Here is a 57,671-nt window from a genome sequence, read left to right as displayed (position 1 = left end):
GTCTGTTATTTTTTATAAATACATATAGCATGTTACAGCACGAATGTTGTTTTCGTAATTTTTCAGAACAACTGGTAGCAAAGGTTGAAATACGCTCTTTAAGGTTGTCAAAATCTGAATAAGTATATTCAAAACTACGTGTAGTTGCAATTGCTTTTTTTTGCTGATTATGATCCTCTAAGGCTAGTGTCGGAATTCCTAATAATTCTTTTTTTAAGCGTAAACCAGTTACTGCCATATTATGTTTTACCCATTCATCGCTAAGTTGTGTGAAGTCGTAAGCAGTAATACATTGTCTTGTTTTTAAGCGTTTTTGCAAGCCATAGCCAATGCCCCAAACCGATTCAATTTTTAACCATTTAAGAGCTTTTATTCGTTTGTCTTCAGAATTTATAACATATACACCATTGGTTTTCTTCGGAAATTTGCGAGCAATTTTATTAGCCACTTTAGATAAAGCTTTTGTTGGAGCAATACCTACACATGTTGGAATGCCTGTCCATTTTAAAATGCGTTGTCGTATTTGAAGCCCGTAATCGTAAAAGTTATAATCATCAAACCCTTTAAATTCTAAAAACGCTTCGTCAATGCTATAGACTTCTACATCTGGAGTGAATTGCTCTAAAATTGACATGACGCGATTGCTCATATCACCATATAACGGATAGTTTGATGAAAATACGCGAATGTTATGTTGCTTAAAAAAATTCTCATATTTAAACGCAGGCGCTCCCATTGGTAAACCCAAAGTTTTGGCTTCATCACTACGCGAAATGACACAACCATCATTATTTGATAAGATGGCTACAGGTTTGTTATTGTATTGTGGTTGAAAAACGCGTTCGCATGATGCATAAAAATTATTACAATCTACAAGTGCAAACATGTTATAAATATAAATTAAAACTTTGAGTTTTCGTTCTGTTTTGAAGTACAGTTGTTAAAATTTATCTAGGCAATTATCAGATATTAATCTATAATGTTTTGTCATTTCGACAGAGCGAGGAATGAGTGACGAGAAACCTTTAAGATTAGCTTTGCTGATCCCAAAGAGCTATGCTGGAAATATGAATTGCTACGCAATTAAAATTCACTCATTCAAAAATTTACTCAAACACGTTTGGATAAATTTGGATTAGCTTCGCTGATCCTAAAAGGTTATGCTGGCAATTGATTAAAAGCAAACTTGCGTTTGCTTATTAAAAAAGCTCAAAAAATTTACTGAAGCAAGCTTCGACAAATTCTTTGAACTTTTTTAATCTATTCGCAGAGAGGAAGGGAATGCTATAAATAAAAATTACATTTTGGGTTTTGGTCGTAATACCCTACTAATTTGTTTTTAAAACCAATAAAAACAAGTGTTATATGTGGTTGATATATTTGTATGGTTTTGTATGATTTTTGAATAGATTGAATTTTACCGTACAAAAACTGTACAAATGTTATATATTTGTATGTAAATAATTTTATGGCTACAGTTAGTTTTTTATACCGTTCAAAAAAGGAGGAAGCTCCATTGACAGCAAGGTTACTTTTTAGACACAATAAAAAGGATTATGTATTTGCTTATAAAATACAATTAAGAGTTACGAAAACGTATTGGGAAAATGTTCACTCTAAGAATCCAAGAGATTCAAAATTGAAAAGTGAAAAAGCAAATGTTTTGTCAAAGCTAAGTAAAGTTGAGAAGTATTTAATAAACGCTTTTCTACAAGAAGATTCAGTTGATTTAATTGACAAAAAATGGTTAGGCAGGCAAATTGGAGAGTTCTACAATCCAGAAAAGAGTAATACTGAAATTCCTAAATCGCTGATTCGTTTTATTGATTACTATGTTTCAAAAAAACAAAGGGATGTCAATAAAAGGTCAATTTCAAAGTATGAAACTATAAAAAGAAAAATGGAACGCTTTGAAACTTACCTTAATAGAACAATAATGCTTATTGATATAAATGAGTCGTTTAAAGATGCGTTTTCCGAATATTATGATTTAGAAAACTATTCACAAAATACTAAGCAAAGAGAGTTTGCAATTATCAAAATGTTTTGTCGCTATGCTTTTCAAAAGGGAATTCAAATTCATCCAGAAGCATTGTCGTTAAAATTTTCAAAAGAAACACCTCCAAAGGTATATCTGGATTTTGATGAACTAAAAAAAATCGAAAATGCTAAACTGGAGTATAATTATCAGGAAAATGCAAGAGATTGGTTAATTGTTAGTTGCTACACAGGGCAAAGGATTTCTGATTTTATGAGGTTTAACAAAAAGATGTTAAGAGAGGAAAACGGTAAAATCCTGTTGGAATTCAAACAACAGAAAACAGGGAAGCTTATGACTATTCCTTTACTACCTAAGGTTCAAGAAATTCTTGATAAGCATAATGGTGAATTTCCAAGACCAATTTCAAGTCAACGCTATAACAATTATATAAAAGAAGTGGCTAAGCTCTCTGGAATCAATCAAAAAATTAAGGGTAAAGTCCAAAAGGACATTTCTGAAGAAGACGATGGTAAAGCTAAAATAAGAACGGTATTTGGGTTGTACCCAAAATACAAATTGGTTACAAGTCATATTGGGCGCAGATCTTTTGCCACAAATTATTATGGAAAAATTCCAACCACTTTACTTATTAATGTTACAGGACATAGTACTGAATCTATGTTTTTAAATTACATAGGTAAGAGTAATAAAGATTTAGCTTTAGAGCTTACTAAGTATTTTTAAGGGTTTCGTATATTTTAGAGAAAAAGATTTATATTTTTAACATTCTAAATAATACCGTACCAATTTAATGTCAGAAGACCATAAAAAACAACTCGAACAACAACTTTGGAATATTGCGAACACCCTAAGAGGCAAAATGAATGCCGATGAGTTTCGTGATTATATATTAGGCTTTATTTTCTACAAATACTTAGCAGAAAAAATAGAACTATATGCCAACAAAATATTAAAAGAAGGTGGCGACACATTTTTATTTTCAGAAATAGATGAAAATACAGAAACAGGAAAAGCATATATAGAAGCCATAAGAGAAGAATCATTAGAAAAATTAGGGTACTTCTTAAAACCTTCAGAGTTGTTTACATCTATTGCTAAAAGAGGAAATTTTAATGATGAAGGAGAACCTTTGGTAAAAGAAAATGAAAGTACTTATAACACCAAAGACAATTTCATATTAGAAGATTTACAAAAAATCCTAAACAATATCCAAAATAGTACTATGGGTACGGATAGTGAAGAAGATTTTGAAGACCTTTTCGAGGATATGGATTTAAACTCTACCAAATTAGGAAAAACACCAGAAGCACGTAACGAGATTATAGCTAAGGTTCTTGCTCACTTAGACAAAATAGATTTTAAATTAGAGAATACAGAATTAGATGTATTGGGTGATGCTTACGAATATTTAATTGGGAAATTTGCAAGTGGAGCTGGTAAAAAAGCAGGTGAATTTTACACACCACAAGAGGTAAGTATGGTATTAGCAAAGTTGGTTACAACAGGTAAAAAGAAACTAAAATCAGTTTATGATCCAACCTGTGGTAGTGGTTCTTTGTTATTACGAGTGGCTAAAGAAGTTGATGAAGTAAACAACTTTTACGGACAAGAACTCAACCGTACTACTTACAACTTAGCACGTATGAATATGATACTACACGGTGTACATTACCGTGAGTTTAACATAAAACAAGAAGACACCTTAGAGTATCCGCAACACTTAGAACATCGTTTTGAAGCTATTGTAGCAAACCCACCATTTTCTGCAAAATGGAGTGCCAATCAACTCTTTATGAGTGATGATAGATTTAGCCAATATGGTAAGTTAGCACCAAGCAGTAAAGCAGATTTTGCTTTTGTACAACATATGGTACATCATTTAGCTGAAAACGGACAAATGGCAGTAGTGTTACCACACGGTGCTTTATTTAGAGGTAATGCAGAAGAACATATTCGTAAATATTTAATCAAAGAGAAAAATATATTAGATGCTGTTATAGGTTTGCCTACTAACTTGTTTTACGGTACACCAATACCAACGTGTATTTTAGTGTTTAAAAAGTGTCGTGAAAATCCAAATGATGTTTTGTTTATTGATTCAAGTGCATATTTTGAAAGAGGAACACAAAATGTTTTAAGACCATCTGATGTTGAAAAAATCATAACAACATATAGAGATAGAACCGTAGTTGATAAGTATAGTTATGTTGCGCCGCTTTCTGAAATTGAAGAAAACGAATACAATCTTAATATTCCAAGATATGTAAATACATTCGAGGAGGAAGAAATTATTGATGTTTCAAAAGTATCTACCAAGTTGAAAGCTTTAGAAATGGATATGAAAGAAACTGATGATGCATTAATAGCACTTTGTAATGAACTAAACATAGAGACACCTTTTTAAAAATGGATAAAAGAGAAAGTAAAATACCTCTTATCAGATTTCCAGAGTTTAAAGAGGGTTGGGAGCATAAACAATTAAATGAATTGCTAAAAGTTTCTAAGAAAAAAAACAAAGACTTAAAGTATTCTAAAGAAGAAGTATTATCGGTTTCTGGTGAGTTAGGCATTGTAAACCAAATAGAACATTTAGGGCGTTCGTATGCTGGTGCTTCAGTACATAATTATGGTTTGGTTGAAAATGGAGATATAGTTTATACCAAAAGTCCTTTAAAAGAGAATCCTTACGGTATTATTAAATTAAACAAAGGTGTGCCTGGTATTGTATCAACTTTATATGCTGTTTATAAAGTAAAAGATAACAATGCCGATGGTGAATTTATAGAGCATTACTTTTCATTAGATGCTAATACCAATCGTTATTTAAGACCTTTAGTAAGAAAGGGAGCTAAAAACGATATGAAGATTAACAACGAATATGTATTACACGATAGAATCTTTGTACCTAAAAAGGAAGAGCAAAAACGCATTGCACATTTTTTTAATGTAATTGATACTAAAATCAATCAATTAAAAGAAAAGCAGAACCTTTTAGAAGAGTATAAAAAGGGTGTGATGCAAAAAATATTTACCCAAAAAATCAGATTTAAAAAAGAGGATGGTAGTGATTTTGAAAATTGGGACAATACAACACTTGGTAAAGTGTTTAAAATATTCAACGGTTATGCATTTTCAAGTAAAGATAGTTGTGAGAATGGTGTTAAATGGGTTAAAATAGCAGATGTTGGCATTCAAAGAATGCAAAGAGAAAACGTATCATTTTTGCCTTTCGAGTTTAGAGAATTGCACAAGAAATTTTTGCTTAAAAAGGGTGATTTTGTGATTGCTCTTACAAGACCAATATTAAATGGAGAATTGAAAATAGCGGAGATTGATGATTTTTTTCATAATTCTTTACTTAATCAAAGAGTAGGTAAAATTATCAGTTCTAATAATTTAATTTTTATCTATTACTTTCTTCAACAGCAATGGTTAATTAATTCAATTGAAAAAAATATAGCAGGTACTGATCCACCTAATTTATCGGCAAAAGAAATTGACCACATTAAAGTTAGTATTCCTAAAGTCAAAGAACAAGAAAAAATTGCAAAGATTCTTTCAAATATTGACAATAAAATTGCTAAGTCTATTAACCAAATAGACAACTTAAAAAACTATAAAAAAGCGTTGTTACAGCAAATGTTTTGCTATTAAAATTATGAGTACACAATCAGAACAAGTATTAGAAAATCAGTTATTAGAACAGTTGTCAACTATTGGGTATGCTAAGGTTAGTATTCCAGATGAAGCTTCTCTATTAGCAAATCTAAAAACACAATTAGAAAAGCATAATAACATTACATTTACTGCTAAAGAGTTTGAACGTGTACTCAATATTCTTAGTAAGGGTTCTGTATTTGAAAAAGCAAAAACCTTACGTGAAAAACAACATATTGTACGTGATAATGGCGATAACCTCTATTTCGAGTTTTTAAACACAGAGCATTGGTGTCAAAATCAATATCAAGTTACTAATCAAGTTACTATTGAGGGTAGCTATAAGAATCGTTATGATGTTACTTTGTTGGTTAATGGTTTACCATTAGTACAAATAGAACTAAAGCGTAGAGGCTTAGAAATGAAAGAAGCCTTTAATCAAATAAACCGTTATCAAAGACATTCGTTTGGTGCTAAATCCGCTTTATTTCAATACGTGCAAATATTTGTAATTAGTAACGGTGTAAATACCAAATACTATGCAAATAATAGGCATCAATCCTTTAAACAAACATTCTATTGGACAAATAAAGAAAACAAGCGTTTAACCAATATTCTTAATGGGTTTACAAGTGAGTTTTTAGAGCCTTGTCATATCTCTAAAATGATATGTAAATACATTGTGCTAAACGAAACCCATAAAATATTAATGGTGCTTAGACCGTATCAATTCTATGCAGTAGAAAGCATTATAGATAAGGTTAAAAATAGTACACACAACGGTTATATATGGCATACTACAGGTTCTGGTAAAACGCTAACCTCTTTTAAAGCTAGTCAAATAATTATGAAAATGCCACAAGTCAAAAAGGTGGTATTTGTAGTAGATAGAAAGGATTTAGACTACCAAACTACCAAAGAGTTTAATAGTTTCTCTAAAGGCAGTATCGATGGTACAGACAATACAAAAGCATTAGTAAAACAGTTTAGTGATGATACGAAGATTATTGTAACTACCATTCAAAAGCTAAATACAGCCATTAGTAAAAAGAACTATTTAGCAAAAATGGAGCAACTAAAAGACGAGCGTATTGTTTTCATTTTTGATGAATGTCATCGCAGTCAATTTGGCGATACACATAATAATATTAAAAAGTTCTTTACCAATCATCAAATGTTTGGTTTTACAGGAACACCAATATTTGCAGATAACGCAGTTAAAAACGAATTAGGAAAACGTACTACAAAAGAATTGTTTGGTGAGTGTTTGCATAAATACGTGATTACAGATGCTATTAAAGATGAAAACGTATTAAAGTTTGCAGTAGAATATGTTGGTAGATACAAACAAAAAGAATCAGCAACCGAAATAGATATTGAGGTAGAAGATATTGACCGTAAAGAGTTAATGGAATCACCAAAACGTTTAGAGAAAATTGCAGATTACATCATAGCAAATCACAACCGAAAAACACACAACAAAGAATTTACAGGAATGTTTTGTGTGGGAAGTACTGATATGTTGGTAGATTATTATGACATTCTACAGCGTAAAAAAGAAGCTGGAGAGCATAATTTAAAAATAGCAACCATATTTAGTTATGTAGCTAACGAAGAAGATGCAGATGCAAACGGATATATTCCAGAAGAAGTTTCCGTAGTTGAAGAATCACCTGCTTTATATGGTTTGAATGTACATAAAAGAGATAAATTAGAAAGTTATATAGGACATTATAATGAAATGTTCGGCTCTAATTTCTCAACAAAAGACAGTCAATCATTTTACAATTATTACAACGATATATCAAAGAAAGTTAAAGAACGTAAAATTGATATTCTGTTAGTAGTAAATATGTTTTTAACAGGTTTCGATAGTCCATCATTAAATACCTTGTATGTAGATAAAAACCTAAAATATCACGGATTAATACAAGCCTATTCACGTACCAATAGAATAATAAACGAACAGAAATCACAAGGTAATATTGTGGTATTCCGTAACCTTAAAAAAGCAACAGACGAGGCAATTACACTCTTTAGTAATAAAGAAGCTATTGAGGTAATTATAATGAAGCCTTATGAAGAATATGTAAAGAAATTCAATGATGCTTTTATCAATTTATTACAAATAACACCAACAGTTAATAGTGTAAATGATTTAGTAAGTGAAGAAGATGAATTAGAGTTCATAAAGGCTTTTCGTGAATTAATGCGATTAAAAAATACAATGACAACCTTTGCAAATTTCGATTGGGAAGATTTAGCAATGGCAGAACAATTGTTTAATGATTACAGAAGTAAGTATCTTGATTTATGGCAAAAAACAAAACACGATACAGCCAAAGAAAAAGTATCAATTTTAGATGATGTAGATTTTGAATTAGAGTTAATACATAGAGACGAAATTAATGTAACATATATTCTTAAACTATTAGCCAACTTAAAAGATGCTAAAAAAGAAGAAAAAGAAGCTAAGAAAAAAGAAATTGTAGATGCATTAACAGGAGAAGCCAATTTAAGAAGTAAACGAGAGTTAATAGAAAAGTTTATAGAAGACAATTTACCTCAAATAGAAGATTCAGAAACCATACCACAAGAATTTGAAAAGTTCTGGAGTAAGGAACAACAAAAAGCATTTGAAGTATTTGTAAAAGAAGAAAATCTATCATCAGAAAAAACACAAAAACTTATTGAAGGTTATCTATATGCAGAAAGAGAACCGTTAAGGGATGAATTATTAGATTTAATAGAAGGAGATAAACCAAGCGTATTAAAACGTAAAACCATAGGAGATAGAATACTTCAAAAAGTGGTAAATTTCGTAGATACTTTTATTAATGGGATGGATAATTAGTGAATTTTATAATCTATAAGCGAATAAATGAGCTCAAGAAAAAAACGTAATCCATTAATTGAATCCATAAAAGGATTACTTACAACATTCGTTGTTACAATTTTGTTATTTAGTATTGTATTTATCCCTATGGGGATTTATAATGGTAAACTTGAATGGGAGATTTGGTTAATATTTTCTTTAATTGTTAGTCTTGGTGTTTCCTTTTTGGTTGGAAAGGATAAACTATTTTGATTTTAAACATATTTTGTCTACTTATATTGTTCTCAATATTCTTTGAACATCTAAACTATCTTTTTGAGGAATCAAAAAATTCTCCAGCTCATCCTCAGAACTAATCTGTTCAGTATTCTTAATAAACCCATAGCCTAAATAAGTGCCATTTTTAATAAGAATAAAAGCGTCTTCATCTTTGGTTCTTCCTTTTTCTTTTATGACTTTAGATTGTGTATTATTTTGAATGGTATCAATAGCTTTATAAACACGTCGATTGTATTCTGCTACGGTTTCTAAATCACCACAAATACCTTTACAGGTTTTAATTTTATAATGTGAGCATTGTGCAACACCTTCTTGTAAATGACAGTACTTAGGGCATAAATCATATTGTAAACATAGAGTTTCTAAAAATGATCTGCATTCTCTAAAACTTTGAAGTATTTTAATTGGATTCGGACATGATTTTAAAGTATTAAAAGCTAAATGGGTGATACCATTTCTATCTTCATAACTAAATATGCCATAGTTTTTTGGAGTACGTTTAGCTTGTTGGTTGAATTTAGGATAATGATGTTTAATGGCAGCATCTTCCATAAGTAATGCTATGAGTTCACTGCCAGATAATTCAAAGTCAATGTCTCTTGTTTCTCGGCACATATCAAGAGACTTTTTAGTTTTACTGTAAAAGTGGCTAATGACTCTTTTTTTTAAATCTTTGGCTTTCCCTACATATATTATTTCTCCTTTTTTATCCTTAAAATAATAGATGCCTGGACTATTAGGTATAGCATTAAAAACAGAAGTTGGAAGATGTGAAGGTAGTGTGGCTTCTTTAGATGATTTCTTCAAAAAACTACTGAATACAGCTTCTGAATCTTTTTGATTTAGTAGCATCTCAAAAAGTACAACTGTTGCTTCAGCATCACCTTTTGCTCTATGCCTGTCTGTAATCTCAATTTCTAAATCATTGCATAACTTTCCTAAACTATATGACCTGTGACCTTGTAATAACTTTCTTGAAAGTCTTATAGTACATAGTTTTCTTCGTCTGAAATCAATATCAATCAGTTTATACTCATTGCGTATCACATTGTAATCGAAGTTTACATTATGTGCAACAAAAATGGTGTCTTGAGTAATAGTTAAAATGTCTTCTGCAATCTCTTTAAAAGTAGGTGCGTTAGCAACCATAAAATTATCAATTCCTGTAAGAGCTGTAATGTAATCTGGAATAAGCATTTCAGGGTTTACTAAACTTGTAAACTCATCTATGATTTGCTTTCCATCATATTTAAAAATGGATATTTCAGTTACTCTGTTACTGTGACCTGTTGTTTCAACATCTATTATGCAATACATCATTTTAAATGCTTTTCTAAGGCTTTAAGTTCTACACCTAAATCGTTGAACATATTTAAAATGCTACTGATTTTTAGTTCTTCTTCACTGTATTCTTGAGTGTTGATACTACATGTAAACTCCCAAACTTCCAACACTTCATCCATTGGCACACTATAGCCATTATAAATCTTATTGTCAGAAATTAAAAATAATGAATTATTCAAATCGATATTATTGATGACACGCTTGTAAACCATCCCATCATTTAAAGTTACAAGCACATAAGTTTTGCCTGTTTTGATGTCTTGTCTGTCCTCAATGAATCGACCAATAACAAATGAACCATCTTTCATGGGTAACATTGAGTCCCCTTTAATTGGAAATGCACGATGTTTTCCCGTTGGTAAGAATGGTAATTTGATTTTTTGAAGCTGCTCAATATATTCAGGGTCATCATATCCTGCTAAATATCCAGCTGACGCTTTAACAGGTACGACTTCAATTAAATTCTCATCATCGCTATCAACTGTAATTGGAAATAATACACGTTGATTACCAATTTCTATAAATGAAGAATCTTTAGATTTAGTTAAATCATTACGTAAAAGAATATCAATTGGAATTTTAAAATAATCCGAAAGCTTAATTAGCACTTCAATTGTTGGAGAAGAACGATTCTCTTCATAAGAGCCAATTCTTGAACGAGTTATATTAAGTTCTTCAGCAAGTGCTTCTTGAGATAACTTTTTAAGAGATCTCAAATGCTTTATGTTTTTTGCTACAATTTTCATAATACTACAAATATAAGCAATAATTACTAAAATATGTAGCTAATTTTGTAATATGGAAAAGCAAATATTACATCTTGATTTAGATACATTTTTTGTGTCTTGTGAACGACTGATAGATAGTCGTTTACAAAACAGACCATTATTGGTTGGTGGAACAGGAGACAGAGGTGTTGTTGCAGCATGTAGTTATGAAACACGTCCTTTTGGAGTTCATTCTGGAATGTCTATGAAAGTTGCAAGACGCTTATGTCCTGAAGCTGTTGTGATACGAGGTAATTCTTCTATTTATACAAAGTATTCACATTTGGTGACTGAAATAGTCAAAGAAAAAGTGCCTGTTTTTGAGAAGGCAAGTGTTGATGAGTTTTATGCTGATTTATCTGGAATGGATAAATTTTATGGCTGTTATAAATATGCTTCGGAAATGAGGCAGAAGATTATTAAGGAATGTGGTTTGCCTATTTCATTTGGTTTATCAGCTAATAAAATTGTGTCTAAAGTTGCAACAGGTGAAGCAAAACCCAATAATCAATTAAAAATAGATTCAGGATTTGAAAAGGACTTTTTAGCACCTTTATCAATTCGGAAAATACCTTCTGTAGGAGAAAAAACCTATCAGGTATTACGCAATTTAGGAATTGATAAAGTTAGTGTTATTCAGCAAATGCCATTAGAAATGATGGTGAGTGCATTGGGTGTTAATGGTAGAACCATTTGGAAACGAGCTCATGGAATTGACAATCCTCCTTTAGTGCCTTTTTATGAACGCAAATCCATTTCAACAGAGCGAACATTCAATAAGGACACCATTGATATGACGAAGTTGCGGACAACCATTTTTGCGATGGCTGAAAACTTAGCATTTCAATTAAGACGTGGCGACAAATTAGCAGGGACAATCAGTGTTAAGATTCGTTATTCGGATTTCAATACGTATAACAAGCAAGTTAAAATACCATATTCAAGCGCAGACCATGTCATTATACCAAAGGTTATAGAGTTGTTTGAAAAACTATATGAGCGTCGATTATTAATTCGATTAGTTGGTGTTAAGATTAGTGACATCGTTAGTGGTAATTATCAGATTAACATGTTTGATGATACTGAGGAAATGCTAAGTCTCTACAACGCTATGGATACCATACGAGGTCGCTATGGTGAATTGAGTGTTATGAGAGCATCTTCAATGGGAGCAAAAACTATTGGTCGATTTCAGAATCCGTTTAATGGTGAACCACCAACTTTATTAGCACATAGAAAACAATAATGTACCTCAATTGCCATACATATTATTCTTTACGTTATGGAACATTTTCCGAAATAGAACTTTTGGAACTTGCTAAGGAGAATAATGTTGACTGTCTTGCTTTAACTGATATCAATAATACGTCTGCATGTCTAAATTTTATTAGAAAAACCAAAGAGTTTAATATTAAACCTATAGTTGGTATCGACTTTAGAAATGGCTCAAAACAGTTGTATGTCGGAATAGCAAAAAATAATGAAGGCTTTAAGGAATTAAATGTCTTTTTATCATATCATTCTGAACAGAAGAAACTCTTGCCAGAATTAGCTCCAGTACTTGAGAACTCTTATATCATTTATCCTTTTGAACATGTGCTACAATTAGAAAAGAATACATTTTCAGAAAATGAATTTATTGGTGTTTCTATTGAAGAGCTAAGAAAATTGAAATTTTCAAAACTTAAAACCTATTCAGATAAATTAGTTGTGCTTCAAACGGTTACTGTAAGATCTAAAAAAGATTTTAATGCACATCGATTATTAAGAGCTATTGATAAAAACACACTACTTAGTAAACTCGACACATCTGAAGAGTGTAAACAATCAGATAGAATGTTTCCTTTGGATGATTTAAAATTAGCCTTTGAAGACTTTCCTCATATTTTGGAGAATACATCTCGAATTTTAGAAGATTGCCATATAGATTTCAGTTTCGGAAATGAAAGGACATCTCAAAACTTAAAATTATATACAGGCTCTTTTGAAAATGATTACAAGCTCTTAGAAAGATTGTGTTTTGATAATCTCAACAGAAGATATTCAGAGCCAAATGAAAAAGTAATAAATCGTTTAAAAACCGAACTAAAAGCAATAAAGGAGTTAGACTTTGTTTCCTTTTTTTTAATCAATTACGACATCGTCTCTTATGCTAAAAGTAAAGGTTATTTTCATGTTGGTCGTGGTAGTGGAGCAAACAGTATTGTTGCTTATATTATTGGAATAACTGATGTTGACCCTATTGAATTAGACCTCTATTTTGAACGTTTTATAAATCCGTTTAGAGCGTCACCACCTGATTTTGATATTGATTTCTCTTGGAAAGATAGAGACGATGTGACTGAATATATATTCAGAAGATTCCCTCATACTGCATTATTAGCAACATACAATACCTTTAAGTATAGAGCTGTGGTGAGAGAATTAGGTAAAGTGTTTGGTTTGCCGAAAGAAGAAATAGATAAGTTAAGCAAAGGTAATTTTAGTGTATCTCAATTAGATAATATTTCAAAATTGGTATTACGATATGGTAAGTTAATAGAAGGCTTTCCGAATCACCTAAGTGTACATTCAGCAGGTGTTTTAATATTAGATAAACCTGTACATTATTATTCAGCAACAGATTTACCACCTAAAGGATTTTCAACAGTTCAGTTCGATATGATTATTGCTGAAGATGTTGGGATATTTAAGTTTGATATTTTAGGTCAACGAGGTTTGGCTAAGATTAAAGATGCCTTAGAAATTATAAAACAAAATAGACCTGACGAGCCACCAATTGATATTACTAATGTTGAAGCATTTAAAAAAGATAAACGGATTAATAATCTTTTGAAAACTGGTGGTGCAATTGGAGCTTACTATGTTGAATCACCAGCTATGCGTGGTTTAATGCAACAATTACAAACACAGGATTATATAGGCTTGGTTGCTGCAAGTTCAATCATAAGACCAGGTGTATCAGGATCAGGAATGAAAGATGAATTTATTAAACGCCATCGCTTTCCTGAGAACAGAAAAAATGCGCATCCTATTTTGATGAAAATCATGCCTGATACTTATGGAGTAATGGTTTATCAAGAGGACGTTTTAAAGGTTGCTAATCAATTTGCAGATTTAACGCTTGGAGAAGCTGATGTATTGCGTCGTGGAATGAGTGGTAAGTTTCGTTCAAGGAAAGAGTTTGAAGACGTAGAACAAAAGTTTATTTCTAATTGTAAAGCAAAAGGTTATAATAATGATTTGATATTTGAGGTGTGGAATCAGATTAAGAGCTTTGCTGGTTATGCCTTTGCAAAAGGACATTCAGCTTCCTATGCAGTTGAGAGTTATCAAAGTTTGTTTTTAAAATGCTATTATCCTTTAGAATTTATGACGGCAGTATTGAATAATGGTGGTGGGTTTTATAGCGTAGAACATTATTTACATGAAGCTAAGAAGCAAGGAGCAAGCATTTGTTTGCCTTGCATTAATAATAGTGACCATCCAAATAGGTTGATTGGTAATTCTATTTACTTAGGTTTTGGTTATCTGAAGAATTTAGAAGCTTATACTGTCCAACGCTTACTTTCAGAACGACAATTAAACGGTTATTATAAGTCTTTAGATGATTTTATTGATAGAGTAGTCATAAGTATTGAACAGTTAACCATTTTAATTAGAATTGATGCGTTTAGGTTTACTAATCAAACAAAAACAGAATTGCTATGGCAAGCTATATTTAAACTCAATGCAAATGGCAAGAAGAGTAATCAACCAAAGCTTTTCAAAATTCAGCATAAAGAATTTAAGTTGCCAAAGCTTGACAATAACTGGATTGAAAACGCTTATGATGAAATGGAACTATTAGGATTTCCGCTATGTGATTATTTTCATTTAGTGAATGTTGAAATGAAAAATGGAAAATTAGCAAGTCAGATGAAGGACTTAATTCATAAGGAGATTTTAATTTATGGAAGTTTGGTAACAACACGATTCAATAAAACTTCAAAGGGAAAATTAATGCGTCTAAGTACATTTATAGATTCTAATGGAGATTATTTTGATGCCGTTCATTTTAATGATGTTGTAGATAAATATCTTATTAATGGTTTAGGTGTGTATGCATGCTATGGAAAAATCACCGATAGATATGATTTTTATAGCATGAATGTCGTTTGGAGTAAGAAACTTTCAATTATTCCTGATCCGAGAAATAATTAATCCTTTTTTATTAATTTTAAAAAAAACAAATATGTGCTTTCATACTTCACAAACTAAAAAAGTGACATTTCTTGAAAAGAGATATGATACAGAACTTACTAAAAGTGATGCACGAGAAGCCTATGATATTCCTCGATATCATCTTAATGGATTTGCACATCCAGATATGCTGATAATTCCTCAAGAGGAACCTTCAGCTTTAGCACCAGCGTTATGGGGAATAGTGCCAAATAATAAAAAGCAAGAACAAATAAGAGATTATTACAAAGAAGCTGTTCGTTTTGGTGGAGGACTGAATGCGCAATCTGAAAAACTATTTGAGCATTTTATATATAAACATTCAGCACTAACAAGACGTTGTATTGTTCCTGTTTCAGGTTTTTTTGAACCCCATGAGCATAAAAGTAAAAAGTACCCTTTTCATTTCAAGCATAAAGAAGATGATGTGTTATCACTTGCTGGTCTTTACACATTAATTGATAATGTTGTTACGTTTACTATCCTAACAAAAAAAGCATCACCATTATTTGCTAAAATTCACAATAAGAAAAATAGACAACCTGTGATTTTACAAAAAGATTTTGAACAAGATTGGCTAAAAGATGATTTAAATGAAAATGGAATAACAGAATTGATTAACCTCAATTTTAAGGAAGAAGACTTACTGACTTATCCTGTTAGTCGAGATTTATTTAGTCCCAAAGTTAATAGTGATGTTGAAACTATAACTGAAAAAGTTGAATATTCTGAATTAGATTCTTTTTAATACAATCTTAAGCTTATGTTTTACGAAGCTTTTAATAATTTGATTACAAGTGTTATCATATTTCTAACCATTGCCTAACTATTGGCTAACCATTGCAAAACCATTGCAAAACCATTGCCAAATCATTGCCTGACCATTGCTAAACCATAAATTTTGAAAACAGTTGTTATCAAAATGAATCGTTTTGTACTCAAAAACTAATAAAATCAACAAGCATTACTATAAATTATAATTTTGAGTTGACTTGTTGAATTTCTATTTTTTTTCAAGTAAAACAATAGGTAAGAGGACTACTTGGAGTCAACAAGTGCTCAACAGAATTAATTTTGCTTAACATATATATGTTGACCATTTGTTGAATTGTTGTTGTTCCTATTAATCCTTTTGGAAACGATTAACAGAAACAACTAATCAACAGCTCAACTCATTTCTATTCCAGAAAGTTTTCTTTTTCAAATACAAAGTATCTACCCTTATTATTTGTTTTGCTAACACTATGTTTATTGTCAATTTGACTTTGGGTTAAGTAGTATTTCGGATATGAGCCATTCTTGCTTTCTAAATTAAAATGTTTTTTCAAAATGTCAGTTATTTGGAATGCAGTAGCTCGAATATTATTAGCGGTCAATTTTTCAACTAAATCGCCTGATGTGTATTTTAGTTCGTCAACTTCAAATTTTATAAAATCATCGATTAAAATTTGCTCAATCTCTTTGTGAAGAAAAGTCCTATTTCCATTAACTAAACGAGATAATGCTTCAGTATAAACCTGAGTTTTGGTAAACCACATTCTGCTTTTGCGTTTGGTTTTAATCTTTCGTGAATTTATAAAGTATATAAAATGTCCAAGTTCCTTATTTAATTCTGAAAGTAAATCAGGGTTTTCATTATCATCATCAATGCTTTCTATTTTTCTAACCCAATAACGAATTTCATCTTTATCAACTTGAATAAAATTAGTTTCATTATTAGAGCATAAAATGAATTTACCAAAAAAGTAAGATTCTAATTTATCTACACCCTTAGATTCTGTTTTATAGGAGGATGCGGTAGAAAGGTTTTTTATTCGTTCACTATCTTCTCGTTTATCCAATAAAACTTCATCTACTGCGACAATTAATTTAGCTGACCAATCAGAGTTAAAGCGACTTCTAAAATCTTCGTTTTTATTGATTGTCATATTTCCTTGAAAAATCAATTTAAGCCAATTAAGAAAAGTTGTCTTACCCGTTTTACGTTCCTCACTTACAAGACATAAAATTGGTAGAATCTGTGTGGGATTCTGCCATAGAATTGTTATGTAGTCTAAACCTAAATCATATTGTTCTCCAAAAATGTGTTTTAGGAATGATAAAGTTTTAGGAAACTCACCAGCTTTGAGTTTATGAGTTAATGGTTCGTATTGATTGTAAAACCCATCAATGGTTAGTTGGTAGTTTTTATGTGATGGAATTAAACAAAATCCATCATAACGTTCCACCTTATCGAGGGCATTTTTTCCTTCATCAGTAATTATTTCACTTTTTTTCCATTTTAAAAGCGTATTGATTTTGTCTCCACTGTGCAATGGACGTTGTGCCATTTTAAAGTAATCCGTTCCAATTCTTATATATTGACTCACCCTAATTTAATTTTATGGTTAAATGTCCTGTGTTATGTGGTTTCGTGTCATCAAGAATGTATTTCACATTAACCACATTCATTTCTGGGTCACACTTTTTCAGGATTTTAATTTCATCCAATGTGCTATTTATAAGGAGCTTCTTAAAAGCCACTTTTGCTGCTTTTTCCATAAGATTATTTTACAGGAGTTAAACATTCAATAAGTTCTGTTCGTTTATAATAACGTCTGTTCGAAATTCCGTAAGCTTTCACTTTTCCTTTGTTCGTCCATGCCCAAAGTGTACTTGAATCTATTTTAAGAAGTTCGCAGGCTTCCGTTCTTGTAAGCAATTCTGTTTGGTCTTCTTTGTTGAGTAGTTTTCGACTTAGGTCGTCGAGTTGGGTTTTCAGTCCTTGATTAATTAAACTTGTGAGTTCATTTAAGCTTACGCCTTGAAGAATAATATTTTCTTTTTGCATCCATTATTGTTTTTGGGTTAATAATGGTGCTAAGATTCTACAAGTTCGAAGTTTTCTTGTATCTGCTTTTTACCTTTTTGGGTATGTTTTTCCAAAAAAACTAAAAACTTGTCCGTTCTAATGAACTAACTTTTTGAATATAAGCGAAGTCGCTTTTTTGTAGGATTGTGATTATTTGTCTTTTCGATATGTAAATCATAAGTTTTTGAGAGCCATAATAGAAAATCAGCCTGTTTAACCGTTGAATGAATTAATGAGTCTTTTTTCATTTGTTCAAAAATAAATTTCATATCCGTTCTACTTTTGTCAGTTATAACGAAACTATCTAAGCAACTTTCGAATTTAACTATTGCATCATTTTTAAAGATGTGATTGTGTAACTCTTTATTTTTGATGGTGTGAATTTGGTTAATATTATCATCAAATGCTTCGACTGGTATAAGAAATTCTAGGTTTTCTAAATTTAAATTTTGGAATTCAATGAACATTTCAAGGTGATTGTATAAATAGTTGTCTGGATTGTAAATTGCATAATCATCTCTAAAAACTTTTGTAAGCACGTTTTTACTTAACTCAGGAAATAATATTTCCAATGCATTTGAAATTTTTTTGCATAATAGGGCGATACTCTCTAAATAAAGAAAATGATGGGTTTCTTCATTAAGAATAACGTCTTTATAAGAGTTGCTGAAATGGTTTTCTACATAATTGGAATCCACCCTAAAAATGTGAAAATCTAAAACTACCCCATATTTATATTCACAAATAAAATCAGATTCTAAACTAATATCGTTTTTTCTTTCTACCTTATCTAATTCGATTATATCATTAAATAAATAATTTATTGTTCCACATAAGTTTATGATTTCTCGTAGTAAAAAATCATTTTCAATTTTGTTAAGAGTTAAATATTTAATTAGTTCATCTAAATCTAAAAATTTTGAATTATTCTCTACAAAACAATAAAGATGTGTTACTTTCTTTATTAGTCTTTCGTGAAGAATAATTGATTTTATTTGTCCAAGTTGATTTAATGTTAGGGAAATAGGTTCCATAAGTAAGTTTTTACCGTACACTAATTGTACAAAAATTTTATAAAAAAACCGTAAACACGTGTTTAACAAATGAATACGGATTTTATTCGCAGAGAGGAAGGGATTCGAACCCTCGAAACGCTTTTGACGTTTACACACTTTCCAGGCGTGCGCCTTCGACCACTCGGCCACCTCTCTATTAATGAGCGCAAATAACAGTAATTTTTTTTAAAGCTAAAATTTGAATCGAAAAATTTTTAACTCATTTCGCCACGTAAAGACGTTTCAAAAATGGTTTTAAATGTTTTGATAGAAATGTGTTCTCCTAACATGAACATTAATTTTGCCAATGCAGCTTCTGTAGTAATGTCTTTTCCAGAAATCACACCTATTTGTTTAAGTTGAGAGCTGGTTTCATATTGTCCCATAATTACGCTTCCGCCAGAACATTGTGTCACATTTATAATAGGAATACCATCTTTAATGGTTTGTTTTAACAAGTCAATAAACCAAGTTCGCGTGGTTGTATTTCCTGCGCCATAAGTTTCTATAACAACACCTTTTAGGTTAGGTGTATTTAATATGCTTTTAAGTATGGGTTCAGAAATACCAGGAAATAATTTGATAAGCGCAATATTGGTGTCGAATGATTTATGTACGATTAACTTTTTTCTAATATTAGGTTTAAATAAGTCTTCTTCAGAAATATTTAAATGCACTCCAGATTCTGCTAAATGTGGATAATTTAAAGATTCAAAGGCTTCAAAATGTTCGGCATTAATTTTGGTGGTACGATTTCCTCTGTAGAGTTTGTATTCAAAATATAGTCCGACTTCACGAATAACTGGTTTTTTGTTTTTTTGAAGCGATGCCATTTGTATAGATGTGATTAAATTTTCTTTGGCATCTGTTCGTAAATCTCCAATGGGCAATTGAGATCCTGTAAAAATGATAGGTTTTGCTAAGTTTTCAAACATAAAACTCAAAGCTGAAGCCGAATAACTCATCGTGTCGCTTCCGTGTAACACCACAAAACCATCAAAATTGTAGTATTCGTTTTCAATGATTTCTGCAATTTGAATCCAATACTCAGGATTCATATTACTAGAATCTATTGGCTCATCAAATGACATGGTAGTAATGTCACAATCTAATAATTTTAGTTCTGGAATTCGGTCTAATAAATTTTCAAAATCAAAAGCTTTTAGAGCTCCTGTATCAGGATTTTTTATCATACCAATTGTGCCTCCAGTATAAATTAGTAATATGTTAGGTTGCGAATTGGTCATAGTTATATTCCGAATATATCTTTTGAGTTCTGTGTCGTAATTTCGGCAATTTTTTCTTCGGAAACACTATAAATCTCAGACAATTTTTCCAAAACTTTGAGTATATATACACTTTCATTGCGCTTTCCGCGATACGGTTTTGGTGCGAGATATGGTGAGTCGGTTTCTAAGACAATATGCTTTAAATCAATTTCATTTAAAAACTGGTCGATCTTTCCGTTTTTGAATGTGGCTACACCACCAATTCCCAATTTCATATTATAAGAAATTGCTCTTTGTGCTTGTTCTAAAGTTCCTGTGAAACAATGAAAAATTCCGAAGAGATCATCATCTTTTTCAGTATCTAATACTTCAAAAATTTCATCAAAAGCTTCTCTACAATGAATTACGATAGGTAATTGATATTGTTTTGCTAATTGTATTTGCTGTTTAAATGCTTTTTTTTGAATTTCTAATGTTGAGGTATCCCAATATAAATCAATTCCAATTTCACCAACAGCATAAAACTTGCGTTTAGCCAACATAGTTTCGACATGCTGTAATTCGGTTTTGTAGTTTTCTTTAACTGACGTAGGATGCAATCCCATCATCAAAAACATATAATCTGGATAGTCGGCTTCAAGTTGAAGCATGGCTTCTGTATGACTGGAGTCTATTGCTGGAATAAAAAATCGAGACACATTGCTTTTTAAAGCACGTTCGATCATATCATTTCGATCTTCATTAAAAGCTTCACTGTATAAGTGTGTATGTGTATCTGTAATCATCATGCTGCAAAAATAAATGTTTTATAAGATTATATTTGTAAAAAAGTATAGGATATGGATAGCTTGCAAGATTTTCTTTTAAACAAAGGATATACTAAAATTAAATTACATTTAACTAAGACCAATCATTTTGAAATTATTGCTAAAATCAATGGTCAGAAAGGTCTATTTATTTTAGATACAGGAGCGTCTAGTTCATGTGTTGGATTTGAAGGTGTTGATACTTTTAAGCTTAAAGCAAAAGATAGCGATATAAAAGCTGCTGGAGCAGGTGCAACAGATATGATAACTCAAATTTCTAAAAGTAACAAACTAAAGATTGGAAAATGGAAAAAGGAGAAAGTGGCATTAATTCTCTTTAACTTAACGCATGTAAATACAGCATTAACCAATCATAATTCTAAACCAGTTGATGGTATTATAGGAGCAGATGTACTTAAAAAAGGAAAAGCAGTAATTGATTATGAAAAAAAATATTTATATCTAAAATTGTAAGATTTTATTTATCTTTATAAAAATCCCTCATAATAAATAGCAAATGCCTACATCTATAATCATCGCAGATGATCATCCTTTAATTCTTAAAGGTCTTAAAGATTTTCTTATCGAAAAAGAGTATAATGTTATTGCAAGTGCAAAAAACGGCAAAGAAGCATTTACACTTATTAAAGCACATCAACCAGAAATAGCTATTTTAGACATACAAATGCCTTTTCTAACAGGTTTGCAAGTGGCTAAAAAATGTAAAGAAGAAAATTTAGGCACTAAAATTATCATTATCACTTTTGAAAAAAGCGAAGAGATTTATAAGGAAGCAAAATCACTTGATGTTTATGGATATATACTTAAAGAATTCGCTATTGAAGAAGTGGAACATTGCATCGATAATGTATTACAGAAAAAATCGTATTTCAGTCCAGAACTTATTGAGTATTTAGAAATAAAGCAAATCCCTAAAGAGTTAGAAATACTTACAGAAACCGAATTAAGAGTATTGCAGCTTACAGCAAAAAATAAAACAGCAAAAGAAATTGCAGATATTATAGGTTGTTCTCCTAGAACGATTGAAAAACATAAAAGTCACATTCGATCTAAATTAAAGCTGTCTTCTAATGCTAATAGTATCGCCATTTATGCTAAAGAGCAAGAAGAATTTTTATCAAAATATACGTAGTTCTACGTATTGTTTGGTATTAAATCTTTGACGAAGTTTGTTATGCTATTAATTCTTTAGGGAGAGTTATTTTACAAAAAGCCTTGGATTGTCATTGATTCAAGGTTTTTTTATTGAAAAAAATATAAAATATACGTAGTTCTACGTATTGTGTGACATTCGTTTTATTCCGAAGTTTGTAATGCTATTAATCAATTTTCCTTTTGAAATAAAGGATAAAGGCTCTAGGTTTTAGGACTTAGAGCTTTTTTTTATAGATTTCAAATTTTGTTAATATTTAAATGTTTGATTTTGAGCTATTTAAAGTACAAACGATAAAATATACGTAGTTCTACGTATTGTGCTGTGTTGATTAATTGACGAGTTTTACACCATGTTATTTGTATAGGGATTATGAATAGCAGCTAATTAATCTTAATTAACAAGATAATTAGTTATTAGGGTGTAAAGTTCTGGGATATATTATCCCAGAGCTTTATCAAAAAAACAAAAACATTTTCAACAATGGATACAATGAAACACAAAACAAGTCTAACCAACAAACTATTTATAGCAGGCTTAATTATAAGTGCTGTTGTAATTATTACAGTAAATATTCTTGTTAATTTTTATTAGTTATTAGTTAGTTATTTTTATTAGGGAGAAAAAGCGCATTCCAAATCTTAGGAATGCGCTTTTTCAGTATATAAAGTATATGTGTTTTAGCTTACATTTCTAAAGCCTTTTTTATATTATTATCCATTAATAACTCTGCTGGATTTTCAAGGGCTTCTTTAACAGCTACTAAAAATCCTACAGACTCTCTACCATCAATAATTCTGTGGTCATAAGATAATGCCACAAACATAATAGGTCTAATTTCTACTTTACCATCTATAGCTACTGGTCGTTCTACGATGTTGTGCATTCCTAAAATACCACTTTGAGGAGGGTTTATAATAGGTGTAGATAACATGCTTCCAAATACTCCACCATTAGAGATGGTGAATGTTCCACCTGTCATTTCATCAACAGTTATTTGTCCGTCACGAGCTCTAATTGCTAAACGTTTTACTTCGGCTTCTACGCCTCTAAAACTTAGGTTTTCAGCATTTCTAATTACAGGAACCATTAATCCTTTTGGGCCAGAAACAGCAATACTAATATCACAGAAGTCGTAAGAAATCATTTCCTTTCCGTCGATCATAGAATTAACAGCAGGATACATTTTTAATGCACGAACTACAGCTAGTGTAAAGAAACTCATAAAACCTAGGCTAACACCATGTTTAGCTTTAAAGTCTTCCTTGTATTGATTACGTAATTCAAATATTGGAGACATATCAACTTCGTTGAATGTCGTTAACATGGCTGTCGTGTTTTTGGCTTCTACTAATCGTTCAGCAACTTTACGACGTAGCATCGACATTTTACTTCTTGATGATCCTCTGTTGCCACCTGTTGGTGTTCCCATAGATGGAACAGATTTTACAGCATCTTCTTTTGTGATACGACCATCTTTTCCAGTACCAGAAACTGAAGATGCATCTATTTCTTTTTCTGCTAAAATCTTTTTTGCAGCTGGACTTGCAGTTCCAGTAGCATATGTTTCGGCAGATTTTTCAACTACATTAGAAGTGACAGTTTCTGATTTTTTAACTTCTGCTTTAGTAGCAGTATCGTCAGTTCCGCCTTCAGGTTTTTCTGCGCTAGTATCTATTAAGCAGACTACAGCTCCAACTTCAACAGCATCGCCTTCTTCGGCTTTAAGGGTTATAGTCCCACTCGCTTCAGCAGGCAGTTCTAGAGTAGCTTTGTCACTATCAACTTCTGCTATGGCTTGATCTTTTTCAACATAATCTCCATCTTGAACTAACCATTCTGCAATTTCTACTTCTGTGATTGATTCTCCTGGAGAAGGAACTTTCATTTCTAAAATCATCGTTCTGTAATTTTATTTTAAGCGTTTATTTTATTTATTATCTCAATTTCTTTAACACAAAGAAACTTAAATTATCTATCGTTGGTTGTTTTTTGTTTTATCAAAAACGTAATCTATCACTTCTTGATGACGTTTTTTAGAGCGTACACCGCTTCCAGCTGCTGGAGCTCCATAAGGTCTTCGTGTCGCTGCTCTAAATGATTTAGCTTCATCTAAATGCATCAAGATATGACTGTATGCTCCCATATTTCGTGGTTCTTCTTGAGCCCAAACAATATCATCGGCATTTTTATATTTAGTTATAACATCTTTGATTTGTTGCTCTGGTAGAGGGAATAATTGTTCTACTCTTACTAAAGCAATATCGTCACGATTTAAGTTTTCACGTTCTTCTAACAAATCATAATAAAACTTACCAGTAACAAACACCAAAGTTTTTACTTTATTGGCTTTTGCGACGTTATCATCAATGACCATTTGGAAACTTCCATTGGCAAACTCATCAACAGAAGACACAACTAAAGGATGACGCAATAAACTTTTAGGTGTAAATACAATAAGAGGTTTTCTAAATTCGGCTTTCATCTGTTTACGTAACAAATGATACATGTTTGCAGGAGTTGTACAGTCCATAACATACATGTTGTCTTTGGCACATAATTGCAAATAACGTTCCATACGACCTGAAGAGTGCTCAGCTCCTTGTCCTTCGTAACCATGAGGTAATAACATTACCAATCCGTTTTGAAGTTTCCATTTATCTTCGGCTGCTGAAATGTATTGATCGAGCATAATTTGTGCTCCATTACTAAAATCGCCAAATTGTGCTTCCCAAATGGTAAGGGTTTTTGGGCTAGCCATTGCATAGCCATAATCGAAACCAACAACACCATATTCTGAAAGTAATGAATTATAGATAAAGAATTTACCTTGTTTATCACTAATTTGATTTAACAATAAGATTTCTTCTTCACTATCTTCAACCTTCACAACAGCATGTCTATGTGAAAATGTACCACGTTCGACATCTTGTCCAGAAATACGAACATCATATCCTTCTTCTAGCAAGGTTCCATAAGCTAAATGCTCTGCCATTGCCCAATCTAATTTGTTGTCATCAAACATTTTTTGACGCGATTGAACAAGACGTTCTATTTTACGAATGAATTTTTTATCTTTAGGTAAATTTGAAATCACTTTAGTAATCTTAGCTAAACCTTCTTTTGGGTATGTTGTATCAATAGGTTGCATCATTTTATCTTCAACAACCGTTTGATAATTTACCCATTCATCTTCCATAAAAGGAGTGATGATTGTTTTATCTATTTTTCTAGAGTCTTCTAATTTAACCTCTAATTTGTCTTTGTATTCTTTTTCAAGTTTAGCCACATAATCATTATCTATAACACCTTCAGCTACTAGCTTTGCTGCATAAATATCTCTAGGATTTTGATGTTTAGAGATGGCTTTGTATAGTTTTGGTTGAGTAAAACGTGGTTCGTCACCTTCGTTATGACCATATTTTCTATAACCTAATAAATCAATAAACACATCACGCTTAAACTTCATTCTAAAATGAAGTGCAAATAACATCGCATGTACTACAGCTTCAGCATCATCAGCATTAACATGCATAACAGGTGATAATGTAACTTTACCAACATCTGTACAATAGGTGCTTGAACGACCATCGAGATAGTTAGTTGTAAATCCAATTTGATTATTGACTACAATATGGATTGTTCCGTTGGTTTTATAACCATCTAATTGTGCCATTTGTACCACTTCGTAAACCAAGCCTTGACCAGAGATTGCAGCATCACCATGAACTACAATTGGTAACACTTGAGAAGGGTTGTCACTATATTTATCATCTTGTTTTGCTCGAGCAATCCCTTCAACTACAGCACCAACAGTTTCTAAATGCGAAGGGTTTGGAGCAATGTTTAAATTAATTTGTTTTCCGCCATCAGTCACACGATTGCTCGTCCAACCTAAATGGTATTTTACGTCACCATCAAATACTTCTTGTTCATAATCTTTACCGTCAAATTCACTAAAAATATCTTTAGCAGATTTTCCAAAGATATTTGTTAAGGTGCTCAAACGGCCACGATGTGCCATTCCCATAACAAACTCTTTGACTCCATAATTTGCAGCACTTTCTATAAGCGTGTCAAGAGCAGGAATCAACGATTCGTTACCTTCTAATGAAAATCGTTTCTGACCAACATATTTGGTGTGTAAAAAACTTTCAAATGAAACAGCTTCGTTTAATTTTTTTAAGATATATTTTTTTTCTTCAGCAGAAAACTGAGGTTGATTGTCATTAATATTAAGTTTATTTTGAATCCACTGAATTTCTTCAGGTTTTCTAATGTACATGTATTCAATACCAATGGAATCACAATAAATTTTTTCTAAATGATCAACAATACTTTGTAATGTTGCTTTCCCAAGCCCTAAAATTTCTCCAGCAGAAAACTCTGTACTCAAATCATTTTGTGAAAGTCCAAAATTTTCTATTTCTAAGGTTGGAGCATATTTTCTTCTGGCACGAACAGGATTGGTTTTTGTAAATAAATGACCTCTATTTCTATAGCCATCAATCAATTTTACGACTTGAAATTCTTTGGTTAGATTTTCAGAAATATGATCACAAGAAGAATCTTCAGCTGTATTTTGGTCTACTAATCCATAACTTTCGCTTCCAAAATCATAGCCTTGAAAAAAGGCTTTCCAACTAGGCTCAACAGAATCAGGATTTGATAGGTATTGTTCGTATAAATCAGCAAAGTATGCTGTATGTGCTGCGTTTAAAAAGGAATATTTATCCATTATTAGGTATAAGTCGTTTTCGCTTCAACAAAATTTAGTCAAAAATACAACATTTACTAAAAATAGGTGCGTTTTTGGTATATTTATAGGAGTAATTTAACTCAAATTTTAAATAATGATTTTTTCTTCTGTTTTCAATTTTAAAACCTATCTAATTGTTTTTGCTTTTCTGAGCTGTTCATTAGTTTCTTTTTCTCAAAATCAAGATGAAGCAAATAGCTTTTGGGATCACACACGTTTTGGAGGTGGAATTGGTTTAAGTTTTGGTGATGGATTTTTTAGTGGTTCGATTTCTCCTACTGGAATTTATCAGTTTAACTCAAAATTTGCAGCAGGAGTTGGCTTAAATGCAACTTATAATAAACGGGATAATTTTTACAAATCTACGATTTTAGGAGGCAGCCTAATAGGCATGTTTAATCCTATTAGAGAGTTACAAGTGTCGGCTGAGTTTGAGCAGCTTAATGTGAATAGAAAATTTGAGGACTCCTCTTTTAAAGATGATAATTATTGGTATCCTGCGTTATTTATGGGAATAGGTTATGGCAATGGCAATGTGACTTTCGGAATTAGATACGATTTGCTTTACAGTAAAGAAAAAAGTATTTATGCAGATGCTTATATGCCTTTTGTAAGGGTGTTTTTTTAGGAATATTTGTTTCTAAACCAAACCTTTTGCCATTCACGTTGTAGTACTAAGAAAGTAACATTTTCAGAAAGTTTTAGTGTGTCGCTTCCATCTAATTGTTTTATTTTTTCTTCTGAAACATCAATAATATATAGCAAGTTAAGATAGTCTGCAAATTTCTCTTGAATGAGTTTAAAAATAACATCATGTAAGAGGTATTTTAAACTTGAAGGTAGAATATTATGCTCAAAATCTAAATCAATATTAGCCAATAGAAAATCTTTATTAATTTGTTGAATTAATTTCGAATAGAGTTCGAGATTTTCAGCCTTTGTAATTAAATCCTCAAAGGTTTGTGGTAGTTGGTTAGACATTTCGTGTCATTAAATCATTTCCAAAAGTTCTCAATGCATTTTTATTAGCTTCAGAAATATTAATATGGTCTAAAACTGAGAATGCCTTTTTAGTATAGTTTTCAATTTCTTTTTTTGTAGCATCTGAAGCACCACTTGAAATAAAAAATTGTTTTACAGTGTCAATTTTTTCGGTTGAATCTGAAGGGTTTATACTGTAGAGATGTTCTAGTTGTTTTTTGTCATTTGAATTAGAAAACTCTAAAGCTTTGAGATATAGATAAGTTTTTTTGTTTTCAATAATGTCACCACCAACCTGTTTTCCGAAGGTTTTCGGATCGCCAAAAGCATCTAAATAATCATCTTGCAACTGAAAAGCAATGCCTAGATTTTTACCAAAGGCATAAATAGCATTTTGGCATTCTTCGGAAGCTTCAGCAACAATGGCTCCCATTTTCATAGCAGCACCAACCAAGACAGCAGTTTTGTATTCAATCATTTTTAAATATTCTGAAATTGTGACGTCATCACGTGTTTCAAAATCGATATCGTATTGCTGGCCTTCACAAACTTCTAAAGCGGTTTTACTAAACAATTTAGCTAAAGCCTGAAACGTTTTTGGTTCATAATTTTCAAAAAGCTGATAGGCTAAAATTAACATCGCATCACCAGAAAGAATACCAGTGTTTATATCCCATTTTTCATGAACTGTTACTTTTCCGCGTCGTAAAGGTGCGTCATCCATAATGTCATCATGCACTAAAGAAAAGTTATGAAACACTTCTATGCTTAAAGCAGCATTAAGCGCTTTATTGTAGTCGCAATCAAATATTTCGGCAGCCATTAAGGTTAAAATTGGCCTTAAACGTTTTCCGCCTAATTGAATGATGTAATAAATAGGATCATAAAGTGTGTTAGGTTTTTTAGGTTCTATAAACGTATCGAGATGCTTTATAAATGCCTCGTGATAGGATTGAATATTTTGCATAGCACAAAAATAGTGGAATTGACTAAATCTACAATTACACTTTAATGATATGTTAAAAAAAGACTAAAACTATGGAAACTTTTTTTGTTTTTAAAGTTTCCTATTGTAAATTTGCTCCCTAATTATGAGAGAAAAAATTTTACATAAATCGGCAGAATTGTTTTTAACACTTGGTTTTAAAAGTGTCACTATGGATGATATTGCAAATGAAATGGGAATTTCTAAAAAGACCATTTATGTACATTTTCCAAATAAAACCAAATTGGTAGAAGCGGTTTCGTTTAATTTATTTGATATGATTTGTGATGGGATTGATGCCATTTGCGAGAAAGCACCTAACCCGATAGAAGAGTTGTACTCTATAAAAATGTATGTGATGAAACATTTAAAAAACGAAAAAGCATCACCACAATATCAGCTCAAAAAATATTACCCTAAAATTCATTCGGTTTTAAAGTTTAAACAATTTGAAAAAATGCATCAATCTGTTCAAAGTAGTCTTCAGCATGGAGTAGATACAGGTGTTTTTAGAGATACAATAGATATCGATTTTATTTCAAGAATGTATTTTACAGGAATGACAGGAATTAAGGATAATATGTTTTTTCCTCCAGAACAGTTTGGAATGGATTATTTAATGGAAAGTTACTTAGAGTATCATTTAAGAGCTATTGTTTCTCAAAAAGGGATGACCATATTAAATAATTTTATAAATAAGAATCAAATATAAATTATGAAACAAGCACTTATACTAACTATAAGTTTAATCGCAGTAACCTTAGGGTTTTCTCAAGAAAATACGAATAGTTTTACGCTTCAAGAAGCTATAGATTATGCTTTAGAACATAATAGAACTGTGAAAAATGCTATTAGTGATATAAAAGCTGCAGAAAAACAAAAATGGGAAACAACTGCCACAGGTTTACCTCAGTTAAATGCTTCTATCGATTATCAAAATGCGTTAAAGCAACAATTTGAAGGGATAGATTTTAATGGAGATGGTGTAACCGATTTTGGTGCAAAACAATCAGTCAATGCTGGAGCAACATTAACTCAAAAAATATTTGATGGGTCTTATTTAGTTGGCTTACAATCTGCAAAAGTCTTTTTAGAAATTTCTAAAAACGCCAAAGAGAAAACAGATTTTGAAATTAGAAACGCTGTAATAAATGCCTATGGTAATGTATTATTGACTGAAGAAAGCATTAATATTTTAAATAGAAACATAACAGTATTAGAAAAAAACTTAAATGAAATCACTAAGATTTATGAAAATGGTTTAGAAGAAGAAGAAAGTGTAGAGCAGTTACAAATTACATTATCTAGTGTTAAAAGTAATTTAAGTAATACAACGAGATTAAAAGAAATTGCCTATCAGATGTTAAACATTACTTTAGGGCTAGACATTAATTCTCAAACAACGCTTACAGATAATCTAGAGGACTTAGCTTCTCAAAATACAGCACTTAATTTATTTGAGGGAGAAGACAATGTAGAAAACACAATAGATTATAAAATTGCCGAAAATGATAAAACATCTAAAGAGTTATTGTTAAAGCTAGAAAAGAGTAGAGCCTTGCCTACAATTAATGCCTTTGTTAATGGAGTTTACATTGGTAATAACGACAAGTTTGAGTTTTTAACAAACAATCAAGTTTGGGTAGGTACATCTGCTTTTGGAGCAAGTATTAATATTCCAATATTTAGTTCAGGCATGCGTAGTGCAGCGACACAACGTGCAAGAATTAATTTAGAAAAATCTGAAAACGATTTACTAGAAATTCATCAACAACTTAAACTTCAAATAGCATCAGCAAAAAGCAGCTATAAATTTGCAATCGAAGACTATGAAAATAAAAAGGAAAATCTTGCTTTAGCAGAACGCATTGAGCAAAAAAATCAAACAAAGTTTTTTGAAGGAATCTCAACAAGTTTCGATTTGCGTCAAGCACAAACTCAATTATATACTGCGCAACAAGAATTATTGCAAGCCATGTTAGAGGTTATAAATTCAAAAGCAGAATTAGAAACAGTTCTAAATACTTCAATCAATTAAAAAAAACACTATCAATGAAACACATTATAACAGTATTAATTATAGCTTTTCTTATGGTCTCTTGTGGAGGCGATAAAAATACAAGTGTCGAAGAGGTTATCGCTTCAAACAACTTAGAGCAAATTAGAAAAAAGAAAGCAGAACTTGATAATCAACAATTAGAATTAGAAAATCAATTAAAGCAATTAAGCGTAAAGATTAAAGAGTTAGATCCTCAGGAGAAGATTCCTTTAATTACCACTTTTCCAGCTAAGGCTAGTAAGTTTATTCACTATGTTGAACTTCAGGGTAATGTAGATACTAAGAAAAATTTAGTGATTTATCCAGAGTATTCAGGCATTCTAACAAATGTATATGTTAAGGAAGGTCAGAAAGTTACAAAAGGTCAAACTTTAGCCAAAATAGATGATGGAGGTTTAAGTCAGCAAGTTGCTCAGTTGCAAATTCAAGCCGATTTAGCAAAGACAACTTTTGAACGCCAAAAACGTCTTTGGGAACAAAGTATAGGTAGTGAAATACAATATTTACAAGCAAAATCAACCTACGAATCTCAACAAAAAGCAGTAAATCAATTGCAGCAACAAATAGGAAAAACAATTATTAAAGCACCTTTTACAGGAACTATTGATGATGTAATTACCGAACAAGGAAGTGTTGTGGCTCCTGGTCAAACAGCATTATTTCGAATAGTTAATCTAGACGATATGTATATCGAAACAGATGTACCTGAAAGTTATATTACTAGTGTAACAGAAGGTAAAACAGTACAAGTGAATTTTCCAGTTTTAGGAACCACTTTAGATGCTAAAATTCGTCAAGCAGGAAGTTTTATCAATCCAGCAAACCGAACGTTTAAAGTTGAAGTTGCAATTTCAAATAAAGAAAAAAATATCAAACCTAACCTAACCGCTAAGTTAAAAATCAATGATTACACTAATGAGAATGCAATTTTAATTCCGTTAAGTATCATTTCAGAAAATGCCGAAGGAGAGCAATATGTATATACGATTGCCAATAAAAAAGATAGCCTAGCAACAGCTAAACGAACCATCATTACTACAGGAAAAACACAAGGAGATAATATTGAAGTGCTTTCAGGTTTAAATAGTGCTGATGAAATAGTACAGGAAGGTGCACGTAGTGTTAAAGATGGTCAAGAAGTAAAAATTCTTATGATGGATTCTAATCAATCTACAAATTAATTTAAGAATCAAATGAAAGAAAAAAAGAAAAAAGTAGATAAAGAATTTATTTTATCGTCTTGGGCAATAAATAATAAGACCACAATGTATGTGCTTATTACCTTGATTCTTATTTTAGGAACAGGCGCTTATTTTAGTATGCCTCGTGAAAATTTTCCTGAAATTAAGGAAACCAAGATATATATCAGTTCCATTTATCCAGGAAATACAGCTGAAGATGTAGAGAAGTTAATAACAGATCCTATTGAAGATAAATTAAAAACTGTAAGTAATGTTGTTGAGATTACATCAACGTCTCAAGAAGATTATTCTATAGTTATTGTAGAATTTGATGAGAATATTACTGTAGAAGCTGCTAAACAAAAAGTAAAAGATGAAGTAGATTCAGAAACAGCAAGTGAGGACTGGCCAACTTTTAATGGAGCCAAAGTTGAACCCAATGTGTTTGACCTAAGTATGTCTGAAGAAATTCCAATTTTAAATATTAATATCTCTGGAGATTATCCTGTTGACAAACTTAAAGAGTATGGAGAATTTCTCGAAGATGAGATTGAAGGACTATTAGAAATCAAACAAGTAGATATTAGAGGTGCTCAAGAAAAAGAAGTAGAAGTTGCAGTAGACATCTATCAAATGATGGCAGCTCAAGTAAGTTTTAATGATATTATTAATACCATTAATAATGAAAACATGACGATGTCTGCTGGAAATTTAATTTCAAGCGGACAACGACGTACCATTCGAATTTTAGGAGAAATTGAAGATCCTAAAGAGTTAGAAAATTTCGTTGTTAAGAGTGAGCAAGGCAATTCAATTTATTTAAAAGATATTGCTAAGGTCACCTTTAAAGATGAAGACAAAACAACCTATGCTAGAGAGTTAGGAGCACCTGTTGTAATGCTTGATGTAAAAAAACGAGCAGGAGAAAACATGGTAGCAGCAGCAGAAAAAATTAGAGCTATTGTTGATGCTGCTAAAGCAGATACTTTTCCTCCTGATTTGAAAATAACTATAGCTAACGATCAATCTGAAAAAACAATTGGTCAAGTTGATGATTTAGTTAATAATATCATTTTCGGGATTATTCTTGTTGTAACAGTGTTAATGTTTTTCTTAGGTTTTAAGAATGCACTTTTTGTAGGTTTTGCAATTCCAATGTCAATGTTCATGTCATTAATGATTTTGAATCTTATGGGTTATACAATGAACACTATGATTCTTTTTGGATTGATTATGGGACTAGGAATGCTCGTAGATAATGGTATCGTTGTCGTTGAAAACGTGTATCGACTTATGGAAAAGGAAGGCATGAGTCGTATTGAAGCAGCGAAAAAAGGAATTGGTGAAATTGCATTTCCAATTATCATTTCAACGTTAACAACAGTTGCTGCCTTTGTTCCACTTGGTTTGTGGCCTGGTGTTATGGGACAGTTTATGCAGTATTTTCCTATTACATTATCTGTTGTTTTAGGGTCGTCACTGTTTGTAGCTATCTTTTTTAATTCGGTGTTAGTATCAAGATATATGACTATTGAAGATAAAGAAATGCCTATAAAACAAATTATTAAAGTAACTTCTATTGTAGCTGTTATTGGAGTATTAATTATGGTTTTTGGAGGTGAAAATAAAGGCTTAGGAACCTTAATGGTCGTCACGTCAATTTTACTTTGGGCTTACCGCTTATTTCTTAGAAATTGGGCTAATAATTTTCAAACGAAAACGTTACCTAAATGGGAAAATTTATATGAAAAAACATTAAGAGGTGCCTTGTCTGGAAAGCGTCCAATATTCATAACCGTTGGAACAGTTATTCTACTAATTTTTGCATTTGGTGGCTTTGGTGCTTCAGTTGGAAGCCAACGTACTAAAGTGGAGTTTTTTCCAGATAATACACCTAATCAAATTATCGTATATATTGAATACCCAGAAGGGACTGATATTAAAAAAACCAATGCAATTACTAAAGATATAGAGCAACGTGTTTATAAGATTATTAATGATGATGCTTACAAAAATGGAGATTATAATTTCTTAACCGAAAGTGCTGTGTCTCAAGTAGGAGAAGGTGCTGGAAATCCACAAACAGATGGAGGTTCTGCTGCCGAAATGCCACATCGTGGTAAAATTACAGCAACCATGCGAGAGTACAAATATCGTGAAGGTTCAGATAGTAATGAATTGTTGAAAAAAGTTCAAGATGATTTAGATGGTATCTATCCAGGAGTAGCTATTTCTGTTGAAAAAGATGCTGTTGGTCCACCTGCTGGATACCCAATTAATATTGAATTAGAAGGTAAAGATTACGGAGAGTTAATTGCTACTGCAGAATTAATGCGTGATTTTATCAATACAAAAAACATTAGAGGGATTGAAGAATTAAAAATTGATGTAAATCGTTCAAAACCTTCTATGCAAGTTATTGTAGATAGAAAAAAAGCAGGAGAGTTAGGAGTGTCATCAGGGCAAGTAGGTCAACAATTACGTAATTCAATCTTTGGAGCTAAGGCAGGAATTTATAAAGAAGGTGGAGACGATTATGATATTTATGTACGTTTTAATGAAGACAACCGTTATAATAAAAGCGCCATTTTTAATCAAAAGATAACCTTTAGAGATATGGCATCTGGGCAAATAAAGGAGATTCCAGTTTCTGCAGTGGCTAATCAAAGTAACTCTTCAGGCTTTAGTGCTATTAAACATAAGGATGTAAAACGAGTAGTAACAGTATATTCAGCATTGGCAGCTGGTTATACAGATGCAGGTGCTATTGTCTCTCAGATACAAAATGAGATGAAATCGTTTAACGATCTTCCTAAAGGAGTTAAAATCGATTACACAGGTCAGATCGAAGAACAAAATAAACAAATGGCTTTCTTGATGTCTGCATTTTTTATCGGACTAGGATTGATTTTCTTTTTATTGATATTTCAATTCAACTCCATTTCAAAACCAGGAATTATCATGTTGGCAATTTTCTTAAGTTTAATAGGTGTATTTGGCGGCTTGATAATTACAGGAAAAGCATTTGTCATTATGATGACCATGATGGGAATTATTTCATTAGCTGGAATTGTTGTAAACAATGGTGTGGTTCTTTTAGATTATACACAATTATTGGTAGATCGGAAGAAAATTGAACGCAATCTTGATGATAATCAATATCTCGAAAAAGACGATTTGCTTGAAGCTATTATTAAAGGAGGAAAAGCACGTTTACGCCCTGTGCTTTTAACAGCAATTACCACGATATTAGGATTAATTCCTTTGGCAACAGGTTTAAATATTAACTTCTTTACCTTGTTTAGTGAGTTTGATGCCAACATATATGTTGGTGGAGATAACGTGATTTTTTGGGGACCACTAGCATGGACAGTTATTTACGGATTATTCATAGCAACATTCTTAACATTAATAGTTGTTCCAATATTATTTTTCTTAGTAACACGATTTAAAATGTGGCTTAAACGTGCAAACTCATCAACTGAAGTTGCATCCCAAGAAACATTTAATAAGGATAAAAGAGTTGAAGCACAATTCTAACGATACCTATTGAGATAGTTTATCTCAATATGGTTAAACCTTTTAGGGAATTAAAAAGGTTTGATTAATAGCAGAAAAAGCCATAATGTAATGTTATGGCTTTTTCATTTTATTAGTCCGCTAACTTCATTAAATTTGCACCTTCAAATACCTAAGCAATTAGCTATGGTATAATTCAATTTTTATTATGTATAGAAGTCATCATTGTGGCGAATTAAACGCAGCACATATAAATACAGAGGTTACACTTTCGGGTTGGGTTCAAGGCGTTAGAGATAAAGGGTTTATGATTTATGTCGATCTAAGAGATCGTTATGGTATTACCCAATTGTATTTTGATGAAGAACAAAGCTCTAAGTCGTTGCTCGAAAAAGCACAAAGTTTAGGACGAGAATTTGTAATTCAAGTGAAAGGACAAGTACAAGAACGTGCTTCTAAAAACCCAAATATTCCAACAGGTGATATTGAGATTTTAGTGTCTGAGTTAACCATTTTAAACGAAGCAGAATTACCTCCTTTTACGATTGAAGATGAAACTGATGGAGGTGAAGAATTGCGTATGAAATATCGCTACTTAGATATTCGTCGTAATCCTGTAAAAGAGAGTTTGATTTTTAGACATAAAGTCACTCAAGAAGTTCGAAATTATTTATCCAAGGAAGGTTTTATAGAAGTTGAAACACCTTACTTAATCAAATCTACGCCTGAAGGTGCTCGAGATTTTGTTGTGCCTTCTCGTATGAATGAAGGTCAGTTTTATGCCTTACCTCAATCACCTCAAACTTTTAAGCAGTTATTGATGGTTGGTGGCATGGATAAATATTTTCAGATTGTAAAATGTTTTAGAGATGAAGATTTGCGTGCCGACAGACAACCTGAGTTTACTCAGATTGACTGCGAAATGGCATTTATAGAACAAGAAGATATTTTAAACGCGTTTGAAGGCTTAACACGTCATTTGCTTAAAGAAGTTAATGGTGTTGAGGTTGATAAGTTTCCAAGAATGCTTTATGATGATGCAATGCGTCTCTACGGAAATGACAAACCTGATATTCGCTTCGGAATGGAATTCGGAGAATTAAATGAGGTCGCACAACACAAAGACTTTAATGTGTTTAATTCTGCTGAATTGGTTGTTGGAATTGCAGTTCCAGGAGGAAATGCTTACACCAGAAAAGAAATCGATAAATTGATTGATTGGGTAAAGCGTCCACAAGTTGGTGCTTTAGGAATGGTATATTGCAGATGTAATGACGACGGAAGCTTTAAATCTTCAGTAGATAAATTTTACGACCAAGACGATTTAGCAAAATGGGCAGACGTTACTGGAGCAAAAGCTGGAGATTTAATTTGTGTATTGTCTGGACCTACAAATAAAGTGAGAGCACAATTAAGTGCCTTACGCATGGAACTTGCTGAGCGACTAGGATTAAGAAAACCAAACGAGTTTGCACCACTTTGGGTTATGGATTTTCCACTTCTAGAATGGGATGAAGATACAGAGCGTTACCACGCAATGCATCATCCGTTTACATCACCTAAACCTGGACAAATAGAATTACTAAAAACCAATCCAGGAGCTGTAAAAGCTAATGCCTACGATTTAGTACTTAATGGAAATGAAATAGGTGGAGGATCTATTCGTATTCACGATAAGGAAACTCAAGCCTTAATGTTTGATTATTTAGGGTTTACACCTGAAGAAGCTAAAGCACAATTTGGATTCTTGATGGATGCCTTCCAATATGGAGCTCCTCCTCATGGTGGATTAGCCTTTGGTTTAGATAGATTGGTTGCTATTCTTGGTGGTCAAGAAACCATTAGAGATTTTATTGCGTTTCCAAAAAACAATAATGGTCGTGATGTCATGATTGATGCACCTGCTCCAATAGATGATGAACAATTAAAAGAGTTAAGCTTAAAACTCAACGTAAAATCATAACTTTTTTGTCATACCGAACTTGTTTCGGTATCTCATAAATTTAGATTAATAACTTCTAAAGTTAAGTTTACATCTTTGCTAAGGCATCTGTGTGTTTTAACAAGATTTTTTTAGTAGATTTAATTAATGAAAGCAAAAAGAATTTTAAAGATTATCGCTTGGGTTTTAGGAATTTTGGGAGTGATTATCATTTCTGTTGTTGGATTTGTCTACATTAAATTCCATGATCAATTAGAGAAAGATTTAGAAAAGTATCCCAATTATATTGGATATATTAATCCTGACAAAGCACATTTAAACGAAGCATTTGAACTTTGTGATAATGGAAGAATTTATGGAACGCATCATGGCTTGCCAAAAGAAGCATTTGCAATAAGTAAGAAGCATTTTAGAAATGCGATACTTTCAGAATATAAAAGTGAAAGTTATAGTGATTCTGGATATTTGAATTTTCGTTTTCTCGTCAACTGCGAAGGAAAAGCTGGTAGGTTTGAAATTAATGAATTGAATCTAGATTTAGAAGAAATAGATTTAAATGATCAAATGGTAAAGGAGTTACTTAACTTAACTGCTCTTGAAACACATTGGGCTACCTTTTATATTAATGGTGAGCCAAAAAATTATTACATGTATATTTTATATAGAATTGAAAATGGAAAGATTATTGAAATATTGCCTTAGCATAATATTATTTCTACTGCTTCTTTTTTCATGTGATAAAAAACTATCTGTTGAAGAAAAAAAAATAAAATCAGACGAAATGATTAATAGTGGTCATTTTGTTTTAAGTCCAACTATGCAAGGTTCTTCAGAGATGATGACTTATACAGAAAAAGCAATTGCATTAGATTCTACAAATGCAGATGCTTGGAGAGAACTTTCTATTCCATATTTAAAAAGAGGAATTCCTCATAAATGGAAACCTTTATTTGACAAAGCAGTTACTCTCGATTCTACTCATTGGCAGCCATGGAGAGGTTATCTTTATCTATGGTTTTATAGAGATTATAAAAAAGCTATTCAAGACTTTAATGCTAGTGATACTTTAACACCTAATTTTATAGATGCACCTCAAGGTCACAGTGTAGATTATTGGAGAGGTATTTCGTACTTAGGCTTAAAAGATTATGATAATTCTATTGCTTATTTTGATAAGTATATCAACACAGAAATTGAAGAGTCTGGTGAAGATTGGGTTGAAATAACAGCCTTTTTATATCGAGGAATCGCTTATTTCGAAACAGAAAAATATGAAGAAGCTCTTATAAATTTTAATAAGCAACTACAATATTCAAGAAATAGAAGTGCTGATGCTAAATACTACAAAGCTCAAATTTTTAAAATTCAAAATAAAGTTGATGCTGCAAAAGTATTAATTGATGAAGCGATTAACGATTATGAAATAGGTTACTATAATAACAGACCTTATGTAGAAACCTTAAGACAAATTTATCCTGAAGATTTGCAAGCACTAAAAGAAGATTTGTAATAATGCCAATAGAGAACCTTATAAAACGCTTACTATTGTTGCGATACAAATACATATCGCAAAAAAACTTTGTGTTTTTATTAGCGATGTTAATTGGTTTGCTGTCAGGATTGGTTTCTGTAACGATCAAAAATATCACCTATGGTATTGAGTGGATGTTAGATCATCTTGCTATTGTGTCTAAAAATGGAATTTACTTTATTTTACCTGTCATTGGCTTATGGCTTGTATATTTATTTGTGAAATATCTCTCTAAACAAAAAGTTGAACACGCCATACCAAGTATCTTATTTTCGCTTTCTAAAAAAAATGGCCTGCTCAAACGAAGTAAAATCTATTTGCCTTTAATTACAGCTCCAATTACTGCAGGTTTTGGAGGTTCTGTTGGGTTACTTGGTCCAGCTATTGCTTCAGCATCTGCTGTAAGCTCTAATTTAAGTCAGTTGTGTCATGTTGATAGAAAAACAAGAACTTTATTAATAGGTTGTGCAGCAGCAGGAGCTATATCCTCAATTTTTCAATCACCAATTGCAGCAATTATCTTTGCGATAGAAGTCTTTAGTCTAGACCTAACGTTTGCATCTTTATTACCATTATTAATTGCTTCAGTTTCTTCAGTATTAACTTCCTATTTTTTCGTCGGAAACAGTGTGCTTCTAGATTTTAATGTATCAACGCCTTTTGCTCTTAGAGATACTTTGTTTTTTATCATATTAGGTGTTGGAACAGGAATTGCTTCCATCTATTTTTCAAAAATCTATTTTGCTGTCTATAAATTTTTTGAACGCTTTAAAACTAGCGGACAAAAACTTATTGTTGGTGGTTTAGCTATTGGTGTGATGCTGTATTTTATTCCTCCATTGTATGGTGAAGGTTTCGGATTTATTAATGACTTGTTAGATGGAAATCATTTACATGCACTCGGACAAACACCTTTTGATGACTATTTAGATAATATTTGGATGGTTATTATTCTGCTAATCGGAATTACAATCTTTAAGGCCGTTGCAATGACCACAACCTTTGCAGCTGGAGGAGCTGGAGGAATTATTATTCCTACAATGGTTATGGGAAGCGCTCTAGGAAATGTTGTTGCTAAAATTATAAATAATATAGGTTTAGGATTTCAAGTGTCAGAATCTAATTTTACACTTCTTGGTATGGCAGGATTGATTGCTGGAGTATTGCATGCGCCTTTAACTGCCATATTCTTAATTGCAGAAATTACTGGTGGTTACCAACTTTTTGTTCCTTTAATGATAACGGTTTCCATGTCATTTATTATTACTAAAAATGGTGTCGAACATACGATTTATACAAAAGAACTCGCTGAAAAAGGTGCGCTTTTAACACATAATAAAGATCAATCGGTTTTAACCTTAATGCGATTAGATAGTGTGATAGAACAAGATTTTATTGTGCTATATCCTGAAATGTCTTTGGGACAAATGTTGCATCAAGGTGTTGCTAAATCTAGCCGAAATTTATTTCCTGTAGTGAATGAAAAACGTCAATTGGTTGGCATCATATTATTAGATAATATTAGAGATGTGATGTTTGATCAAACACTTTATGAGTCCACAACAGTTGAAACCTTTATGCATAATCCGCCTGAACATATTTATTATGAAACCGATTCTATGAAAACTGTTATGAAGAAATTTCAAGATACTGGAGCTTGGAATCTTCCAGTAATTAAAGGTGAAATTTATTACGGATTTGTATCTAAATCGAAGCTATTAACAGCTTATCGTCGCGAATTAATTAACTTTACTTCATAAATTACAAATGAAATTTATAAAAGCAATAACAGGTATTACTTTAATAGCTTCAATAATCAGCATTGCTTGTGGTTTCTTTTTAGATGTTGATTATTCTCAAAAGCTAATAGGTTTTGGTGTGTTGGCTCTTTTCTTTATTGTTTTTCCTTTATTTAGTTACTATCGTTGGAAAGATAAAAATGTTAAAGATTATATGTTAACTAAAGAGAACCTAGATAAGATGCGTAAAAATCAGGAAAACAAAACCAATTGATACTCAATTATTTAAAAAATTACGATTAATTAACTTATGTCAAGATTTAAAGACGTACATTTGCAACTTAATTAATATATATTTTTATTACAATGACTGGAACAGTTAAATTTTTCAATGATTCAAAAGGATTTGGATTCATTACCAACGACGAAACAGGAAAAGACATTTTCGTGCACGTATCAAACCTTAATGGTGTTGAGTTACGTGAAGGCGATAGTGTAGAGTACACAGAAGAAGAAGGAAGAAAAGGGATGGTTGCTGCTAACGTGCAAGTTCTCTAAGAGATATACTTTTATTACAGTTTCAACGTCTAACGAAAGTTAGGCGTTTTTTTTGTTTTTTGATTTAAAACGGAAGCATAGAATCATTTAAATTCTCTACAGATCTCTAATAAAGTACGCTTGTTTGATTATTCAAACACGATTGGTAAATCACGTTTTATAGTTTTAACAATATAATAAGGTTGTGTCATAACTGTTGTTGCCATGCCTTCAGGCGATTTCCGAATAACCTTAACAATAATAGCTTCAGTACTAGATGTAATATTTAAATCTAAACTATATCCTCCAGAGTTTTTTACGTTATCAAAAACAGCAATAATAGTATATTTTGAAAAATCTATTTCAGTTTCTGAAAAACCTTCAGAAACATTGTTTACAGAATCTAATTGTGCTAGTAAATTGTTCCAATCGTTTGGATTAGTGATAACTAAATTTCCTTTGTCTATACCTTCATTACCAGAGCCATAAAGATTGCCTTTAGCAATTAAAACGGTGTTTTCTTCCATTAGCTTAGTTTGATTTTCTGTAGGTTTACAACTCAAAGCGAAAAGAAGTATTAATGATGCAAAAATTGAATTCATTTTTTATAAGTTTAGTTTAAATTACGTTTTTCAATAAAAAACCGTTTTAATAACTCCGAAGCTTCTTCAGCGAGAACACCACTAATTACTTCAGTTTTAGGATGTATTTTGGTGCCCAAGGTTTTAAATCCGCGTTGCTCATCATTGGCACCATAAACAATCTTAGAAATTTGACTCCAATACAAAGCACCAGCACACATTTGACAAGGTTCTAAAGTAACATAAAGCGTGCAATTGGTTAAATATTTTCCGCCTAAAAAATTAGCAGCAGCAGTAATAGCTTGCATTTCGGCATGAGCAGTAACATCATTCAATAGTTCGGTAAGATTGTGTGCTCTAGCAATAATTCTATCGTTAATGACTACAACAGCTCCAACGGGAATTTCACCTTTTGCATAAGCATCTTCAGCCTCTTGTAAGGCCTTTTTCATAAAATATATATCGTCAAAAGGATTTTCCATTTAAGCTTGAGCTTCTTAATCAAAAATACAATTTCAAATGGTACATTTGTAGTGGAATGAAAAAAATATTAAACCATATCAACCTTCCTTCAGATTTAAGAAGGCTTAATCAAAATGAACTTCCGCAGTTAGCAAAAGAGTTACGTGAGTTTATCATTAACATTGTTGCAACAAAAGAAGGTCATTTAGGTGCGAGTTTAGGAGTTGTTGAGTTAACCTTAGCATTGCATTATGTGTTTAATACTCCAGAAGATTTATTGGTTTGGGATGTTGGACATCAAGCCTATGGTCATAAAATTCTTACTGGAAGAAAAGATGTATTTCATACCAATCGTCAGTTTGATGGATTGAGTGGATTCCCAAAACGCTCTGAAAGTGAATATGATGCCTTTGGCGTTGGACATTCATCTACCTCAATTTCTGCAGCTTTAGGAATGGCAATCGCATCACAGTTAAAAGGTGAAGATAAACATCATATTGCTGTTATTGGAGATGCATCTATTGCAAGCGGAATGGCTTTTGAAGGTTTAAATCATGCAGGAGTTACTAATGTAAATCTACTTGTGATTTTAAATGATAATGCTATTGGAATTGATCCTAGCGTTGGTGCTTTAAAACAATATTTGACCAACGTAAAAAAAGGAAAAGAGAAACAAGATAATATTTTTGAAGCTTTAAATTTTGAGTACTCAGGTCCAGTTGATGGTCATGATTTAACTGCTTTAATTTCAGAATTAAATCGATTAAAAACAGTTAAAGGTCCTAAGTTTCTTCATGTAATTACTACCAAAGGAAAGGGGTTAAAACAGGCAGAAATGGATCAGGTTAAATATCATGCTCCAGGAAAATTTAATGCCGAAACTGGAGATATTTTAACAAAAGATACTGAAGAACAACCTCCAAAGTTTCAAGATGTTTTTGGTTATACATTGGTTGAATTGGCTAAAGAAAATAAAAGCATAGTTGGTATTACACCTGCTATGCCAACAGGAAGCTCCTTAAAATTTATGATGGAAGAAATTCCTAATCGTGCTTTTGATGTTGGTATTGCCGAACAACATGCAGTAACTTTAGCTGCTGGAATGGCTACTCAAGGATTAATTCCTTTCTGTAACATTTATTCTACCTTTTTACAACGTGCTTATGACCAAGTAATTCACGATGTGGCATTACAAAAGCTTCCAGTGATATTTTGTTTAGATCGAGCTGGATTAGTTGGTGAAGATGGTGCAACACATCATGGAGTTTTCGATTTAGCGTATTTAAGATGTATTCCTAATATTATTATTTGTGCTCCTAGAAATGAAATAGAGCTACGTAACATTATGTATACTGCTCAATTAGGATTAGAGTTGCCAATTGCTATTAGGTATCCAAGAGGTCGAGGTCATATTTTAGATTGGAAACAACCGTTTTCAAAAATTGAAATAGGTAAAGGAAAACAATTAAAGGAAGGGAATGATTTAGCTGTTTTAACCATAGGTACAATGTCTGATACTGTTTTCGAAGCACTTCAAAAAATTGATAAAACTGAAGCTGTAGCCCATTATGATATGCGATTTGTAAAACCATTAGATGAGCATTTATTGCATCATATATGTAAAACTTATGCAGATATCGTCACACTAGAAGATGGAAGTGTTTCTGGAGGATTTGGAAGTGCTATACTCGAGTTTGCATCGAAACATAAGTACAAGACCAATATTCAAGTGTTAGGTATTTCTGATGAGTTTGTTAATCATGGCAGTAAAATGCAATTACTAGCCAATTTAAAAATTGATGCAACCAGTATATGTGAAATTTTAAATACTACTCTTGGTCGTTTAAATCTGTAGCAACCACATCTGCTTGGTTATTGACTTGGTATAATTCTACTGAATTTTGATACTTAGGGCTTCTGTTATTTTTCACATCATTTAACATGACTAAAAAAGCTAAAGTCACAAAAAAGATCACAACAATAAACTGTAATTTTTTTTTCATGATAGTAGGTTTATGGTTTTAAGGTTTTTCAATGTATATCTTTATAAGATTAAATGCAAATTTAATCGATGAAATACACTAAATGTGAATTGGATTTTAAAATCACAGATGATTCCCTTTAAGCTTATTATAAGTTAGAATAGCATTTCTGTCTGACAGTTTTGAAATATAAAAACATACTGAAAGTAAATTTTCGTAAAGTGTATCTTGTTTTAGGATTATGTTTTTAGGAATCACTTTCAATATTAGTTTATCAAAGTTAGATAAACGATCATTAAAATTATTTGAAACAGCAGTTGTAAATACATTGAGAAGCTTATCAATAACTTGAAAACCTGCAATCTCTTTATCGATAACATCTTTAGATTGATATATATTTTCAATACTTAATTTTATAATATCTTTTATTTGAGCCTCATACTTACTTTGATCTAATAGCGCTTTAGAATACGTGCCTTTAAGAATAGCTTCTTCATTAGACATAAACAAATTTACAGCTTCATTAATAAGAGTGTTTATAGCTAGAGCTCTTAAGTAACTTACTCGATCTGGAGTAGTTGATAGTAAATTGTATTTTTCTGTATTTATGGTGTCTCTAACTAGATTAATCAAGTATTCAAGAGCGTATTCTTCTTGAATAAGTCCTAGGTTAATACCATCTTCAAAGTCAATAATTGTGTAGCAAATATCGTCTGCAGCTTCAACAAGGAATGCGAGTGGATGTCGGCAAAAACTAATATCATTATCTAAACCTCTTTTAATTAGACCAAGTTCTTTAGCAATATCTTTAAAGGCTTCTTTTTCAGTTTGAAAGAAACCATACTTTTTATCTGCAATATGTGTGGTTGGCTTTTTTGGAAGTGATTCTTTTGGGTATTTCATAAAAGCACCAAGTGTAGCATAACTAAGTCGCAAGCCACCTTCTCTTCCTTGTCTGCTTTCGGTTAGAATTTTGAAACCGTTTGCATTACCTTCAAAATCACAAAGATCCTGATATTGTTTATCAGTTAACTTGTCTTTAAACTGTTTTCCATTTCCAGTTTTAAAAAATTCTCCAATCGATTTTTCGCCACTATGCCCAAAAGGAGGATTACCAATATCATGTGCTAACGCAGCAGCTGCCACAATGGTTCCAAAATCGTTAGCTTGATAACCAAGTGTATCTTTTAAATGCGGATATTTTTCTAGAAGTTTCAAACCAACTTTTCTACCTAATGATCTACCAACAACACTAACTTCTAAACTATGGGTTAATCGTGTATGCACAAAATCGGTTTCAGATAAAGGAATGACTTGAGTTTTATCTTGAAGACTCCTAAACTCAGATGAAAATATAATTCTGTCATAATCTACTTCAAATCCTAGTCGTGTTTCATCTTGTTCTTTTCGTAACCTTTTGTTTGTATCGCCAAATCGTTTAAGAGATAAAAGTTGTTCCCAATTCATAGTAAAATTTTAAGCCCTTGCAAGATAGGACATCAATGTTAAATTATCGTTTCCTGAGTCTAAAAAAATGGAAGTTTAGATAACATTGAGATAACTTTTTTATGATTTAGGTTTAACCTCGTATTAACCTAGACTTTACACAATGACAGTTTCTTTGCAGAAATACATTAAACTTAAAAAACTATAAAAAAAAGAATATCATGAAAAAATTATTTTCAATCGTTTTAGTAGCTTCTGCATTAGTATTTACTGGGTGTTTTAAAGATGATGATACGCCAATTGTTATTGAAGAAACTACAATTATAAATGACAATGGTTCAGGCGGAGGAGATACAGGTTGTGCAGGTAGTGTGATTATTAAGACAGGTAGTCTTACTGAAGATGAAACTTGGACAGCAGATAATATATATCAGCTTAATAAAAAGGTAGTTGTACCTAATGGAATTACTTTAACAATTAATCCTGGTACAATTATTAAAGGAGCTCCTGGAACAGGAACTTTAGCATCTGCATTAATTGTAGCTAGAGGAGGAACAATTAATGCTCAAGGAACAGCAGAGCAACCAATTATATTTACATCTACAGCAGATAATATTACATGTGGCGAGACAGCAGGAACAAACTTAGATCAAAATGATAGAGGACTTTGGGGAGGTTTGTTAGTACTAGGTAATGCGCCATGTTCATTCTCTGGCGACATACTTGAAGCACAAATAGAAGGAATACCAGCAGCAGATACTTTTGGTTTATATGGTGGTTCTAATCCTAATGATAGTTCAGGTAATTTACAATATATCTCTATTCGTCATGGTGGTGCTTTAATTGGAGAAGGTAATGAGATTAACGGTTTAACGTTAGGAGGTGTTGGAGCAGGAACAACTATAAGTAATATTGAAGTGGTTGCAAATGTTGATGATGGTATCGAATTTTTTGGTGGTAATGTTGATGCGTCTAACTTATTAGTTTGGGCTCAAGGAGACGATGCTTTAGATATTGACCAAGCCTATTCTGGACTTATTGATAATGCTGTTGTTGTATTGGGTGATATTTCTGACCACGCATTTGAGATTGATGGTCCAGAAGGATCTACTCCAGCTGGTAATGAAGGTTCTTTTACATTACAAAATTGTACAATAATTGGAAATACAGTAACAAGTAATGGTGAGTACGCAGACTACAGAAGTAGAGCAAGAGGAACTACAAGAAATATTTATGCTAAAGGATTCAAAGAATCATCAGATGTTGAATTAGATAACAATGCAGTTTCTCAAAATTATTTAGATGGTTTATTATCATTTGTAGCATGGGAAGTTTCTGGTGATGACAATACAATGTTTATTGAAAAAGTAGGTTGTGCACAAAATTGTGACGATGAAGATGATATTAACAATGATGATATTGATGAGCCATTCATTACAACATTTACTAATGATGCTGCTGCTTGGACAACTACTGTAGGTGTTGATGCTAATACTGTAGGAGCTACAACTTCTGAGTTATCTTGGACTTACTCAAATGCTAAAGGAGGATTTGGATTCTAATTAGAATATTCTAAAATCTATTAGTATACAATTAAGGCAAGAAAACTCTAACACAAACTTTCTATTCGTTAAAATTATTAACGAATAGAAAGTTTAGACAATTAACAAATTATGAAAAATAAATTACACTCATTTTTATTAATATTCTTTTTAAGTATTGGAGTGTTTCACGCACAAAAAGGAATAATTTCAGGAACAGTCATAGATGGTGAGTTTGTTGAGCCTATGGCTTTTGCTAATGTTTTAGTAAAAAATACAACCACAGGAACTACTTCTGATTTTGATGGTAAATATGAGTTAGAATTAGATTCAGGAACTTATACACTAGTTTTTTCTTTTGTTGGTTACACAACTCAAGAAATTAATGATGTAGAAGTAAAAGCTGGCGAAGTAACTGTAATTGATGTTACCTTAAATACCAATTCTTTAGATACAGTTGTTATTAGCACAACTGTTAAGCGTAATTCTGAAAATGCAGTTTTAAACTTGCAGAAAAAATCTGTTGTGGTACTAGACGGATTGTCTGCCCAAGCTATAAAAAGCTCAGGTGCTAGTAACGTGGCAAGTGCTGTTAAGAGCGTTCCTGGTGTTGCTGTTCAAGGAGGAAAATATGTGTATGTAAGAGGTTTAGGAGATCGATATACAAAATCAATCTTAAATGGAATTGATATTCCTGGATTAGATCCAGATCGAAATACCATTCAAATGGATTTATTTCCAGCTAATATTTTAGATAATGTAATTGTACTAAAGTCGGCATCAGCAGAGTATCCTGCAGATTTTACTGGTGGTATTGTTGATATCGTAACCAAAGACTTTCCAACCAAAGCAGAATATACTATTTCTCTTGGAGCAGGTTACAATCCTGATATGCACTTTAATGACAAATATTTAACTTCAGAAGGAAGTGATACAGATATATTTGGTTACGATGATGGTACTAGAGATTTACCAATTCATAGATATCAAGTTATTCCAGGAACATTTGAGAACAAGCTTCTGTTGACATCTCTAACCGATCGTTTTTCAAAAGAACTCCAAGCAAAGAAGGAAACTAGTGGAATGAATTACGATTTTGGCTTTACATTAGGTAATCAGTACGATGTTGGAGACGATAAAATAGGTTATCAAGCTTCTTTTTCATACAAAAACACAACAACTTTTTATGAAGATAGAGACGATGGTGCTTATGTAAAAGATAATGCAAATTCTTCTGATACTGCTTTGAATTCTGTTTTGATTTCTAATGGTGTAGAAGGGATTAACAATGTCATTTTAAACGGAATGATTGGAGCTGCTTATAAAACCGATAAGTCAAAGTTTAAAGTTAACTTACTACATATTCAAAATGGTGAGTCTACTGCTGGATTTTTTAATCAAGTTATTTCTCAAGATGGAGTTGGAGGAGGTTTAGAGCCACTAACTAAAAACTCAATCACTTACACAGAGCGTTCTGTAACAAATTTATTATTAACAGGTAAACATAGGTTAAGTGATAAAGAAAATCCTTTCAATTTTGAATGGAAATTATCTCCTACTTTTTCTAAAGTAATGGATAAAGGTCATAAAATCACACCTTTACAAAGAGCAGATAATGGCGATTTCTTTATTAGTCCATCAGCAGCTACATTTCCAATTCAATTGTGGAGAAATTTAGTTGAAGAAAGTTGGGCAGGAAAAGTAGATTTTGATAAAACGGTAGATTTGTTTGGGAGACAAGCAAAAATTAAATTTGGAACTGCTTATACTTATAAATTTAGAGATTTTAGTATAGATGATTATACCTTTAATATTCATGGTGATGATTCATTTATTGCTGACGGAAATATTAATAATTTATTAGCTACTCAAAATATCTGGAATCCAACTACTGATAATGGAACGTTTTTAGTGTTTGGAGATCAGTTTAATGCTAATGATGCTTATGAAGGAGAGCAATCGGTTGCTGCCACATACCTTTCTGCAGAGTTTAATGTAACCGAGAAATTTAAAGCTGTTGTTGGATTAAGAAGTGAGTATTTTAAATCGTATTATACAGGACAAAACAACGAAACGGTTTTTGATAGAGAACCTATTTTAGACGAATGGGATTTGTTTCCTTCAGCCAATTTAATTTATTCTATTACTGATAATACAAACATTAGAACATCTTATTCACGCACAACAGCAAGACCTTCATTTAAAGAAGCATCTGTTGCACAAATATTTGATCCAATTACGAATAGATTATTTATTGGAAACATTAATCTAAGCCCAACGTACATTAATAACTTTGATTTAAGATATGAGTATTTTGGTGAAAACGGACAAATGTATGCTATAAGTGGATTTTACAAAGATTTTAAAGATCCAATTGAGCAATCGTTCTTTTTACAAGCGCCTACTCAATTAACAGTTGATAATCTTGGAAATGCTCAAGTATATGGTGTAGAGTTTGAAGCTAGACAACGTCTAGGATTTATTACTGAAGGCTTGAATGATTTAAAAATAAACGCAAATGTATCATTAATTGCTTCGGAATTAACGATGTCTGATGATGAGTATGAGAGTAGACAATTAGCTGCTCGAGATGGTGAAACAATTGATAGAGAAAGAGATCTTCAAGGGCAAGCACCATATTTAATAAATGTTGGATTAGATTATAATAATGAAGGTTTAGGATTACAAACAGGACTTTTCTTTAATGTACAGGGAGAAACTCTAGAAGTTGTAGGTGTTGGGTTGGTGCCAGATGTATATACAAAACCATTTAATAGTTTGAATTTTACTTTAAATAAATCGTTTGGTGAAAAGAAAAATTCATCAATTGATCTTAAGGTTTCTAATATTTTAAATGAAGAAAGACGAAGCGACTTTGTATCTTATAGAACAGAAGACAAATTATACTCTTTAAGACAACCAGGAGTTGAGTTTTCTTTAGGATATACTTTTAAATTTTAAGTTTAATTTCTATGTATAAAAAAAGCCTCATAATTATTATGAGGCTTTTTTTAATAAGTTTAGTTTGTTTTAGTTACTAACAACTAATTGAGTTTTATCAGACCACTCACTAACATTAGTGATTTTTGAATCTACATAATCTACTTCTTTAAGTTTATTATTACTCCAAAACAACCATTTTCCTACTTTTTTTCCATTAGAATAATTTCCTAAAGCCACTTTATTTCCTTTTACGTCATAACTTGTCCATATTCCTTGAAGTTTTCCTTCTTTAGTGTAACTCCCCATCTGACTTATTTGACCGTTTTCATGATAATAGGTAGCATCAATTAAACCTGTAGCTTGATTTTCTTCAAAAGTTGTTTTTTGTTGAGCAAAAGACACCATGCCAATCATCATTGCGATCGCAAACATTATATTTTTCATTTCGATTCTGGGTTTTAATTAATAATTACATAACAAATATAAATAAATTTTTACATTAAACAAACATTTAGGTAACATAAAATTAACATATAGTATTTAATTAATTGAAAATGAGAAGTATGTGTATGAGTGTTTTGTGTTTGGGTAATTTATAATTCAAATAAAATCTAGGTTAATTAGTAAATAAAATCTTTAAATATCATCCATAATTAAATAGAACATAACATTAACATAACATTGCGTTCAATTTAAAACATGAAATTTGTTTTCATTAATTTTTTTCAATTCTTCATGGAAAACCTTTATATCTACATGCTTATTGCTCTTGCATTTTTAGCGATAGCAGATCTTGTAGTTGGTGTTAGTAATGATGCTGTTAATTTTCTAAATTCGGCCATAGGCTCTAAAGCTGTTTCGTTTAAAACTATAATTATTGTTGCCAGTTTGGGTGTTGCTTTGGGAGCGATGTCTTCAAGTGGAATGATGGAAGTTGCTCGAAAAGGGATTTTTAATCCTAGTGAGTTTATGTTTGATGAAATCATGATTATTTTCATGGCAGTCATGATTACTGACATATTGTTGTTGGATTTTTTTAATACACTTGGACTTCCAACTTCTACAACAGTTTCAATAGTTTTTGAACTCTTAGGAGCTTCTGTTTGTGTGGCATTGCTTAAAATATCAGCTAATGATAATCAAAGTTTATTAGATCTAGGGCATTATATTAATAATGAAAAAGCCATAGAAATCATACTTGGAATTCTACTCTCTGTGGTTATCGCATTTAGTGTTGGAGCCTTAGTTCAGTACTTTTCGAGGTTATTATTGACATTTAATTTTAATCAAAAACCATCGTGGTATGGCGCAATATTTAGTGGGCTGGCTGTAACATCAATTTTGTATTTTATCTTAATTAAAGGGATTAAAAATGCGTCTTTTATGAGTCCTGAGATAAAAGGAATAATTTCAAACAACCCGCTACAATTAATAGTTTTAAGTTTTCTTGTGTTTACTCTTATATCACTTCTTGTAATTAAGTATTTAAAAGTAAATATATACACTATTATTATCGTCATAGGTACTTTTGCACTTGCTGTAGCATTTGCTGGAAATGACTTAGTTAATTTTATTGGTGTACCAATTGCAGCTTTTAATTCGTATGAAATATGGTCTGTGAGTAATGTTCTACCTTCAGAGTTTCCCATGACAGCATTGTCTGCTCCAGTGCAAACAAAACCTTTTTTATTGTTAATTGCAGGGTTAATAATGGTGATTACATTGTGGTTTTCAAGTAAAGCTAAAGCAGTAGTTAAAACTTCAGTAGACTTGTCAAGACAGGATGATGTCAAAGAACGATTTGAACCTAACTTTTTATCTAGGAGTATTGTTAGATTAAGTATAGCAATGTCTGATAGCTTTAATAATATATTGCCAAATAAAGCAAAGAAACATGTTGAAAAACAATTTAAAAAAACAGAGTCTACCGTTTTAAAATCTGAAGATTTACCTGCTTTTGATTTGGTAAGGGCTGCTGTAAACCTAATGGTGGCTAGTGTGCTTATTTCAATTGCAACTTCTATGAAATTGCCATTATCAACAACTTATGTTACGTTTATGGTGGCTATGGGAACCTCTTTAGCAGATAGAGCCTGGGGAAGTGAAAGTGCTGTATATAGAGTTGCTGGTGTATTAAATGTTATTGGTGGTTGGTTTTTCACAGCATTAAGTGCTTTTGCTGCTGCAGCAATAATGGCTTTAATACTTTATTATGGTAAAGGTTATGCCTTGAGTGCTTTATTAACTTTAGCAATTGTTTTACTTGTTAAAAACTATTTTAGTCATAAGAAGAAATCTAAAGTTTTAAAAGAAGCAGATACTTTACAAAAAGCTGAAAGTAGCTCAATACAAGGAGTAATTGTTGAAAGTGCTGCCAATATTGCTAATGTTGTAAAACGAGGTAATAAAATATATACAAGTGCTATTAATGGCTTAGCTACTCAAAATTTAAAACTGCTTAAAAAGAATAAAAAGAATATAGAGAAGCTTTCAGATGAAATAGATGATTTGCGTGATAATATATTTTATTTTATTAAGAACTTAGAGGAGCCAAGTGTAAATGCCAGTAATTTTTATATTAATATTTTAGGCTATTTACAAGATATGACACAGTCATTAGAATATATTTCTAATGTGAGTTTTAAACATATCAATAATAATCACAAAAAATTAAAATTTAGTCAAGTAAAGGAGCTTAAAGAAATAAGTGAAGAAATTGAAGACTTGTTTACAAAGACAAAAACGGCTTTTGACTCTGGTTCTTTTGAAGAAATAGGTAATGTTTTAAGTAAAAAACAAGTTGTATTAAGTCTAGTCAAACAAAAAATTCAAAAGCAAGTAGAACGAACACGTACTGAAGAGTCAAGTCCCAAAAACACAACATTGTACTTTAGTTTGTTGTTAGAAACAAAAGACTTATTAAATGCAACTATGAACCTTTTAGAGGAATATTACAGCTCACATGATAGTTCAGTAGAACCTGCAACAATTTCAATAACTGTTGAAGATGCTATAGAAGATAAAAACGGTTCAGACCAAGAAGAATAATATATAATTTATTAAATAGAAGAGAGCCATCGGTTTTTACGATGGCTTTTTTTGTTTACTATGAAATAGTTTAAATTAGTAAATATTAAATCTACTTTATAAATGAAATTTATCACAATCGGAATACTAGTTTACTGTTCTTTTAATGTTCTAGTTGCTCAAGACATAAGTGGCGCATTACTCTTAGAAAAAGCCATTCAATATCACGATCCAAACCACCAATGGAACACCTTTGATGCTGAATTTGATATCGTCATGGACATGCCTAAAAATTCTAAACGTATTAGTCATATACATATTAATCTTCCAGACGAATATTTTAAAGTGACTGCAACTCGCGATACAATCATTACTGAATACATAATAGATAAAGGAAATTGTAGTATTTCATTAAATGGAAAAACCGAGTTGAGTAAAGCAGAATTGTTTTCAAATAACTTGAGTTGTGAGAGCGCTAATATGTATAAAAACTACTATACCTATTTATATGGTTTACCAATGAAACTTCAAGATGAAGGCACAAATATTTCAGAAAAGGTAGCGTTAAAAACTTTTAAAGGAAAAGATTACTTGGTTCTAAAAGTCACGTATGATGAAGCTGTTGGTAATGATGTTTGGTATTTTTATTTTAATCCAGAAACTTATGCTTTAGAAGTCTATCAATTTTTTAAAACAGATGAACAAGGCAATGTAAAAACCGAAAGTGGAGAATATATCATGTTATCTAAAACAGAAACTATAAATCAAATCAAAATACCTAAAGTAAGAGCATGGTATTATAACAAAGATGATGCGTATTTGGCAACAGATATTTTAAAGCAATAAAAAAAGCCAACTCAAAAGAGTAGTTGGCTTTAAACAATTTATGCAACTTCATCAAAATCAGAAGAATCAAAGCCTAATATTTCATTAATCAACTCAATTGATACTTTGATGAGAGAATCATTTGTAGCTTCTCCATCAATAAATTTTAGTCTATTTGAAACATCAATATTAGATCTCATTTTAGATTTCTCCCTTATGAAGAAAGTTTTAGATGAGCCATTATAATTTATCTCAAATGAAATTTCATCAACTTCAAATTCATCCATAAAGTAAATTTTTTCATCTTTATTAACTCTAGAGAAAAATAGAGAATAAAGCTCCTTTTTAAAAGAAGTATTATTAGTCTTACTTTTAAATTTAAGCTCTCTAATATCTTGGTCATTGGAATTTATATCAATATTATCCCACAAACTTAATTGGACATCTTTAGATAGTCTGTACTTAATTAGTCTAACTTTTTTAAGTTTTCCTTTTTCAATCATATTCGACAGATAATTAAAATTTAATCCAGGAGACATTACAATTCTATAATTCTTAAAACCAGATTCTTTTAAAAAGAGTTGTAGGCGTCTTTCAAAAATAACTTTTAACCCATGCTTCGATTTATTTTCAAATACCACATAACCATATTTTGAGTTTTTTGGAATATTAATGAAGGTAAACATCTTTCTATTTTGAAGATCATCTTTTTGGACAGAATAAGTTAGCTTGTTTGATTCTCCATTTCTTATTTCAAAATTTTCTCCAGTATATGCGGAATCTAAATAAGTATTAATTATTCCGTTCTCTTCTTGATAGTCAATTTCCGAGCTAACCGCATAGGTTCTTTTGTTTCCATTACTATCAAAATAGTCAACTCTGTTTTCCTTCAAGTCACGTAAATGTTTGAAGCATACCTCTAATAAGTTACTTGTTCCATTAAAACGATTTAAGATTTGTTCTTCTTTGGCATTATTAAAGATTGCCAATCTATAAATAGTAAAATTTTTCATTTTGACTTTGTTTTATGATTTATTACCCTAGGCTTCTAAATCTTGTTATTAACATTGAACAGTTGATAAATTACATGGTTCATAAGGCCATATACCATAGGCTCTAGCAACTATTTTCATCTAAATGGAAGTTTTAAACTTGGTAGAAATAATCTTATTTCGTTTCTTTGAAGAAGAAATAGAGGTGAGAAGCCTCTCATATTTCGCTATTAATCTGAAAAAATTGCCGCCAAGCTTTTTTTAGAAAAATTATCAAGAGGGATTCTTCCATTAAGTTTCCCTTTTTTTGTGTCTTATTCTCGTCTATATTTATTTTTTATTTGTAAATCTATTGTAATTCATTTCAAAATTGAATCTAATATTAAAAAAGCATCTCTCTCGAGATGCTTTTTAATTAACACTTAATAATTACGAACCACACATTAAGCAATCGTCACCTTCAGCTTCTTTAGCTTGAGCGATTAAGGCTTTCATTTCTTCAGGAGTCATAGGTTCAGTTTCTACCTTTTCTGCGGTTTGCTTTGCAAACTTTGCAGCAGTTTCGGCAGCTTTTTGTTGTTTTTTAACCACATTATCTACAGCGACTTGTTGTGTTTTGGCAACAGGCTCAGCTTTTTCAGCTCTAGTAATAGTCACTTTTTTAGCATCAACAGCACTCTTAGTACGTAAGTAGTACATTCCTGTTTTTAAACCGCTTTTCCAAGCATAAAAATGCATCGATGTTAATTTTGCCATCGTAGCACCTTCCATAAATAGGTTAAGTGATTGGGACTGATCGATAAAGTAACCTCTTTGGCGCGACATGTCGATAATATCTTTCATGCTTAATTCCCAAACAGTTTTATACAATTCTTTGATGTCTTGAGGAATTCTATCTACATGTTGAATAGATCCATTAGCACGCATGATTTCATTCTTTAGATTTTCATCCCAAAGCCCAAGATCTACCAAGTCTTCTAATAAATGCTTATTCACCACAATAAACTCACCAGATAATACACGGCGTGTATAAATGTTAGAAGTATAAGGCTCAAAGCATTCATTGTTTCCTAAAATTTGAGAGGTAGATGCTGTTGGCATTGGAGCAACTAATAAGGAGTTACGAACACCATGTTTTAAGACTTGTTTACGTAATTTTGCCCAATCCCAAAGTCCGCTTAATTCCTCATCTTTAATTCCCCAAAGATTGTATTGAAATTCGCCTTTGCTTATTGGAGAACCTTCATAAGATTCGTAAGGACCATCAGCTTTAGCTTCTTCCATACTTGCTGTTACAGCAGCAAAATAAAGCGTTTCAAAAATATCGTGATTTAACTTTTTAGCTTCATCACTTGTAAATGGCAATCTTAACTTAATAAAAGTATCTGCCAAGCCTTGAACACCTAAACCAACTGGTCTGTGACGGAAGTTAGAGTTTTCAGCTTCTTTAACAGGATAATAATTTCTATCAATAACGCGATTTAAGTTTTTCGTTACACGTTTTGTAATTCTGAAGAGTTCTTTATGGTCAAACTCACCATTTTTAACAAACATTGGTAACGCGATTGAAGCTAAATTACATACAGCAACTTCATCTGCAGAAGTGTACTCCATAATTTCGGTACACAAGTTAGACGAACGAATGGTTCCTAAATTTTTCTGGTTCGATTTACGATTTGCTGCATCTTTATACAACATGTATGGTGTACCAGTTTCAATTTGAGATTCTAATATTTTTTCCCAAAGTTCTCTTGCTTTTATTGCTTTACGACCTTTGCCTTCTGCTTCATACTTTGTGTATAAAGCTTCAAACTCTTCGCTATGAACGTCGCATAATCCTGGACATTCATTCGGACACATTAAGGTCCACTGACCATCTTCTTGCACACGTTTCATAAATAAATCTGGCATCCACATGGCGTAGAATAAATCACGAGCACGTAACTCTTCGGCTCCATGATTTTTCTTTAAATCTAAGAAACTCATAATGTCTGCATGCCAAGGTTCGATATACATGGCAAAGCTTCCTTTACGCTTTCCTCCACCTTGATCTACATAACGTGCTGTGTCATTAAATACTTTTAGCATTGGTACAATTCCGTTACTAGTTCCGTTTGTTCCAGCGATATAACTTCCAGTAGCACGAATATTATGAATAGATAAACCAATACCTCCTGCAGACTGTGAAATTTTAGCCGTTTGTTTTAAAGTATCGTAAATACCATCGATACTATCGTCTTTCATTGTTAATAAGAAACAAGAAGACATTTGAGGTTTTGGAGTTCCAGAGTTAAATAATGTAGGTGTCGCGTGTGTAAAGTATTTTTTAGACATGAGTTCATAAGTCTCAATGGCTGCTTCTAAATCGTCAAGATGAATACCAATTGATACTCTCATTAACATGTGTTGAGGTCTTTC

The 57,671-nt window shown here is 31.7% G+C and carries 46 protein-coding genes and 1 tRNA gene (2 of these 47 cut by a window edge); 26 read left to right on the top strand and 21 right to left on the bottom strand.

From position 1 onward, the window contains the following. Positions 1–886, bottom strand: the 5' portion of a protein-coding gene (locus ACP15M_RS05545; protein ID WP_425076192.1) for a Y-family DNA polymerase. Its footprint begins 383 nt before the window's first position; 886 of the gene's 1,269 nt are visible here — the first part of the coding sequence; the start codon lies at positions 884–886; its stop codon lies off the left edge, out of view. Positions 887–1,468: 582 nt separating this feature from the next. Between ACP15M_RS05545 and ACP15M_RS05540 the strand changes: the two genes are divergently transcribed. From ACP15M_RS05540 to ACP15M_RS05520, 5 genes are all read left to right on the top strand, one after another. Continuing rightward, a complete protein-coding gene (locus ACP15M_RS05540) occupies positions 1,469–2,725 on the top strand; it encodes a phage integrase SAM-like domain-containing protein (protein WP_425076191.1) in 1,257 nt (418 codons plus the stop codon). A 67-nt stretch (positions 2,726–2,792) separates the two neighbouring features. Continuing rightward, positions 2,793–4,406: a type I restriction-modification system subunit M gene (locus tag ACP15M_RS05535; RefSeq protein ID WP_425076190.1), complete on the top strand. Its 1,614-nt coding sequence runs from the start codon at positions 2,793–2,795 to the stop codon at positions 4,404–4,406. A 2-nt stretch (positions 4,407–4,408) separates the two neighbouring features. Next, positions 4,409–5,656: a restriction endonuclease subunit S gene (locus ACP15M_RS05530; protein WP_425076189.1), complete on the top strand. Its 1,248-nt coding sequence runs from the start codon at positions 4,409–4,411 to the stop codon at positions 5,654–5,656. Positions 5,657–5,660: 4 nt separating this feature from the next. Continuing rightward, a complete protein-coding gene (locus ACP15M_RS05525) occupies positions 5,661–8,513 on the top strand; it encodes a type I restriction endonuclease subunit R (RefSeq protein ID WP_425076188.1) in 2,853 nt (950 codons plus the stop codon). A gap of 27 nt (positions 8,514–8,540) precedes the next feature. After that, positions 8,541–8,747, top strand: a complete 207-nt coding sequence (locus ACP15M_RS05520) for a hypothetical protein (protein WP_425076187.1) — start codon at positions 8,541–8,543, stop codon at positions 8,745–8,747. Between the two features lie 21 nt (positions 8,748–8,768). On the opposite strand, the gene ACP15M_RS05515 is transcribed toward ACP15M_RS05520, so the two are convergent. After that, positions 8,769–10,094 (bottom strand): exonuclease domain-containing protein, encoded by a 1,326-nt coding sequence (locus tag ACP15M_RS05515; RefSeq protein WP_425076186.1) that lies wholly within the window; start codon positions 10,092–10,094, stop codon positions 8,769–8,771. Continuing rightward, on the bottom strand, positions 10,091–10,864 hold the full coding sequence (locus ACP15M_RS05510) for an XRE family transcriptional regulator (RefSeq protein ID WP_425076185.1): 774 nt from the start codon (positions 10,862–10,864) through the stop codon (positions 10,091–10,093). The genes ACP15M_RS05515 and ACP15M_RS05510 overlap by 4 nt, the downstream gene beginning before the upstream one ends. A 52-nt stretch (positions 10,865–10,916) precedes the next feature. Between ACP15M_RS05510 and dinB the strand changes: the two genes are divergently transcribed. Genes dinB through ACP15M_RS05495 form a run of 3 tightly spaced genes read left to right on the top strand, consistent with a single transcriptional unit; the run spans position 10,917 to position 15,854 of the window. Beyond that, on the top strand, positions 10,917–12,131 hold the full coding sequence (gene dinB / locus ACP15M_RS05505) for a DNA polymerase IV (protein ID WP_425076184.1): 1,215 nt from the start codon (positions 10,917–10,919) through the stop codon (positions 12,129–12,131). Then, entirely contained in the window at positions 12,131–15,088 is a 2,958-nt protein-coding gene (locus ACP15M_RS05500) for a DNA polymerase III subunit alpha (RefSeq protein WP_425076183.1), read from the top strand. The genes dinB and ACP15M_RS05500 overlap by 1 nt, the downstream gene beginning before the upstream one ends. A 31-nt stretch (positions 15,089–15,119) precedes the next feature. After that, positions 15,120–15,854, top strand: coding sequence for an SOS response-associated peptidase (locus tag ACP15M_RS05495; RefSeq protein ID WP_425076182.1), 735 nt, complete (start codon positions 15,120–15,122; stop codon positions 15,852–15,854). A 430-nt stretch (positions 15,855–16,284) separates the two neighbouring features. Here the strand turns inward: ACP15M_RS05495 and ACP15M_RS05490 are convergent, their stop codons facing one another. The 7 genes from ACP15M_RS05490 to ACP15M_RS05460 all read right to left on the bottom strand — a co-directional run bounded on the left by ACP15M_RS05490 (position 16,285) and on the right by ACP15M_RS05460 (position 21,029). Beyond that, positions 16,285–17,436: a primase-helicase family protein gene (locus ACP15M_RS05490; protein WP_425076181.1), complete on the bottom strand. Its 1,152-nt coding sequence runs from the start codon at positions 17,434–17,436 to the stop codon at positions 16,285–16,287. A gap of 40 nt (positions 17,437–17,476) precedes the next feature. Then, positions 17,477–17,647 (bottom strand): hypothetical protein, encoded by a 171-nt coding sequence (locus tag ACP15M_RS05485; RefSeq protein WP_425076180.1) that lies wholly within the window; start codon positions 17,645–17,647, stop codon positions 17,477–17,479. Positions 17,648–17,651: 4 nt separating this feature from the next. Further along, positions 17,652–17,936: a helix-turn-helix domain-containing protein gene (locus ACP15M_RS05480; RefSeq protein WP_425076179.1), complete on the bottom strand. Its 285-nt coding sequence runs from the start codon at positions 17,934–17,936 to the stop codon at positions 17,652–17,654. 125 nt (positions 17,937–18,061) lie between these two features. Next, a complete protein-coding gene (locus ACP15M_RS05475; RefSeq protein ID WP_425076178.1) occupies positions 18,062–18,991 on the bottom strand; it encodes a hypothetical protein in 930 nt (309 codons plus the stop codon). An 89-nt stretch (positions 18,992–19,080) separates the two neighbouring features. After that, a tRNA-Ser gene (locus ACP15M_RS05470) sits at positions 19,081–19,168 on the bottom strand. A gap of 59 nt (positions 19,169–19,227) precedes the next feature. Further along, entirely contained in the window at positions 19,228–20,259 is a 1,032-nt protein-coding gene (locus tag ACP15M_RS05465; protein WP_425076177.1) for an asparaginase, read from the bottom strand. A 2-nt stretch (positions 20,260–20,261) separates the two neighbouring features. Continuing rightward, the gene (locus ACP15M_RS05460) at positions 20,262–21,029 is read right to left on the bottom strand and encodes a TatD family hydrolase (RefSeq protein ID WP_425076176.1); all 768 of its coding nucleotides are present in this window, start codon (positions 21,027–21,029) and stop codon (positions 20,262–20,264) included. Between the two features lie 51 nt (positions 21,030–21,080). On the opposite strand from ACP15M_RS05460, the gene ACP15M_RS05455 reads away from it, so the two are divergent. Further along, positions 21,081–21,521, top strand: coding sequence for a retropepsin-like aspartic protease (locus ACP15M_RS05455; protein ID WP_425076175.1), 441 nt, complete (start codon positions 21,081–21,083; stop codon positions 21,519–21,521). Positions 21,522–21,564: 43 nt separating this feature from the next. Then, complete coding sequence (locus ACP15M_RS05450; RefSeq protein WP_425076174.1) at positions 21,565–22,200, top strand: response regulator; 636 nt, start codon at positions 21,565–21,567, stop codon at positions 22,198–22,200. Positions 22,201–22,906: 706 nt separating this feature from the next. Here ACP15M_RS05450 and odhB read toward each other — a convergent pair. Beyond that, the gene (gene odhB / locus ACP15M_RS05445; protein ID WP_425076173.1) at positions 22,907–24,121 is read right to left on the bottom strand and encodes a 2-oxoglutarate dehydrogenase complex dihydrolipoyllysine-residue succinyltransferase; all 1,215 of its coding nucleotides are present in this window, start codon (positions 24,119–24,121) and stop codon (positions 22,907–22,909) included. A 75-nt stretch (positions 24,122–24,196) separates the two neighbouring features. Beyond that, the gene (locus ACP15M_RS05440) at positions 24,197–26,959 is read right to left on the bottom strand and encodes a 2-oxoglutarate dehydrogenase E1 component (protein ID WP_425076172.1); all 2,763 of its coding nucleotides are present in this window, start codon (positions 26,957–26,959) and stop codon (positions 24,197–24,199) included. Positions 26,960–27,074: 115 nt separating this feature from the next. On the opposite strand from ACP15M_RS05440, the gene ACP15M_RS05435 reads away from it, so the two are divergent. After that, positions 27,075–27,608 (top strand): alpha-ketoglutarate decarboxylase, encoded by a 534-nt coding sequence (locus tag ACP15M_RS05435; protein WP_425076171.1) that lies wholly within the window; start codon positions 27,075–27,077, stop codon positions 27,606–27,608. Here the strand turns inward: ACP15M_RS05435 and ACP15M_RS05430 are convergent. Next, a complete protein-coding gene (locus ACP15M_RS05430) occupies positions 27,605–27,961 on the bottom strand; it encodes a hypothetical protein (protein ID WP_425076170.1) in 357 nt (118 codons plus the stop codon). The genes ACP15M_RS05435 and ACP15M_RS05430 overlap by 4 nt on opposite strands. Then, positions 27,954–28,928 (bottom strand): polyprenyl synthetase family protein, encoded by a 975-nt coding sequence (locus ACP15M_RS05425; protein WP_425076169.1) that lies wholly within the window; start codon positions 28,926–28,928, stop codon positions 27,954–27,956. The genes ACP15M_RS05430 and ACP15M_RS05425 overlap by 8 nt, the downstream gene beginning before the upstream one ends. A 124-nt stretch (positions 28,929–29,052) precedes the next feature. On the opposite strand from ACP15M_RS05425, the gene ACP15M_RS05420 reads away from it, so the two are divergent. The 10 genes from ACP15M_RS05420 to ACP15M_RS05375 all read left to right on the top strand — a co-directional run bounded on the left by ACP15M_RS05420 (position 29,053) and on the right by ACP15M_RS05375 (position 41,475). Beyond that, on the top strand, positions 29,053–29,658 hold the full coding sequence (locus ACP15M_RS05420; protein WP_425076168.1) for a TetR/AcrR family transcriptional regulator: 606 nt from the start codon (positions 29,053–29,055) through the stop codon (positions 29,656–29,658). A 3-nt stretch (positions 29,659–29,661) separates the two neighbouring features. Next, positions 29,662–30,984, top strand: coding sequence for a TolC family protein (locus ACP15M_RS05415; protein WP_425076167.1), 1,323 nt, complete (start codon positions 29,662–29,664; stop codon positions 30,982–30,984). Positions 30,985–30,998: 14 nt separating this feature from the next. Then, the gene (locus ACP15M_RS05410) at positions 30,999–32,186 is read left to right on the top strand and encodes an efflux RND transporter periplasmic adaptor subunit (RefSeq protein WP_425076166.1); all 1,188 of its coding nucleotides are present in this window, start codon (positions 30,999–31,001) and stop codon (positions 32,184–32,186) included. A 12-nt stretch (positions 32,187–32,198) separates the two neighbouring features. Then, a complete protein-coding gene (locus ACP15M_RS05405; RefSeq protein WP_425076165.1) occupies positions 32,199–35,726 on the top strand; it encodes an efflux RND transporter permease subunit in 3,528 nt (1,175 codons plus the stop codon). A gap of 187 nt (positions 35,727–35,913) precedes the next feature. Continuing rightward, positions 35,914–37,668 carry an aspartate--tRNA ligase gene (gene aspS, locus ACP15M_RS05400; RefSeq protein WP_425076164.1) on the top strand — a complete coding sequence of 585 codons (1,755 nt, stop codon included), beginning with the start codon at positions 35,914–35,916 and terminating at the stop codon, positions 37,666–37,668. A gap of 126 nt (positions 37,669–37,794) precedes the next feature. Beyond that, complete coding sequence (locus ACP15M_RS05395) at positions 37,795–38,349, top strand: hypothetical protein (RefSeq protein WP_425076163.1); 555 nt, start codon at positions 37,795–37,797, stop codon at positions 38,347–38,349. Between the two features lie 79 nt (positions 38,350–38,428). Then, positions 38,429–39,157: a tetratricopeptide repeat protein gene (locus ACP15M_RS05390; protein ID WP_425076162.1), complete on the top strand. Its 729-nt coding sequence runs from the start codon at positions 38,429–38,431 to the stop codon at positions 39,155–39,157. Positions 39,158–39,159: 2 nt separating this feature from the next. Beyond that, on the top strand, positions 39,160–40,938 hold the full coding sequence (locus ACP15M_RS05385) for a chloride channel protein (RefSeq protein ID WP_425076161.1): 1,779 nt from the start codon (positions 39,160–39,162) through the stop codon (positions 40,936–40,938). Between the two features lie 7 nt (positions 40,939–40,945). Next, positions 40,946–41,191: a hypothetical protein gene (locus ACP15M_RS05380; RefSeq protein ID WP_425076160.1), complete on the top strand. Its 246-nt coding sequence runs from the start codon at positions 40,946–40,948 to the stop codon at positions 41,189–41,191. A gap of 92 nt (positions 41,192–41,283) precedes the next feature. Then, positions 41,284–41,475: a cold-shock protein gene (locus ACP15M_RS05375; protein WP_129760902.1), complete on the top strand. Its 192-nt coding sequence runs from the start codon at positions 41,284–41,286 to the stop codon at positions 41,473–41,475. 128 nt (positions 41,476–41,603) lie between these two features. Here ACP15M_RS05375 and ACP15M_RS05370 read toward each other — a convergent pair whose 3' ends face one another. Both ACP15M_RS05370 and ACP15M_RS05365 read right to left on the bottom strand, forming a co-directional pair. Next, positions 41,604–42,056: a protease complex subunit PrcB family protein gene (locus ACP15M_RS05370; RefSeq protein WP_425076159.1), complete on the bottom strand. Its 453-nt coding sequence runs from the start codon at positions 42,054–42,056 to the stop codon at positions 41,604–41,606. An 11-nt stretch (positions 42,057–42,067) separates the two neighbouring features. Beyond that, the gene (locus tag ACP15M_RS05365; RefSeq protein ID WP_425076158.1) at positions 42,068–42,517 is read right to left on the bottom strand and encodes a nucleoside deaminase; all 450 of its coding nucleotides are present in this window, start codon (positions 42,515–42,517) and stop codon (positions 42,068–42,070) included. A 56-nt stretch (positions 42,518–42,573) separates the two neighbouring features. On the opposite strand from ACP15M_RS05365, the gene dxs reads away from it, so the two are divergent. Further along, on the top strand, positions 42,574–44,352 hold the full coding sequence (dxs, locus tag ACP15M_RS05360) for a 1-deoxy-D-xylulose-5-phosphate synthase (RefSeq protein WP_425076157.1): 1,779 nt from the start codon (positions 42,574–42,576) through the stop codon (positions 44,350–44,352). On the opposite strand, the gene ACP15M_RS05355 is transcribed toward dxs, so the two are convergent. Together ACP15M_RS05355 and ACP15M_RS05350 are read right to left on the bottom strand one after the other, a co-directional pair. Further along, a complete protein-coding gene (locus ACP15M_RS05355) occupies positions 44,327–44,500 on the bottom strand; it encodes a hypothetical protein (protein ID WP_425076156.1) in 174 nt (57 codons plus the stop codon). The genes dxs and ACP15M_RS05355 overlap by 26 nt on opposite strands. 102 nt (positions 44,501–44,602) lie before the next feature. Beyond that, positions 44,603–45,946, bottom strand: a complete 1,344-nt coding sequence (locus ACP15M_RS05350; protein WP_425076155.1) for a deoxyguanosinetriphosphate triphosphohydrolase — start codon at positions 45,944–45,946, stop codon at positions 44,603–44,605. Positions 45,947–46,146: 200 nt separating this feature from the next. On the opposite strand from ACP15M_RS05350, the gene ACP15M_RS05345 reads away from it, so the two are divergent. Together ACP15M_RS05345 and ACP15M_RS05340 are read left to right on the top strand one after the other, a co-directional pair. Beyond that, positions 46,147–47,487 (top strand): hypothetical protein, encoded by a 1,341-nt coding sequence (locus ACP15M_RS05345; protein WP_425076154.1) that lies wholly within the window; start codon positions 46,147–46,149, stop codon positions 47,485–47,487. Between the two features lie 111 nt (positions 47,488–47,598). Next, positions 47,599–50,427 carry a TonB-dependent receptor domain-containing protein gene (locus ACP15M_RS05340; protein WP_425076153.1) on the top strand — a complete coding sequence of 943 codons (2,829 nt, stop codon included), beginning with the start codon at positions 47,599–47,601 and terminating at the stop codon, positions 50,425–50,427. A 69-nt stretch (positions 50,428–50,496) separates the two neighbouring features. On the opposite strand, the gene ACP15M_RS05335 is transcribed toward ACP15M_RS05340, so the two are convergent. After that, entirely contained in the window at positions 50,497–50,853 is a 357-nt protein-coding gene (locus ACP15M_RS05335) for a toxin-antitoxin system YwqK family antitoxin (RefSeq protein ID WP_425076152.1), read from the bottom strand. A 291-nt stretch (positions 50,854–51,144) separates the two neighbouring features. On the opposite strand from ACP15M_RS05335, the gene ACP15M_RS05330 reads away from it, so the two are divergent. Both ACP15M_RS05330 and ACP15M_RS05325 read left to right on the top strand, forming a co-directional pair. Further along, positions 51,145–53,457, top strand: coding sequence for an inorganic phosphate transporter (locus ACP15M_RS05330; protein ID WP_425076877.1), 2,313 nt, complete (start codon positions 51,145–51,147; stop codon positions 53,455–53,457). 102 nt (positions 53,458–53,559) lie between these two features. After that, the gene (locus ACP15M_RS05325) at positions 53,560–54,282 is read left to right on the top strand and encodes a DUF6503 family protein (RefSeq protein ID WP_425076151.1); all 723 of its coding nucleotides are present in this window, start codon (positions 53,560–53,562) and stop codon (positions 54,280–54,282) included. 38 nt (positions 54,283–54,320) lie between these two features. On the opposite strand, the gene ACP15M_RS05320 is transcribed toward ACP15M_RS05325, so the two are convergent. After that, entirely contained in the window at positions 54,321–55,274 is a 954-nt protein-coding gene (locus ACP15M_RS05320; RefSeq protein WP_425076150.1) for a hypothetical protein, read from the bottom strand. A gap of 408 nt (positions 55,275–55,682) precedes the next feature. Further along, positions 55,683–57,671, bottom strand: the 3' portion of a protein-coding gene (locus ACP15M_RS05315; RefSeq protein WP_425076149.1) for a ribonucleoside-diphosphate reductase subunit alpha. Its footprint extends 489 nt past the window's final position; 1,989 of the gene's 2,478 nt are visible here — the last part of the coding sequence; the start codon falls outside the window, past its right edge; it ends in the stop codon at positions 55,683–55,685.

It is taken from the genome of Psychroserpens sp. S379A (assembly GCF_049800755.1).
Taxonomy (GTDB): domain Bacteria; phylum Bacteroidota; class Bacteroidia; order Flavobacteriales; family Flavobacteriaceae; genus Psychroserpens.
This window is presented reverse-complemented; position numbering and strand designations above follow the sequence as displayed.

What these genes read in the sequence shown, in the direction of transcription:
- aspS (WP_425076164.1), top strand. Translation starts at nt 35,914, where the DNA reads ATGTATAGAAGTCATCATTGTGGCGAATTAAACGCAGCACATATAAAT.
- ACP15M_RS05515 (WP_425076186.1), bottom strand. Translation starts at nt 10,094, where the DNA reads ATGATGTATTGCATAATAGATGTTGAAACAACAGGTCACAGTAACAGA.
- ACP15M_RS05520 (WP_425076187.1), top strand. Translation starts at nt 8,541, where the DNA reads ATGAGCTCAAGAAAAAAACGTAATCCATTAATTGAATCCATAAAAGGA.
- ACP15M_RS05420 (WP_425076168.1), top strand. Translation starts at nt 29,053, where the DNA reads ATGAGAGAAAAAATTTTACATAAATCGGCAGAATTGTTTTTAACACTT.
- ACP15M_RS05540 (WP_425076191.1), top strand. Translation starts at nt 1,469, where the DNA reads ATGGCTACAGTTAGTTTTTTATACCGTTCAAAAAAGGAGGAAGCTCCA.
- ACP15M_RS05435 (WP_425076171.1), top strand. Translation starts at nt 27,075, where the DNA reads ATGATTTTTTCTTCTGTTTTCAATTTTAAAACCTATCTAATTGTTTTT.
- ACP15M_RS05355 (WP_425076156.1), bottom strand. Translation starts at nt 44,500, where the DNA reads ATGAAAAAAAAATTACAGTTTATTGTTGTGATCTTTTTTGTGACTTTA.
- ACP15M_RS05415 (WP_425076167.1), top strand. Translation starts at nt 29,662, where the DNA reads ATGAAACAAGCACTTATACTAACTATAAGTTTAATCGCAGTAACCTTA.
- ACP15M_RS05455 (WP_425076175.1), top strand. Translation starts at nt 21,081, where the DNA reads ATGGATAGCTTGCAAGATTTTCTTTTAAACAAAGGATATACTAAAATT.
- ACP15M_RS05345 (WP_425076154.1), top strand. Translation starts at nt 46,147, where the DNA reads ATGAAAAAATTATTTTCAATCGTTTTAGTAGCTTCTGCATTAGTATTT.
- ACP15M_RS05475 (WP_425076178.1), bottom strand. Translation starts at nt 18,991, where the DNA reads ATGGAACCTATTTCCCTAACATTAAATCAACTTGGACAAATAAAATCA.
- dinB (WP_425076184.1), top strand. Translation starts at nt 10,917, where the DNA reads ATGGAAAAGCAAATATTACATCTTGATTTAGATACATTTTTTGTGTCT.
- ACP15M_RS05450 (WP_425076174.1), top strand. Translation starts at nt 21,565, where the DNA reads ATGCCTACATCTATAATCATCGCAGATGATCATCCTTTAATTCTTAAA.
- ACP15M_RS05510 (WP_425076185.1), bottom strand. Translation starts at nt 10,864, where the DNA reads ATGAAAATTGTAGCAAAAAACATAAAGCATTTGAGATCTCTTAAAAAG.
- ACP15M_RS05325 (WP_425076151.1), top strand. Translation starts at nt 53,560, where the DNA reads ATGAAATTTATCACAATCGGAATACTAGTTTACTGTTCTTTTAATGTT.
- ACP15M_RS05370 (WP_425076159.1), bottom strand. Translation starts at nt 42,056, where the DNA reads ATGAATTCAATTTTTGCATCATTAATACTTCTTTTCGCTTTGAGTTGT.
- ACP15M_RS05395 (WP_425076163.1), top strand. Translation starts at nt 37,795, where the DNA reads ATGAAAGCAAAAAGAATTTTAAAGATTATCGCTTGGGTTTTAGGAATT.
- ACP15M_RS05335 (WP_425076152.1), bottom strand. Translation starts at nt 50,853, where the DNA reads ATGAAAAATATAATGTTTGCGATCGCAATGATGATTGGCATGGTGTCT.
- ACP15M_RS05340 (WP_425076153.1), top strand. Translation starts at nt 47,599, where the DNA reads ATGAAAAATAAATTACACTCATTTTTATTAATATTCTTTTTAAGTATT.
- ACP15M_RS05530 (WP_425076189.1), top strand. Translation starts at nt 4,409, where the DNA reads ATGGATAAAAGAGAAAGTAAAATACCTCTTATCAGATTTCCAGAGTTT.
- ACP15M_RS05460 (WP_425076176.1), bottom strand. Translation starts at nt 21,029, where the DNA reads ATGATGATTACAGATACACATACACACTTATACAGTGAAGCTTTTAAT.
- ACP15M_RS05465 (WP_425076177.1), bottom strand. Translation starts at nt 20,259, where the DNA reads ATGACCAATTCGCAACCTAACATATTACTAATTTATACTGGAGGCACA.
- ACP15M_RS05535 (WP_425076190.1), top strand. Translation starts at nt 2,793, where the DNA reads ATGTCAGAAGACCATAAAAAACAACTCGAACAACAACTTTGGAATATT.
- ACP15M_RS05440 (WP_425076172.1), bottom strand. Translation starts at nt 26,959, where the DNA reads ATGGATAAATATTCCTTTTTAAACGCAGCACATACAGCATACTTTGCT.
- ACP15M_RS05320 (WP_425076150.1), bottom strand. Translation starts at nt 55,274, where the DNA reads ATGAAAAATTTTACTATTTATAGATTGGCAATCTTTAATAATGCCAAA.
- ACP15M_RS05365 (WP_425076158.1), bottom strand. Translation starts at nt 42,517, where the DNA reads ATGGAAAATCCTTTTGACGATATATATTTTATGAAAAAGGCCTTACAA.
- ACP15M_RS05330 (WP_425076877.1), top strand. Translation starts at nt 51,145, where the DNA reads ATGGAAAACCTTTATATCTACATGCTTATTGCTCTTGCATTTTTAGCG.
- ACP15M_RS05380 (WP_425076160.1), top strand. Translation starts at nt 40,946, where the DNA reads ATGAAATTTATAAAAGCAATAACAGGTATTACTTTAATAGCTTCAATA.
- ACP15M_RS05385 (WP_425076161.1), top strand. Translation starts at nt 39,160, where the DNA reads ATGCCAATAGAGAACCTTATAAAACGCTTACTATTGTTGCGATACAAA.
- ACP15M_RS05490 (WP_425076181.1), bottom strand. Translation starts at nt 17,436, where the DNA reads ATGGCACAACGTCCATTGCACAGTGGAGACAAAATCAATACGCTTTTA.
- ACP15M_RS05350 (WP_425076155.1), bottom strand. Translation starts at nt 45,946, where the DNA reads ATGAATTGGGAACAACTTTTATCTCTTAAACGATTTGGCGATACAAAC.
- ACP15M_RS05500 (WP_425076183.1), top strand. Translation starts at nt 12,131, where the DNA reads ATGTACCTCAATTGCCATACATATTATTCTTTACGTTATGGAACATTT.
- ACP15M_RS05480 (WP_425076179.1), bottom strand. Translation starts at nt 17,936, where the DNA reads ATGCAAAAAGAAAATATTATTCTTCAAGGCGTAAGCTTAAATGAACTC.
- ACP15M_RS05390 (WP_425076162.1), top strand. Translation starts at nt 38,429, where the DNA reads ATGATTAATAGTGGTCATTTTGTTTTAAGTCCAACTATGCAAGGTTCT.
- odhB (WP_425076173.1), bottom strand. Translation starts at nt 24,121, where the DNA reads ATGATTTTAGAAATGAAAGTTCCTTCTCCAGGAGAATCAATCACAGAA.
- ACP15M_RS05425 (WP_425076169.1), bottom strand. Translation starts at nt 28,928, where the DNA reads ATGCAAAATATTCAATCCTATCACGAGGCATTTATAAAGCATCTCGAT.
- ACP15M_RS05485 (WP_425076180.1), bottom strand. Translation starts at nt 17,647, where the DNA reads ATGGAAAAAGCAGCAAAAGTGGCTTTTAAGAAGCTCCTTATAAATAGC.
- ACP15M_RS05405 (WP_425076165.1), top strand. Translation starts at nt 32,199, where the DNA reads ATGAAAGAAAAAAAGAAAAAAGTAGATAAAGAATTTATTTTATCGTCT.
- ACP15M_RS05430 (WP_425076170.1), bottom strand. Translation starts at nt 27,961, where the DNA reads ATGTCTAACCAACTACCACAAACCTTTGAGGATTTAATTACAAAGGCT.
- dxs (WP_425076157.1), top strand. Translation starts at nt 42,574, where the DNA reads ATGAAAAAAATATTAAACCATATCAACCTTCCTTCAGATTTAAGAAGG.
- ACP15M_RS05495 (WP_425076182.1), top strand. Translation starts at nt 15,120, where the DNA reads ATGTGCTTTCATACTTCACAAACTAAAAAAGTGACATTTCTTGAAAAG.
- ACP15M_RS05375 (WP_129760902.1), top strand. Translation starts at nt 41,284, where the DNA reads ATGACTGGAACAGTTAAATTTTTCAATGATTCAAAAGGATTTGGATTC.
- ACP15M_RS05525 (WP_425076188.1), top strand. Translation starts at nt 5,661, where the DNA reads ATGAGTACACAATCAGAACAAGTATTAGAAAATCAGTTATTAGAACAG.
- ACP15M_RS05410 (WP_425076166.1), top strand. Translation starts at nt 30,999, where the DNA reads ATGAAACACATTATAACAGTATTAATTATAGCTTTTCTTATGGTCTCT.